The organism is Nocardia citri (assembly GCF_054065835.1).
Genome location: NZ_JBSUQM010000024.1, coordinates 1 through 56,982 on the forward strand (window position 1 = coordinate 1; position 56,982 = coordinate 56,982).

A 56,982-nucleotide genomic window follows, 5' to 3' on the forward strand; every position below is an offset into this window, starting at 1 on the left:
GCTAACCCCCGTCTCAGCGTGAAAATCAGTTGCGGCCTTCGACTTTCAGGTCGCCGAAGGTGACTCCGCGGGTCATCGGGCGGGCCAGCATGTCGTGGGGGAAGCCGAGCTCGATTGCGCTGGCCTGTTGCAGTTGGTCCAATTGTGCGGCATCGAGTTCGACCTCGAGCGCACCGAGGTTGTCCTCCAACTGCGCTGCCGTGCGGGCGCCGATGATCGGTGCCGTGACGCCCGGGTTCTGCAGTGTCCAGGCGAGCGCTACCTGTGAGGGCGTCTTACCCAGTTGTGCCGCAACGTCTTTCACTACATCGGCGATGGCGAGGCCGCGTTCGGTGAGTGCGCCGTTGGCGGCCGCGACGTTCTTGCGGGTGCCTTCGGGTGAGCTGTCCGCGTCGTGCACCAGATCGGCGCGGCTGTACTTGCCGGTCAGCACTCCGCTGGCCAGCGGCGACCACGGCACCACACCGAGGCCGAGTTCCCGGGCCATCGGGATGAGATCGCGTTCGACGGTCCGCTCGATCAGGCTGTATTCGATCTGCAACGCGATCAGCGGCGACCAGCCGCGCAGATCGGCGATGGTCTGCATGCGTGCGACCTGCCAGGCCGGTGCGTCGGAGATGCCGACATAGAGCACCTTGCCCGCGCGGACCAGATCGTCCATGGCGCGCAGGATTTCCTCGACCGGGGTCAGGAAGTCCCAGGCGTGCAGGTACAGCAGATCGATGTAGTCGGTATTCAGCCGACGCAGACTGGCCTCCACCGAACCGACCATGCTCTTGCGGTGATTGCCGCCGGAGTTGGGATCGGTCGGGCGCCGCAGCATCGTGTATTTCGTTGCCAGCACCAGACTTTCGCGATTGCCGGCGCTGAACTCGCCGAGCAGTTGCTCGGAGGTGCCATTGGTGTACTGGCTCGCGGTATCGATGAAGTTGCCGCCGCGCTCGACGTAGGTGTCGAAAATCTTGCGGGCCTCGTCCTTATCGGCGCCCCAACCCCAATCGGCGCCGAACGTCATGGTTCCCAGGGATAGCGGAGACACTCGAAGACCCGAGCGGCCGAGCAACCGGTAGGTATCGAGAGTGCGGGCTCCGGACATGTCGTGCTCCTGTCATTCGTACTTCGTTTCCGGTGCCTTCGAGTCTGGAATGGTGCGAGACCATAAGTAAGGGAAGGTCTTTCCTGGGAAAGCCAGTCCTAGGCAGCCGTAAGATCGAGGGCGATGACCAGGACGGTGAATGCCACACAGCGGGGCGAGCTCAGGCCACGAGGCGCCGGCTCGCGTGACCACGGAGAGCCGGGGAGCTCGGCGAATTGGGCACAGGCACTCGCGACCTTCCTGCGCGCTCGGCGCGAGCGCCTGAATCCCGGTGATCTGGGTCTGCCCCCGCGCAAACAGGCTCGGCGCACACCGGGCCTGCGTCGTGAGGAAGTCGCCGAGCTGGCGGGGGTGAGCACCGACTACATCGTGCGGCTGGAACAGGGGCGCGGCCTGCGCCCCTCCGTGGGTGTCCTGGAGGCGCTCGCACGCGCCCTGCGCTTGGACATCGATGAGCGCGCCTATCTCTTCGATCTGGCCCAGCAGCGCCAGCCGAATGCCGGGAAACCGAGTGTCCCCGCACCTGCGCTGGAGCTGCTGGTGCAGGATCTGTCGCCATTGCCCGCGATGCTGATCAACCACCGCTACGACATCCTGGCGTGGAATCCGGAAATGGCGAGGTTGATCGTCGACTTCTCTGCCCTGCCGCAGCGGCAGCGCAACTCCATGTGGCTGTGCCTGTTGGATCCCGCACTGCGCGATTTCTACTGCGACCGGGATCGGATCATTCGCGAGGGGGCCGCCGATCTACGCGCCGCATGGGCGGCCCATCCGGATGATCAGGAACTGGCCGATCTGGTCGCCGAGTTCACCGCACGCAGCGAGGAGTTCGCGCAGGGGTGGGCCAGACACGACGTCCGGGTGCAGGGGCGCGGGAAGAAGCCGCTGCACCACCCGGAGGTCGGGCCGCTGGTGGTCAATTTCGAAGTACTCATGCCGCTTCAAGATCCGGACCAGCGCATCATCATTTATCGCGCGGCCGATGCGGATTCACAGGCCGCGCTGGATCGTTTGAACGCCGACCGGGATTGAGTACTTCACCCCCTCGGAGATCCGCACCCGCTCGGTGCGGGTGCGGACTCGTGGGGACTATTCGACCGAGCTGAGAACCAGCTCGACGTCGTCTTCGGACTCCTCGTACCGGCCCTCCCATTCCTCATAGACCGGAATTTCCTCGTCCCGGGTGACGATCCACTCCAGCGAGTAGCCGCCTTCTTCATCGGGGACCATGACGTTCTCGATCTTCAGTCCGATGCCTAGGACCTCGGCTGCGCGGATGACATCCGGCAGATCTTCGGAGCGAACCGGCGTCTGATTGGCGTACACGGTAACCATGCGCCGAATCGTAGCCGGAACCTCCGACATGTGGCTGCCTGATCCCAATTCGGCTCGAGGAATGGGACGCGACGATGACCTGGGGATGTTGTCGGATCTAGACTTTCCTACCGATTTGCCAGGGTAGCTTCGATGACACGACACGTGTCGGTACGATTCCGCTCGGCGCCCAGGGCGGCGGCATCGCTACTGAAGCGGAAGATTGCTGAACTATTGCTGAAGGGATATCTGAATTCCACCGGACTGGAAAAGTGATCCTCGCAATAGTCGACGGGAACGACAAAAGCCGCCGTGGTCATCGGGGCCACGGCGGCTGCGTCAACGTATGAGTGGTACCGCAGACGGCACCGGCGCGATCAGAGCTTGTTCAGCGCCAGCGCGAGAGCCGACTTCTTGTTGGCGGCCTGGTTGGCGTGGATGACGCCCTTGGAGGCGGCCTTGTCCAGCTTGCGGCTGGCGACGACCAGCTGCTTGGCGGCCTTTTCGGTGTCACCGGTCGCGGCGGCCTCCCGGAAGCGGCGGATCTCGGTGCGCAGCTCGGACTTGACCGACTGGTTGCGCTTGCGCGCGGCCTCGTTGGTGCGGATCCGCTTCATCTGGGACTTGATGTTGGCCACGCCTGTTCCTCGTGTTCCTGTCGCTGGTGGACGGTGCTGAAAAGTTCGCGAGCGCGCGCTGGCAACCAGAGTAATCAGGTAACGCGACGCCGAAGATCGAGCGTACCAGCCGCCGCGTCGCACGCGAAATCGCGACCAGCCGGCATGCGCAATCGCCGCCGCGCGAACGGTTCGACCAGCAACGGTACCGACTGTGGTAATGGCGCCCGAACCCGGAGTGATGCAAGAAATTTATCTGTGCCGCACGGGGCATCGACGCTGCATGTAGCACGATTTTTGCATGACTCCCGCGTCGCCGCCACACGCGGCACGGGCGCCTGCGCAGACCCGTGACCGGTCGAACGGGTATGCGAACGGCAACGGTAGAGCAACCACATCCGGACTGTTCGAGGGTTATCGACCCGGTCGGTACGCGGACGCCTTCGACGAGATGTTCGTGTGCGTCAGCCCTACTAAGGGCATCTCCTCGGCGCTGGCACCCATCGACGTGGCCGATCTCGAGGTCGGCGATCGCGTTGTAGTGCTCACCCGTCTCGCGTAACGTCCTTTTCACATCAGCCGTGATTTTCGTAGTAGGTCCCAGGCAGAACCCCGTGCACACGGGGGCAGACCCTCTCGGAAGGTGGCGCGCATGTCTCCCACTGCTCAGGAAGTCGTCGAGGAAGTCACCGAACTGGAGCCGACGCCCGAGGCCAAGAAGTGGGCGGCCGAGGCGCTCGGCACGTTCGTTTTGGTGATGAGCGGTGTCGGTACCGCCGTGCTGGCCGGTGAGCGAGTCGGACCGCTCGGCGTGGCTCTGGCCTTCGGCCTCTCCCTGCTGTTCCTGATGTATTCGATCGGGCCGATCTCCGGCTGCCATGTGAATCCGGCTGTGACCGTCGGGCAGCTACTGCTCGGCAGGCTTTCGGTGATTTCCGCGGCCGGCTATGTGATCGCGCAGCTGATCGGCGGATTCCTGGCCGGGCTCGTGCTGTTCGCGATCGCGAAGAATCTGCCGTCCTATGACCGCGCGGTCAACGGGCTCGGCGCGAACGGGTGGGGTAAGCACAGCCCGTCCGCGGTCCGCGGTCCGCTCGGGCAGGTGGTGGTTCAGAACGGGTATGGCCTGTCCGCGACGATCATCGTCGAGGTCATGCTGACCGCGCTGCTGGTCTTCGTGGTGCTGGCCTCTACCGACCAGATCTCCGACATCCCGCAGGCCGGGCTGTCGATCGGCGTCACGCTCGCGGTCATCCACCTGATCTCCATCCCGGTGGACAACACCTCCGTGAATCCGGCCCGTAGCCTCGCCGTTGCCTTCTACCAGGACGGCGCGGGACCCCAGGTCTGGGTCTTCGTGGTGTTCCCGCTCATCGGTGGCGTACTCGGCGCACTGATCTACGGCCTGCTGTTCGGCCGCTCCCGCGAAATGGTGTCTTGACCGCCTCCCCGCGCCTTTAGGCCGACCAGTGGGTGCCGCGAGACTCACATTGCGGGCCAGCGGGTCGCTGTCGGTTGAGCTTGCCCGTACCCGGCGAATTACCCATGTAGTTGCGAGATCAGGTGTTCGGCAGGCGTTGCCCGGCCATCGGGGGCCGATTCCCGGTCAGTGCCAGCGGTATTCGGCGCACAGGCGGTGGGCGACCAGGTCGAAGGTCTTGCGCGCCAGGATCGCGCCTTCGCGGCGGATGCCGTCCTCCGGGACGTCCAGTACCCGATCGAGGCGGACCCAGCTCGGTCTGCCCTCGTGATCCCAACTGCCGCTGCCGATTCCGACCCAGTCACGGTCGTGCGCGCGTTGCGGATTCGACGACAGCATGAGCCCGAGCAGGGTCCTGCGGTCGCGGCCGACGACGAGCACCGGACGGTCCTTGCCGTTATTCGGATCCTCCTCGTAGGGCACCCAGGTCCAGACGATCTCGCCCGGATCGGCGCGACCGTCCAACTGCGGGCAGTAGACGATCTGTCTGGCCCGCTCGGCGGTCGGTACCGGTGTCGATGCGGCCGGCCGGATCGCGACGGCAGGCGCCTTACGTATCGCGAACGGCCCGACCGCACGCTCGAGCAGCGATGAGCGCTGCAGCTTATCCGCGAGCTTCGGCGCCTGCTGCTTGACGATCTTGGGACCCTGCTCCTTCGCGATGAGGCCTAGCTGCTTGCCGATCGTGTTCCAAGTTCGGGCCATCCTTGGATGGTAACGGCGCGATCTCGTCTTCTCATGAGCACTGTCGACCGTCCGTCAGCGCTGCGCGTTGCCGTTCGCGGCCATGCTGACGGCATCGCGTGCGCGTCATGCGCCGGTCCGCTCCCGGGTCGGTATCGAAAACGGTTGCAGCACCGGATATCTGCTGGCGGATACGGTATCGAGGTCACGATCGGCGCCGATTCGAGTGACCGAGTCCAGCATGCGCCGCACCCGATCCTGGAGCTCGGCAGGGTCGCGCGCGTCGTACCAGACCAGCGGGTCGGTGAGCGCCGCGGCCGGAAACTGTTCCTCGACAATGGCATCGATGGCGAGCGCGTCCGGTGTGATCGCCCGGACCACAACATTCTGGGTGTAGCCGAAGCTCGACTGCGTTTCGATGGCCACCGCGGTATGCCGGCCCTGCCAGTCGCTGAGCCATTCCGCCTGCGTGAGTACGGCGGGTCTGCGCAGAAAGGCAAGGTTGCCGAAGCCCTCGGTGCGGGTCGGGACCGAATCGTCGAGCCGCAGCGGCACCGACTCGGTCACCAGATAGCCGTGTGCCGCGGTGGCGAATTCGGCGAGCATGTCCGCCGCGGCCGTGGCTTCGGGGCCGTAGCTCTGCTCGACCCAGACCGTGACCGCCGCGGCGATCGGCGGGTCCAGCGTGACCATTCGCATCAGTGCGGTCTGGACCGCCGCATCACGGACATACACGGTCACACCCGCTACCCCGAGGTCGACCAGGCGCGCGGCCACGTCGGTGCGCAGCGATTCGCACCACGACTCGGTCGCCTCGGCATCGGATCGGCGCAGGACGAAGACCAATTTCTCCACGCATCGAAAATACGGCGAATTCTCCGTGAGAGTCGGGCAATTCGTCGCGGAGAAGTGGTCGGGAACGCAGGGCGGCGTGCCCGGTCCACGGCGCGGCCTCCCGCAGGAGCCGCGCACCCGCGCCACCGAATCGCCTGCGTGGGGCTGTCTCAGGCGGTCTGTGTGGTGGCTCGGGCAAGGCTGCGCTCGATCTGATCGAGGACTGCCAATGCGGCGCTTTGCTGTTCGGGCGTCAGGCCCGCCGTGACGCTGTTTTCGAGTTCGGCGCACATGTCCTCGACCGCGCGGCGCAGGGCCTGGCTGGCGGGGGTGGGCTCGATGATGGTGACGCGTTTGTCGGTGTCGCAGGGGCGGCGGCGGACGAAGCCGGCATGTTCGAGGCGCTGGATGGTGCGGGTCATGGTGGCGGCGTCGGAGTCGAGCGTGCGCACCAGATCGGTCTGACGTTGGGGGCCGCGGTCCCACAGTTGCATCATGACCGACTCCTGGCCGGGATGCAGGCCGGTACGGCGCAGTAGTTGCCCGGCCAGCAGACGGTGCAGGCGGGCGACGCGCATGATGGCATGGTTGAGCGAGCTTGCCCGCACCGACGGCGGAAGTGGCAAGTACGCCGTCGCCGCGGCTTCGGTCGGTGTCGGGGCCTGATTCTTCGATGGGTTCATCGGTCTCTCCCCCGCAGTAGCCACTCCAACAGATCGAAGTTTATCGCGGGTGCTGGCCGGTCTTCCTGTGTGCCGACGACCAGCACCCGCGACAGCGGTTGGCCCTCCCTATGCGGTGAGGGTGGGGTAGTCGAGGTATCCCCGCTCATCGCCGCCGTAGAAAGTGGAGTGGTCGGGGCTGTTGAACGGTCCGCCGGCGGCCAGCCGGGCCGGCAGGTCCGGGTTGGCCAGGAACAGTACGCCGAAGGAGATCATGTCGGCGGTCCCATCCTCGACCAGGGACAACTCGTCGAGACCTGTCACGGCGTCGGGTGTGACCGGGTTGAGGATGAACGTGCCGCTGAACCGCTTGCGCAGGTCCAGGGTCAGATCCCGGTCTGCCCCGGGGCCATTCTCCATGACGTGCAGGTAGGCGAGGTCGAGTGGCTCGAGCGCGTCCACCAGTGCACGGTAGGTGTCGCGGTAATCGTCCTCGACGATGTCGTTGAGAGTGTTCGCGGGGGACAGGCGCAGCCCGACGCGGTTGGCGCCGATGGCCTCGACGACGGCCTGCGTCACCGCGAGCGGGAACCGGATCCGGCCCTCGATCGAACCACCCCAGCCGTCGGTGCGCTGATTGGCGTTGGTGGACAGGAACTGGTGCAGCAGATAGCCATTGGCGCCGTGCAGTTCGACCCCGTCGAAGCCTGCCTCGACAGCGTTGCGGGCGGCCAGCACGAAATCGGCGATCGTCTCCGTAATGCCGATCTCGGTCAGCTCTTCGGGGGCGGCGAAGTCCATCGCACCCTCCGCCGCGAATGTGTGCCCGGTGACGGCGATGGCCGACGGTCCGACCAGTGCGAGTCCGTCGGCCAGCATGCTCGGGTGGCGGATCCGGCCGGCGTGCATCAGTTGCGCGAAGATCGTCCCGCCCGCGTTGTGTACGGCGTCGGTGACCGGTCGCCAGGCGGTGACCTGTTCGGCGGAGTGCAGGCCGGGAGTGAACGGGTAGGCCTGGCCGACCGCCGAAGGATGGGCGCCTTCGGTGATGATCAGTCCGGCGTCGGCGCGCTGGGCGTAGTAGGTCGCCATATCGGGGGTCGGTGTCGCACCCGGACCGTGGGCGCGGCTGCGGGTCATCGGCGCCATCACGATGCGGTTTTTCAGAGCCGTGCCCGCAAGGTCGATCGGATCGAATGCCGTGGTCATAGGTTTGCTCCTTGGGTGTTGTCGGAACGGGTTCGGACCGGCGATGTCGTCTGCCGAGGAGGGGTGCAGCACGCGGCGCCGTTGTCTGCGCCGCGTGCTACATACCTGTCTGAACAACTAATTCGCGAGAGCATTCCCTGCTTAGCTATTACCAAGGTCACATGTCACTTTTTGGTTCGGGTGGTGAATTCAATCGGTAGCTTTGAGCATTATCATTGTCCGGACAGTTAAATCGTCGGCTAGCGGGCTCGGGTCCGCTCGTCGATCTTCGAGCCGCTTCTAACGGCGATAGGTGTGAACGGGGGGCATCACCGACGCCCGGGCTGTCGATCGGCGAGCGATGCGATTCGCTCGATATCGGGTCGGCTGTGGCCCGTCCGGATCCGGCCGCCATCGAGCTGGCCGATCATGGCACGGTGGTTGTCGATATCGAGGAACTCGCCGGTGCCGATCGGGACGCGGCATGGCAGCGGATTCTTTCCTCGGCACCGCGGTTCGGCAGCTATGAGAAGACGACCGACCGGATAATCCCGGTGATTCGGCTGAGGACTCGTCGACAGCGAGCCCCGACTGTGGCGGACCCGCGGCGTTGCGTGGCCTGGTCCCGAGGGACCGCTGGACTCGCGGATGGGGCCCGCATGGGACGATGGACGGCAGTTTGCCGATACCCATGAGGAGTGGAGTGCCCGCCAGCTTCGCCGACACGACGTTCACCGATCCCGCCCGGATCCGGAACTTCTGCATCATCGCGCACATCGACCACGGCAAGTCGACGCTGGCCGACCGCATGCTGCAGCTCACCGGTGTGGTCGAGGAGCGGGCGATGCGCGCCCAGTACCTGGACCGGATGGATATCGAGCGGGAGCGCGGCATCACCATCAAGGCCCAGAATGTGCGGCTGCCCTGGCAAGTCGACGGCACCGACTATGTGCTGCATCTGATCGATACGCCCGGCCACGTCGACTTCACCTACGAGGTGTCGCGTGCGCTCGAGGCGTGTGAGGGTGCGGTGCTGCTGGTCGACGCCGCGCAGGGCATCGAGGCGCAGACGCTGGCGAATCTGTACCTCGCGCTGGACAAGGATCTGACGATCATTCCGGTGCTGAACAAGATCGACCTGCCCGCCGCCGATCCGGACCGCTATGCCGCCGAGATCGCCCATATCGTCGGCTGCGAACCCGATGACGTGTTGCGGGTCTCGGGTAAGACCGGTGTCGGTGTGGCGGAGCTGCTGAACGAGGTCATCAGGCAGGTGCCCCCGCCGGTCGGCGATCCGGACGCACCCGCGCGCGCCATGATCTTCGACTCGGTCTACGACACCTATCGCGGCGTGGTCACCTACGTCCGTGTGGTGGACGGCAAGATCATTCCGCGCGAGAAGATCAAGATGATGTCCACCGGTGCCACCCACGAATTGCTCGAGGTCGGCATCGTCTCACCGGAGCCCAAACCCACCCAGGGGCTCGGCGTCGGCGAGGTCGGTTATCTGATCACCGGCGTGAAGGATGTGCGCCAGTCGAAGGTCGGCGATACCGTGACCTCCGCGCGCAGCGGTGCGAGCGAACCGCTCACCGGGTACCGCGAGCCGCGCCCGATGGTGTATTCGGGTCTCTATCCGGTCGACGGCTCCGACTATCCGGACCTGCGCGACGCGCTCGACAAGCTCCAGCTCAACGATGCCGCGCTGACCTATGAACCGGAGACCTCGGTAGCGCTCGGCTTCGGGTTCCGCTGTGGCTTCCTCGGCCTGCTGCACATGGAGATCACCCGTGAGCGCCTGCAGCGCGAATTCGACCTGGACCTGATCTCGACCGCACCGAATGTGGTCTACAAGGTGCAGATGGAGGACGGCGCCGAACACGTCGTCACCAATCCGTCGTACTGGCCCGAGGGCAAGGTCCGGCACGTGTACGAGCCGGTGGTCAAGTGCACCATCATCTCGCCGAGTGAATTCATCGGCTCGATCATGGAACTGTGCCAGGCCCGGCGCGGTGAACTCGGCGGCATGGACTACCTGTCCGAGACCCGGGTGGAGCTGCGCTACACCATGCCGATGGCCGAGATCATCTTCGACTTCTTCGATTCGCTGAAGTCGCGTACCCGCGGTTACGCCAGCCTTGATTACGAGGAGTCCGGTGTGCAGGAATCGGCGCTGGTCAAGGTGGATATTCTGCTGCAGGGCGAGGCGGTGGACGCGTTCAGCGCGATCGTGCACCGCGACGCCGCCCAGGCCTACGGCCACAAGATGACCACCAAACTGCGCGAACTCATTCCGCGCCAGCAGTTCGAGGTGCCCATCCAGGCCGCCATCGGCTCGAAGATCATTGCCCGCGAGAACATTCGCGCTATCCGCAAGGACGTGCTCGCCAAGTGCTACGGCGGTGACATCAGCCGTAAGCGCAAACTGCTGGAGAAGCAGAAGGAGGGCAAGAAGCGCATGAAGACCATCGGCCGCGTGGACGTCCCTCAGGAGGCCTTCGTGGCCGCGCTCTCCTCCGACGCTGCCGCCGACAAACCCAAGGGCCAGAAGTAGGTTCGCCGCACCGGCTCGGCGTGTCGGATAGATCCGGTCGTGCAGACGTAACCCGCAACCATCGGTTCCGGATGCCCACAGAGGCAGGGCTTCCGCTCAGGTTCCGGTAATGACAAGGTTGTGTTGCTCGTCACAGTCGTATTCTCTGCGGACCTGCGGAATGTGACAGTTGGGTCTTCCGGAATATCGTTAGGTGATCTTCACTCGGTCTGCCCGGCGTGGTGAGGATGCTGGAAACCTGAGAGTGGAGCTTGCATGACGAGTGACCTGCCCTTCGACAGCGATGGCACCGGAGCCGACGACAGTGTGGGCGATACCGCCTATCGCGTTGCCACCGGCGTCGCGCGGGTCGCGAGGGCAGGTGCGTACGTCACCGGTGGCGCGTTGGTCGCCGCCAATGGCGGTACCGCACCTGTGCATCCCGGCGGGCAACGGCTCGACAGTTGGACTTCGGCCTACACCCGCGACCCCGATGCGGGCGCGCCGAGTCCGGTGGTCACCTTCCCGGATCCGGACCCGAATTCGACACCGCCCGCACCACTGCATTCGTCGCCGCCGACCCCGCGCGATGTCAGCGTCAACGCGCCGTTCACCATCCCGAATGTGCCCAATACCGGCGTGCACATCGGGCCCGCTCCGCATCAGCACTCAGCACAGCCGTGGCAGAACACCCGGCACGGTAACAGCTATCAACCCGGCCTCGGTCTCGGCACCGAGGGCGAACGGTCCGGACTCGATCCGCACAGCGACGCACCGCAGTCCGGCCTCGATCTCGGTACCGCGCATGTGCCCGGTACGAGCTTCGGTAACCTGCCCGGATTCGACTTCGGTCAGGGCGACCACGGTTTCAACCTCCCCAACCCGAACAGCTTCCTCACGCCGGGGTCGAATCCGTTTGCCCTGCCTCGCGTTCCGACGTCGGGGACAGCTGGCGACATCAGCGAGTCGGTGAGCAGCGACACCGACGGCGTCGACGACGGCGATGCGGTCTCGAGCCACGTTCCGTTCTACGGCGGCAATATGTTTCACAGCGGCGCGACCGGGGGCAGCGGTGAGCTGTTCCACGGCGGCGACGCATTCCACGGCGCCGATATGTTCCACGGTGTCGGCAATCCGGATGGGGTCGGCGTATTCCTCGATGCGGCGGCCGGTTTCAGCGCGCACACCGAACTCGCGGTGGACTTCGCTGTCGGCCCGAATGGGATGTACCTGGCCACGGAGTCCGGGGTCGAGGTCGAGGGTGCGTCGAAGTTCGAGGTCGGCGTGGGTCGGGTCGGTGACAATATCGACAGGTTCTCCGATTGGCTCGGCCAAACCCCCGGCAGCACCGGACGCTCCGGTATCGACCATTCCGGCACCGCCAACGCGGTCGGCACCCAGTCCGCGGGCACGGCGGTCTCCCAATACTCGGCGGTGCAGCCGTACGCGGTGCAGCCCGTGCAGCCGTTCGCGGCGCCGCTGCCCGCCGCGGTCGCACCGGCCGTCGCACCCGCACCGGTGGCCGCCGCGGTGGTCGCGCCCGCCGCCGTCGCCGCGCCGGTTGCGGCCACCCCGCTGCAGACCACGATCCAGCCGGATGTGGCGAGCACCCCGGTCGCCAATGTCCTCGTCGCGCCGTCGGGTCCGTCACCGCTGACCGCGCCCGCCGCCGCGGTGCCCGCCCTGTTCGAGCCGAGGCCGGTTCCGGCGAAGCATCCGGTCGTCGTCGACGATTCGCATTCGACCAGCACACCGCTGACCAGCACCCCGACCACGGTCACGAAGACGCTGCCGACCCCGATCGGCCCCGACGACAGCACTGGGCATCCGGCTAAGACGCCCGATACCGGCAGCACCAAGCCCGGCACCGCGACGCTGCCGGGCACCGACAGCACCGGGACGACGAAGATTCCGACCGGAACCCATGCTCCCACCACGAACGTGCCGACCCACACCGCGACGCCGGACGACGATGATGTGACGATCCCGAGCATCGGAAACGGTGGCGCAACGAGTGCGGGCCACAGTGGCGGGACCACTCCGAGCACGGTCAACGGCGGCAACTCGTCACCCAGCACGCACACCACGTACCCGGCGGCCGACGCCCCGACCGTGGACGTGCCGCCGGCTGAGCCGACCGTATCGGTGCCTACGGTCACCCACTCCGCGCCGACGGTCGCGCCGACTGCGGATGTCGATATTCCGACCGTGAATTCCCCGGTGCCGGTCCCGACTCAGCAGCCCCATGTGCCCGCGCCGACGATGCCCGCACCGGTCACCCCGATGAAGCCGCCGGCCCACCCGATCGCGGCCGAACTCGGCGGTCCGGCCGATTTCGGGCACCCGGTATACGATCCCGATCACACAGCACTGACCCTCATGGCAACCGGGCTGTCCACCCCGCTGCTGCCCGATCCAGGCGTGGACTACGGCCACCACCTCATCGCGGACCTGGGCATCGCCCTGATCTAGGAGCCACCTGGGGGTCGCGCGCACACATCGCGCTCACGCATGTCATCGTCGAATGCGATATACGTACGACAGTTAGGAGGAGCTGTTGTCTGCTGCAGCCGGCCTGGAGCCCGCCACGGTGAAACATCCGGAGGCGATGGCGCCAGTCATCGGGATCCTCGATCAACTGCAGGAGATGACCCGCTCCGCGGGTCGGCAAGATCTGGGTGGCCGACTGAGCATGGTCCGGGCCAGGGTCGGTGACACCCGGCTGCGCCTAGTGGTCGTCGGTGCCGCGAAGAACGGTATGAGCACGCTGGTCAACGGTCTGATCGGGGTGCCGGTCAGCGCCACCGAGAGTGCGCTGAGTGTGCCGGTGATCGCGGAGTTCGGACCGGAGCCGACCGCCGTGCTGGTGAAATCGCTGGGCGCTGGCCGGATCGAACGCCAGCCCGTCGATCCGCTCGCCCCTGGCCCCGCACTGGCCGCCGACGGGGTGATCCGCGCCGAATTCACCGAGCCGAGCCCGCTGCTCGCCGAGGGACTCGTGCTGATGGACGCGCCCGGCGGTGACGGCGAGGATCACGCCACCTGGTCGATGATCGCCGCCGCGGATGCCGTGCTCTACGTCGGTGACGCGGGAACCGAGTTCAGCGTCGAGCAGATCGCCTACCTCGAGCGCATCCAGCAGATCTGTCCGACGGTCATCTGCGCGCTGAACAAGATCGACCTGCACCCGCACTGGCAGCACACCCAGCAGCGCAATCGCGAACTATTGGACGCGGCGGGCCTCGGTTTCGCGGTCGCGCCGGTCTCCGCGCTCCTGCATGTGCAGGCGGGTAATTACCAGCGCGATATCGAATCCGGTGTGCCCCAACTGGTCGACCACTTGCGCGACTATGTGCTGGCACGGGCCGACAGCCTGGTGCTCGAAGCTGCGGCCAATGACATCCGGCTGGTCGCGGACCATCTCGCCGTGACCCTGCGGACCGAGGCCGAGGCGCTGCGCGATCCGCGCCGCCGGGTGGAGATCACCGAACAACTGGTCGCCGCCCGCGATCAGGCCGATCAGCTGCGGCAGCGCTCTGCCAACTGGCAGGTCATCCTCGGTGACGGCAGCACCGAGCTGATGGCCGATATAGAACACGATCTGCGGCACCGGCTGCGCAGCCTGGTTCGCGATGCAGAGGCCGAGATCGTCGAGACGGATCCGGCGCGCCGCTGGCCGGATTTCGGCGCGGATCTGGACGCGCGCATCTGCGAGGCAGTCGAAGAGAATTTCGTGGTGGCGCACTACCGCGCGGTGGAACTGTCCGAACAGGTGGCCGCCAAATTCCCCGCCGATCACCGCACCCCGCCGCTATCGGACCTACGCCTGGAAAATCCCGGTGAAGTACTCGACCAGGTCGCGCCGCTGGATCCGCTGAGCAGCGCGAAAGCCGGTGTGCTCGGTCAATTCCTGATCGTTATGCGCGGGTCCTACGGCGGCCTGCTCATGGTCGGCGTGCTCACCAGTCTGCTGAAAATGCCACTGGTGAACTGGTACTCGGCTGCCGCCGCACTGCTGCTCGGTGCCAACGCGTTGTGGGACGACCGCAAAGCGCGCAAGCAGCGCCGTCAGGCCGAGGCCAAGGTTTCGGTGGCCAGACTGATGGACGATGTCATCTTCCAGGTAGGTAAGGAATCGCGAAATCGGTTGCGCGCCATGCAGCGCACGCTGCGCGATCACTTCACCGATATCGCCACCGATGTGCTGCGTGCCACCGACGAACGGTTGCGCGTCGCGGAGGTGGCCTATGGCAAATACGGCGATCACCGTGAGGAACGCATCGCCGATCTGGATGTGCAACTCGGTAGGTTGCGCGGGCTGCGCGCCGAGGCCGATGGGATCAGCGCGGCCGTGTAGGCAGGGCGTCGCGTAACCGCGTAGCTGGGACGCCGGGCCGTCGCACAAGCAGGGCACAGTGCGGCGGCGCGGGGATCACGCAGCGCCGCCGCTTGGTCACAAAGGTCGTGGTCGTGGTCAGGAAGGAACGATCGTCGGCGCATGCGCCGGCTGGAAACCGCCGGAGGTGTGCGACTGCTCGGCCCTGATCACGTGTGTCACCGCATTGATCAGCGCCAGATGGGTGAACGCCTGCGGGAAGTTGCCGAGATGACGTCCACTGCGCGAATCGATCTCCTCGGCATAGAGCCGCAGCGGACTCGCATAGCCGAGCAGCCGCTCGCACAGATGCCGGGCCCGCTGCACTTCGCCGATCTCCACCAGGGCGGAGACCAACCAGAACGAGCAGATGGTGAAGGTGCCCTCCGCGCCGGTCAATCCGTCATCGGTGGTTTCGGTCCGGTAGCGCAGCACCAGACCGTTCTCGGTGAGCCGGTCGGCGATCGAGAGCACGGTGGCGCGCACCCGGTGATCGGTGGGCGGCAGGAAGCGGTTCAACACCACCAGCAGTAGAGAGGCGTCCAGGGTGTCGCCGCCGTAGATCTGGGTGAAAACGCCGTCGGCATTCACACCGTTGGTGAGGATATCGGCCTTGATCTGGTCGGCGATGGTGTACCACTCGGTGGCCCGCTCGTACTCGCCGTGCAGTTCGGCCAGCTTCGCCCCTCGGTCCAGTGCCACCCAGCACATCACCTTCGATGAGGTGAAATGCTGTGGCTCACCGCGCACTTCCCAGATACCGCGGTCAGGCTCCTGCCAACGCGCGATGGCGGCCTCGACCTGACGCTCCAGCACCGGCCACAGTGACTCCGGCACCTGTTGCCGGGATTTCACGTGCAGGTACACCGCGTCGAGCATGGTGCCCCAGATGTCGTGCTGGTCCTGGTTGTAGGCACCGTTGCCGATACGGACGGGTTTGGCGCTGTCGTAGCCGGTCAGATTGTCGAGCGTGCTCTCCGTGAGGTCGCGTTCGCCGCCGATACCATAGAGCACCTGTAGCGGAACGGGTTCGCCGTCGTTACCGGTGGTGGCGTCCCTGAGGAAGGCGAAGAAGTCATTGGCCTCGCGGTCCAGGCCGAGGGTGTACAGACCCCACAGCGCGAAACTGGAATCGCGCACCCAGGTGTAGCGGTAGTCCCAGTTGCGTTGACCGCCAGGGGTTTCCGGCAGTGAAGTGGTGGCGGCGGCCATCAGGGCACCGGTCGGCGCGTAGGTGAGTCCCTTCAGCGTCAGTGCACTGCGCTGCAGGTAGTTGCGCCACGGATGGTCCGGGAAATCGCCGAGTGTGATCCACTGCCGCCAGCATTCGGTGGTCTGCCACATTTTCTGCGCCGCCTCCGCGAAGGTGCGCGGCGCGGGCAGCTCCGACCAGGTCAGTGCGACGAACACCTCGTCGCCCTCCTTCATCCTGGTCCTGGCGCGGGCCTCCTGGCCCTCGAGTCCGAGCCGTAGATCGGTGGTCAGCACCAGTGTCGGGCCCACACTCGGATCGGTGGTGCGCACGGCAGTGGCCTCCTCGTACACCTTGCCGGTGTACTCCCAACGCGCCGGAGCGCGGTGGTAATCGAACGCGGGTTCGCAGCTCATCTCCAACTCGACCGTGCCGTTCACACACTTCACCGTGCGCAACAGGACGTGCTCGGCATCCCAGTCCATCGGCGTCCGGCGGTGGGTCTTGCTGCGCTGATCGTTGTTGTGCCAGGGACCGAGCACCAGCGCGTCGCGCACGATCAGCCAGCCGGTCTCGGTCTGCCACGTGGTCTCCAGAATCATGCCGCCGGGCAGATATCGCCGCGCCGCGGGCACATTGACCCCGTACGGCCCGATCCGGAAATGTCCGGCGCTGCGATCGAGCATCGCGCCGAAGATACTCGGCGAATCGGGTCGTGGCACACACATCCACTCGACACCGCCGTTGCTGGCGATCAGGCAGCTTGTCTCACAGTCGGACAGGAATGCGTAATCGTCGATCGGCGGATAGGTGGCGTGCTGACGTACCGCACTCAGCTGACTGAGCACGGGCAGGTCGGCAGGCTCGTCGATGGTCAGATCCTCGGATGACGCCATACCTCATCTTCGGTCCGTCCGCGTTCGGCGTCCACCGAGCGCGCCGAAATCCGGCCGCCACGCGGTGCTGAAGGCGCGGCAAATTCAACACGGCTAGGCTGGTGCCGTGCATCGGATCGCAGGATGGTGGGACGGCTTCGAGCTGTGGGTCGCTGGATTGCCGTTCATCCCGCAGTTCATCGTGGTCCTGGTCGGCATGGTCCCGGTCAGCTTCGCCATCGCCTACCTGCTGGATCGAGTGCTGCGGGTCTCCCTGCAGCTGCTCGGCCGCAATAGCGACGCCGTGCTTGCCCTGACAGCTGAGGATGTCTTGACCGCGGAACCCGCCCCGATTCCCGAACCCGCCGCGCCGCCGGTCGTGGTTCGCCAGATCGCGCAGAGCGGGGCGCGTTGATGCCGCGTTCCCGCGTTCAGCTCGCGCTCGTCGCTTTGCTGGTTCTCATCGTCATCGCGTGGTTGTTCACTCGCTGACGTCCTGCATGGCAACCTAGGCGGATCCGTTTTTGTCGCCGCCGAATCCGAAGCGTTTGCCGAGTTTGGAGACCGTCTCGCCGACCTCGTGACCGACCGTGCCCACCGCGGACCCGACATCGCGGCCCAGATTGCGCACGGTTCGGATCAGCGGATCCTCCGACTGGTCGAAGTTCTGCCGATAGATGCGCGCGGCTTCCTTGATCTCATCGCTGATCTTGGTGGCCTTGTCGTGTTCGCGGCGCGGGTAGTCGCCGCCGAGGATGCGGTTGTATTCGCCGGATTGGATCCAGTGGCGCAGCTCCGCGGCCCGCAGCACCGAGAACGGATGGCTCTGTAGTTCGAGATTGAGCAGTTTCAACACACCGTCGCGCAGATCGCCGGAGCGCTCGTAGTCATCGGCCTGCTGCAGGAACGCGCCGTGGTTCATCTCCTTGATCCAGGTGCCGCCCGCGGTCTTCATATGCACCCGTACCGATGCGTCGACATCCTGTCCGCACAGCAGTCCGGCGCGGTCGCCGGACAACTCGGACTTGCGGCTCCACTCCATCAGCGCGGCAACGATCGCGCGTAAGGCCCAGCCGCCCACCGGCACCCAGCCCAGATTGGCCGAGATGCGCAGCAGATGCATGAGCATGGTGCGGTACACGGCGTGTCCGGACAGGGCGTGTCCGAGTTCGTGGCCGACGATGAAGCGCAACTCCTCGGTGTCCATCAGATCGATCAGCCCGGTGGTCAGCACGATGAACGGCTGGTCCATGCCGATGGTGAAGGCGTTCACATTCGGGCTCTGCAACACGAACATCTCAGGTGTGGTGCGCGCATCCAGGATCTCCACACAGTCCTGACGCAACTGGTGCAGCGAACGGAACTGCCGTTCGTCCACGCGCACCGCCGTGGCGAGGTAAAGCAGTCGATGCTGACGTTCCTGCAGCAAACCGGACAGGGTACGCAAAACGGTGTCGAACCCGGCGAGTGAGCGCAACGTCACCAAGGCGGTGCGGTCGGCGGGATGCTCCCACGCGCGAGTGCTGATGTCGGGGAACCGGGTGCGTACCCGGTCCGGGCTGGTGGTCATGGGATGAAACCCCCCTCTTCCTGGAACTATGTCGGTTTTTACCGGGTGCAGGCGGATAGCTGGCGCTGATTCGAACTGGTGACGTTTCCTCTGCTACAGTCTGCCCGTGTCTTCGATTGCCGTCCCGCAGGTCCGCCATGAATTGGCGTTGATCGCTGTCGGCAATCTCGCGGTCGCGGATATTCTCTGTCGCTGATCGGCGCCGGGCGCTGCTGCGCACCCATCGTTCTAGACTGGCGCGCAAACTTTTCCGCAGCAGAGCCCGTATCCCCGACCTTCGGTCGACAAGTCGCGCCGCAGTTCTACCGGCGCGACAACTAGTCCATGTCGCGGCGGAGCACATAGGAAAGGTTCCACCCATGTCACCCAGGTCCTTGCTCCTCGGATCGCCCCGATCGCACCGTCGCCCGGTGATCGCCGCGCTGACGGCCGTTGCCGCCGTAGTGCTCACCGCGTGCGGTGGTGGAGCGAGTGACACCGCGGGCGGTGGTGGCGCCGACGGCAGTGGCGGCACCCTCAACCTGTACGCCTACGCCGTCCCCAAGCCCGGTTTCGACAAGGTTGTGCCCGAGTTCAACAAGACCGATAAGGGTAAGGGCGTCACGATCAACGGCTCCTACGGTGCGTCGGGCGATCAGTCCCGCAAGGTCAAGGACGGCGCCGAGGCCGACATCGTCAACTTCTCGGTCGAGCCCGATATCACCCGTCTGGTCGACGCTGGTCTGGTCGATCCGAGCTGGAATGCCGACGCCACCAAGGGAATTCCGTTCGGCTCGGTCGTCGCGATCGTGGTGCGCAAGGGCAACCCGAAGGGCATCAAGGATTGGGACGATCTGCTCAAGCCGGGAATCCAGGTTGTTACTCCGAATCCGTTCAGCTCGGGTTCGGCCAAGTGGAATCTGCTCGCGCCGTATGCGGCCAAGAGCGACGGCGGCAAGAACCCGCAGGCGGGTCTGGATTACCTGAGTCAGCTCATCTCCAAGGAGCATGTGCAGGTGCAGCCGAAGTCGGGCCGCGAGGCCACCGAGACCTTCCTGCAGGGCACCGGTGACGTGCTGCTGAGCTACGAGAACGAGGCGATCTTCTCCGAGCGCAACGGTGACCCGATCGAGCACATCGTGCCGCCGACCACTTTCAAGATCGAGAACCCGGTCGCGGTACTGAAGAACAGTAAGCATCTCGACACGGCAAACGCCTTCCGCGACTTCCTGTACACCACCGCGGGCCAAAAGGCCTGGGCCTCGGCCGGGTTCCGCCCGGTCGACCCGAAGGTGGCCGCCGACTACGCCAAGGACTTCCCGACTCCGCAGAAGCTGTGGACCATCGCCGATCTCGGTGGCTGGAAGACCGTCGACAAGGACCTGTTCACCCCGAACTCCGGTTCCGTCGCGGTCATCTACGACAAGGCCACAAAGTAATTCGGTGATCCCGAAACACCCCGCGGTGTGTGCGACGGGCCCGGAGGAGGCAGCTTGCGTAACCACGAAGGGCCCCGCGCACGCCGCAAATCGAAGCAGGATATTGGACGATTGTGACTGACAGCAGTAGCGCCGGGATCGGGCATGCGCCCGGTCCCGGCGGCTCCGAAGACACCACCCCGAAGGCCGTCGGCCGGAACTGGTCGTGGCTGCGGGTAACCGGTTCGGTTGGTCCGCTCGGCATCGCCACCGCCGTGCTCTGGCTCAGCATTATCGTGCTGCTACCGCTGGCCGCGCTCACCGTCACCTCATTCGATGACGGCTGGTCCGGATTCTGGGATGCCGTCACCGCACCCGCGGCCATCGACTCGCTGCGCATCACGGTGTTCGTCTCCGTGGTGGTGGCGGTCATCAATGTGGTCATGGGCACGCTGATCGCCTGGGTGCTGGTCCGCGATCAGTTCCCGGGCAAGGGCATCGTCAACGCGCTCATCGATCTGCCGTTCGCGCTGCCCACCATCGTCGCGAGCATCGTGCTGCTATCGCTCTACGGTCCGCAGAGTCCGATCGATATCCACCTCAATGCCACCCAGCCCGGCCTGGTGGTGGCGCTGGCGTTCGTCACGCTGCCGTTCGTGGTGCGGTCGGTACAGCCGGTGCTCATCGAGGCCGACCGGGAGGTAGAACAGGCCGCGATGTCGCTCGGCGCGGACAACTGGACCACCTTCCGCCGCATCGTCTTGCCGACCCTCGCGCCCGCCATTATCAGCGGCGGTGGCCTCGCCTTCGCCCGCGCCATCGGCGAATACGGTTCGGTGGTGCTGATCGGTGGCGCCATTCCGCGCAAGACCGAGATGGCCTCGCAGTACATCCAGAAGCAGATCGAGATCGATCGGCCGGTGAACGCGGCGGCGGTGTCGGTCGCGCTGCTGGTCATCTCGTTCGCGACCCTGCTGGTGCTGCGGCTGTGGGCCGAGCGCACCGCACGCAAAGAGCAGGAGGCACGATGAGGCTGCCCTGGCCGACCCGTATTTCGCTGCGCGTGGTTGCGCTCGGCTACCTGTTCATCCTGCTGGTGCTGCCGCTGATCATCATTCTGTGGCGCACCTTCGAGAAGGGGATCGGCGCGTTCGTCGACTCGATCTCCACGCCCGCGGCGATCTCGGCATTCCAGTTGTCGATCCTCATCGTGGCGATCGTGGTCCCGGTGAATGTCATCTTCGGCATCGTCACCGCGATCGCGCTAGTGCGCGGCAAGTTCCCGGGCCGCACGCTGGTGCAGGGCATCGTCGATCTGCCCTTCGCCGTCTCGCCGGTCGTGGTCGGCGTCGCGTTGATCCTGCTGTGGGGTGCGGACGGCTGGTTCGGCGGGCTCAAAGACATCGGCTTCAAGGTGATCTTCAATCTGCCCGGCATGGTGATCGCGACGATTTTCGTCACATTGCCGTTCGTGGTGCGCGAGGTCGAGCCGGTGCTGCACGAGATCGGCGACGATCAGGAGCAGGCCGCGGCTACCCTGGGCGCGTCCCGCTGGCAGACGTTCTGGCGGATCACCCTGCCCGCGATCCGCTGGGGTCTGACCTACGGTGTCGTGCTGACCGTCGCGCGTGCGCTCGGCGAATTCGGCGCGGTGATCATGGTGTCCTCCGCGCTGCCGGGTAAATCGCTGACACTGACCTTGCTCGTACACGGTCGATACATCAACGACCACAACACCTTCGGCGCGTACGCCGCCGCGACCCTGCTGATGGGCCTGGCCCTCGTAGTCCTCCTGTTGATGACCCTCCTCGAACGTAAGCGGGGCACCAAGTGATCACCGTGACCAATGCGAAGAAGAACTACGGTTCCTTCGCCGCCCTGGACGATGTCAGCATCGAGATCCCGTCAGGGGAGTTGACCGCCCTGCTCGGCCCGTCGGGTTCGGGCAAGTCGACGCTGCTGCGCTCGATCGCCGGCCTGGAGACACTGGACTCCGGCATCGTCACCATCGCGGGCAACGATGTCACCCATATACCACCGCAGAAGCGTGATATCGGTTTCGTATTCCAGCATTACGCCGCGTTCAAACATATGACCGTGCGCGACAATGTGGCCTTCGGACTCAAGATCCGTAAGCGACCCAAGAGCGAAATCGCCAAGCGCGTCGACGAATTGCTCGGCATCGTCGGCCTCGACGGTTTCCAGCACCGCTACCCGGCCCAGCTCTCCGGCGGTCAGCGGCAGCGCATGGCGCTGGCCCGCGCGCTCGCCGTCGACCCGCAGGTGCTGCTGCTGGACGAGCCGTTCGGCGCGCTCGACGCAAAAGTGCGCGCCGATCTGCGCACCTGGCTGCGCAGGCTGCACGAGGAGGTTCACGTGACCACCGTGCTCGTCACCCACGACCAAGAAGAGGCACTCGATGTCGCCGACCGGATCGCGGTGATGAATAAGGGGCGCATCGAACAGGTCGGCAGCCCGGAGGACGTCTACGACCGGCCCGCCAACGAATTCGTCATGTCCTTTCTCGGCGCCGTCGCCCGTCTCAACGGACATCTGGTGCGTCCGCACGATATTCGCGTCGGCCGCGACGCCAGCATGGCGCTGGCGAGGAACGAGGGCACCGCGGAATCGGCGGGCGTCACCCGCGCCACCGTGGAACGCGTTGTGCACCTCGGCTTCGAGGTGCGCGTCGAGTTGCGTAATGCCGCAACGGGCGATCTGTTCGCCGCCCAGGTGACTCGCGGTGATGCGGAGGCACTGCAGCTCAGCGACGGGGAAACCGTCTACGCCCGCGCCACCCGCATTCCGGAACTGCCTGCGGGATAAGAGAGAATTCCACTCCGCTTTATGGCTGCGGATTAGTCCCGCGTGAAATCCGCAGCCCTTTATGGCGTGTCGAAACCGAACTCCGCTTTCCACGTCTCATATCGTGGTGAATGCGAAACACGTGCTAGTGGGTTCCGGTGAGTTATCGGAACGAAATCCGATTCGAGCATTCGCAATGGTCGTCGAACGCGGCCCGGATGAACCGGTCCGGCCGCTCGATCGCGGCCTGCTCGACCTGACGTGGTGCGGTTCGAGCCGCGCGACGCCAGTCGTGTGCGGGCGGCGGGGAGTTGATCGATCACCATGTCAATTCGAAGACAGATATTTCTCGCGCTGGCTGCTGCCGGCGTCGCGGTGATCAGCCAATCCGATCCGGCAATCGCCGCACCACCACCCGGAACACCGACAGTGCGCGCACCCGACGGTCCGGTTATCACCGAGATTCCCGCGGACGTGCCCGAAGTGGCCGCAATCGGTCCGGAATCGGTGGGGAAGCCGATCCCGAACCCATACGTCGATCTCACTCCGGCGCAGTTGATACCGCACGGAATCGTGGGCGAGCAACGGCATTTCACGCCGAATCCAGAACAATGGGATAACGCGCGAACGATTGTCGAAGTGGTTCTGCGCCGTAAACTGCCCGGCTATGCGGCGGTGATCGCGCTGGCCGCGGCTCTGCAGGAATCGCTGCTGCGCAATCTGACCGAGGCGAGCGATCACGACTCGATCGGGGTGTTCCAGCAGCGGCCCGCCTCGGGCTGGGGTACGCCGCAGCAGCTCAGCGATCTGCGCTATGCGACCGAGCGATTCCTGGACGCACTGCTGGTGCACGCGCCGGACTACCAGGCGATACCGCTGTGGCAGGCGGCGCAGGCCGCGCAGCGCTCGGGCTTTCCGACGGCGTACGCGCGGTGGCAGCAGCAGGCCACGCGGATGGTGGTGCGGTTGCCCGGGCCACCGCGGGGACCGGTGCCGCGGGCGGCGAGTGCCCAAGCGGTGCTGGAATGTTGCTAACTAGTTGCAAACGGCTGCAATGGATTCGATTTCCCGCACCGGAATCGCTTGCGAATACCGGTGTGGGAAACCGGAACTCGCATAGCGTCCAGCTGGCAAACAGTAACAGGTCATCGTCGAATTACGGCGCGCCGTAGAGAGATCCGGCCGCGACTTCGGCGCGCCACCGTCTTCTTCCAGGTGAGCCTGGATCTTGTGCAACCCGCGACAGTGGCGGCGGCCTGCGGACAACCGTATGTCCGGTGGTTGGCAGGAAAGTCGCGGAGTGGTTGCGTGATCGGGGTTCGAAGCAAATCGGCTCGGCGATCAGAGGATTGCGATGGCGGTTGGTCTTGGTTTGAGCATAGGCACGGTCAACACGGTTTCCGCACTGGCGGAGGAGGGGTCGGCCAAGGCGCCACCCGGTCGCCGCTCCGCTGCCCAACATTCGCCCGCCATCACCCGCCGCACCACCCTCACCTTCGATAGCGCCGGAATGGCCAGGGTGGGCATGATTCCGCGGCACGGGCGCGCCGTCACCGAATTCGCCGATCTGAATCAACGCAAGACCAAACACGCCAGGGTCGGGCACCGCGCCCTGACCGCGGCCGACCTCATCGCGGTCGTCACGGAATGTCTGATCACCGAAGCGCGTCGGGATCATCGAGCGGACGGTGCGGGGATCATGCTGACGCATCCGGCGGGCTACACCGACGCGCAGCTGGGGGAGCTGCGCGCGGCGCTGGACGCGATCGGTCTGAGTCAGGTCGCGCTGGTCGCCGAACCCGTCGCGGCGGCCACCTGGCTCGAGGTCGAACGCGGACCGTTGATGCCGGGGCTGGCCCTGGTCTATGACCTGGGTGGGGCAAACCTCGACATCACCCTGGTCCGCGTCGGCGCGGGTCGTCCGCGCAATCCGATTGTCGGCGTACCGATTCGGTCGACGGAATTCGGCGGGCGTGCCTTCGGCGCGCTGGTCGCCGCACGGGCCGGGAACGGGACCGTGCCCGCCTCCATCTCCGATGCGCTCACCGGTGGCACCACCGACGAATTGCGCACCACCCATATCCGATCCTCGTTGAGGTTGGTCTACCGCTGTCTGCGGATGGCGGATGTGACCATGGCCGATGTGGACTGCGTGCTGGTGGTCGGCGGCGCGGCCCGGCCGGTCGAGGTGGCCCAAGTGCTCGCTGGTGAATTGGCGCGCCCGGTGATCACGGCCCCGGATCCCGAGCGCACGATCGCCGACGGCGCTGCCATTTTGGCGCGCCGCGCCGCTGCCGCGGACGAGGATGCGGCGGGCCATCACCATCGGCACAAGCCGCGCGGCACGCACCGCAGAGTGACGATGCGCGCGCTCCTGCTTTCCCGGCGCACCAGACGCCGTTTGACTCGGGTAGCGATCGCGGCGGGGATGTCGGCCGCTGGAGTGGCGCTCGCGCTCGCGCTGCCCGGCGACTCGGTGGTCGCGGACTTATCGCAACTCGGACTGAGGTGAAGGCGGACCCGGCGGCGCACCGAACCGTCGCCGGGAATGCCGACGGGGTAATGGATTTTGACCACCGTCGACATGGTGGATGCACGGTGGGTCCGTGACGACGGTCGGCACCTCGGCGCACGGCTACGCGATGAGGGTGAGTGCCGGGCCGACGTGCCGGTTGGCGATTATTTGGCAGTGAACCCACCGTCGATGGCGAGCGCGGCGCCGGTGATGAAGCTGGCCTCATCGCTCAGCAGGTAGGCGCAGAACGAGGCGATTTCCTCCGGCTTGCTGATCCGGCCGAGCGGATGCGGTGCGGCGATGGCCGCGTGCCCCTCGGGCGTCGCGCCTATCGAGAGGCGTTATCGAGGATCGCGCCAGACATCGTCTTCGAGTTCCCTTCTCGTACTCGCAATTTCGTGGTCGATGCGGTGGCACGCTGCTCGGTTCGTCCGGGGAGTCTGCTATCGCTGAATCCAGTCAAGCGGGTCGGGGAATGGTGTTGCTAGCGGGAATCGGTCATTGAGTTCGACGTGTCACATTCTTGCGATCGGGGCGCGCGCCATGAAATCCACGGCGCTAGCAATGGTTTGGTTACCGACCAGTCGGTGCGCGTTGTCGGTTCTGGGAGGTTCTGTTTTTTTATGGCGGAACCAGGTCTGGGTTCGAGTTACTGTGCGGTAGCGGAATCCGGCTTGCCGCACCGGAATCGGGCCCTCGGTCGCGAAACACCGAACATCGACGGAGCTGCATTGACCTTTATCGAGCGTTCTAGCTGGTGATTTGTCGCATTGTCAACGGAAGCCAAAATTTTCATATCAATTCGACATCCGAATCTATCCGACAGCAGCTAACCTGTGGGTGCTGTTTGGGAAGCGACCGCGGCCACACGGATCTCCTGTGTGATGGACGTGGTCTCGGTGCGTTGACGGGATAGCGAATGACTACAGGTCTAGGCTTCAGCATCGGTTCAGTGAACTCCGTATCCGCCATGGTGACCGGCGAGCGACCGTTGTCGTCGGTGCGGACGCGCCGCACGGTGGTGACCTTCGACAGCATGGGTGGCATCCGAATCGGCGGAATCCCCCAACTCGATATGGCGGTAACGGATTTCGCCGATCTGGCGCATGACCCGGAATCTGTCGTGGTAGGCGGACGGTTCTGGTCGCCCGCGAATTTGGTAGCCGCTGTGGTGAACGGCCTGCGCGAATCCTTCCCGCCGACCACGGGAGCCGTGGTCACCTATCCCGCGTGCTATTCCGATAAACAGTTGTCGCTGCTGCGGCAGGCACTGAATTTGGCCGGGGCCAGGGAGGTCCTGCTCATCCCCGAACCGGTCGCGGCCGCGGAGTGGCTCGAACAGGAGCGCGGCCCGCTGGAGTCCGGATTCGTGCTGGTATACGACCTCGGCGGGGCCAGCCTCGATGTGTCGATGGTTCGGGTCGGACCGGACTGGGACGATCATCCGATCGTCGGAAAGTCCGTGCGCTCATATGATTTCGGTGGTCGTCCGCTCGGTTCGATGATCGCGCGCTATGCCAGGGTCGCCGAACCCGGCGATAACGGATCGATGCTGCAGATGACCTCGATCGTCGATATCACGAGCATGCGTGCCCAGCACATCCGGGACTCTCTCGACGTGGTCCATGAATGTGTGGCATCGACGGGGCGGAAGCTGTCCGATGTCGCCTACATCTTGCTGGTCGGTGGCGCCACCCGTCCGGTCGAGGTCGCACGCGTCCTTGCCGACCTCGGCCGGCCGGTGGTGATGTCGGCCGATCCCGGGCAGACCATCGCCGTAGGAGCCGCCAATTACGCGGCCCGCAGCTCCGCGCCGTTGTCGACCGGCGGGCGACATCGGGCGCCAAAGGTTGCCGTATTCTCCAGTGCCGCAGTGGCTTCCGCAGTAGCGGTATCGGCCGTCACGGTATTCGGCGGTCCGACTATTCCCTCGAGGCCATCCCTGGTGGAGGCCTCGCCGGACGGTTTCCCGATGGACAACCGACTGTTCGAGCCCCACGTCGAGGCACTCGCCGAAGCCGGTTCCGCCACCGCCAATTGGGCCACTACGGTGGCGGGCTTCGGCTATTCCGGTCGAGCGCCCTACCGGATCGCCCCCGTTGTGTATACCTCGCCGACCGAACCAGCGATCGGCCCGTCCGTAGCCGAGGCGCACGGTGGCCGACACAGTGAACCACGCGGTGGGACATCGCAATCCGGCGGCACCTACGCCAACCCGGCCCAGTTCCTGAACCCGCTGCCTTTCCTTCGAACTCCCCAGCCGATCCCCGCCGCGCCGAACCAGCCCGCCACCGGTACGCCCATCCCGAGCGTCAACCTTCACGGTTCGGTCCCCACTATCCCGGGTGGTGCCGGGTCGAATCCGGGTGGTGCCGGGTCGAATCCGGGTGGTGCCGGGTCGAATCCGGGTGGTGCCGGGTCGAACCCGGGTGGTGCCGGGTCGAACCCGGGTGGTGCCGGGTCGAACCCGGGTGGTGCCGCGACGAACCCGGGTGGTGCCGCGACGAACCCGGGTGGTGCCGCGACGAACCCGGGTGGTGCCGGGTCGAACCCGGGTGGTGCCGGGTCGAACCCGGGCGGTGCCGCGACGAACCCAGGCGGTGGGGCGTCGACTCCAGGTGGTAGCGCGACGAATCCGGGTGGCACTGTGATGCACCCGGGCGGTACCGCAACTCCGCGCACCGGGATCCCCGGGACGGACGGTACCTCTACTGTCGACAGCGCGCCGGGTAGGGGCGAAACATCCACCGGGACTGTTGCACCGGGCGGAACCGCGTCGAACGCTAGCGGGTCCGGTAGCAGGAGGGGGGATGCGTCCGGCGACACGGCGTCGGGGCATTCCAGTGGCGGTTCCTGGGGTGGCACCTCTGGTGGCTCGACAAATGCCGGCACCTCAGGTGGTTCGACCGGGGGTGGCATGCCCGGTCGGTCGGCCGGGGGTGGCACGTCGGGTGGGTCGGTTGGGGTTGCTAGGTCGGGTGGGGCGACAGGCAGTGGTGCAGCGGGCTCGACCGGGGGCGGTGCTTCGCGAGGCTCGACGAATGGTCGGGTTTCGGGAGGCTCAACGGGCGGTAGTACCTCGGGCTCGATCGGCGGCGGTATGCCGGGCGGTTCGACCGGCGGTAGCACCCACTCCGGCGGTTCGACCGGCGGTAGCACCCACTCCGGTGGCATCTCGTCCGGTGGTGGCTTCTCGCATGGTTCGGGCGGCCTCGGTGCTGGCGGGGGTGCCCGCCGATAATCCCCGATCAGGCGCATCGCGAGAAGAGGGGCGGCCGTTCGTGCCGGTGCGCAGCCTGCCTAGCGGCTGTGCTGGTGCCGGTGGCGCTTCGTGCCGAGGTCCTTTGGTGGATCAGTGTGTGGTGGTTTCGGTGGGTTGGGGCCCGGCAGAAGCCGTACCGGGTCTGCCAAACGATGTCGCGGCGGGGCTCGAAATATTGGGGTTCGCAGGTGAGCGGCCTGGCAGAGCCTGCGAACGATCACCTCGGCAGCATCGGCGCATAGATGAAAGTCGCTGGTCTACACGGCCGTTCGTGGCGCATCCGACTGCCGAACGCCGGCATGGATCCACACCATTCGTTGGTTCGCTCTCCTTGCGACATTCGCTAGGAATGCGAATCTCGAGCAGGAATGGTGCCGTTCGCGTCGCCGGTCCCGTTTCGCAAGTGCCACGACACATTCGGACCGGCCGAATTTCGATGACGCCGAGTGTTATAGCGGTGCACAATGAGTCGGTGGTAGACGGGGGACCTCAACTTATTGCGCTGGATGTCGACGGAACGTTATTGCAGACGGGATCGCCGGTCAGTGAACGGGTGGTCAATGCTGTGCGGGCGGCGGTGGGCGCAGGGGCGCACGTTGTCGTGACGACCGGGCGGACGTTGGTAACGACGCGGCCGGTGCTGCACGAGCTCGGGCTGGTCGATGGACATGCTTTGTGCTCCAACGGTGCGGTGCACATCGATGTGGCGAAGGGCGAGCCGGTAGCGGTGCAGACCTTCGACCCCGGTCCCGCGGTGGCGGCCTTGCGCGCACTGTTTCCGGAGATGATCTTCGCGGTGGAGAAAGTCGGCATCGGTACCTGGGCCACAGGGATCAGTCCGGGCGAATTCTCCATCGGCCAATACGTTCTCGTCGATGACGGCGCGTTGAGCAGCGAGCCGACTCCGCGACTCAACGGCTGGTGGCCCGACGGCTCCCTGGACGAGATGTTGCGGCTGCTCGCCCAACTTCGGGTACCGGGTGCGAGCTGGGTGCACGGCGAATTCGGCCCGTGGCTTACCGTCTCGCGCCGCGGTGTGTCCAAGGGTTGGGCATTGGAGCGGCTGCGCACCGCACTGTGCGTCCCTCGCGCCGCGACCCTCGCCATCGGCGACGGCTACAACGACCGCGAAATGCTGCGGTGGGCGGGACATTCCGTGGCTATGGCGAATGCACCGAACGACGTCCGCAGCTGGGCGGACGAAGTCGCCGGCGATGTCGCCGACGACGGCGTCGCCAAAATCCTGGAGCGCTGGTTCGGCCACTGAAGCTGGACCGAAGATCACCTGGCGATTGGTGGCGGCAAACTCGAGAATGCCCCTCCACCAACGCATGCTCGAGCCTCAGGGTCGGGCGAGGATTTCGAGGTAATGGGGGTTTTGCACAATGCCGAGGATCAGGCAGACAGGCCCACAGCACTGCTGAGTGCGGTGTCGTAACGGTCCCAAACTATGTCGGTCAACGCTGTATCCGGCCCGATGACCTGCGCGTGCACCACATCCGGTGCGGCGGCCACCAGACGATCGGTGAGCAGACCGGATGCGAGGAACCATGGCGCGACGAGCACCCGCTGGGCACCTTTGGCGTGCAGACGTGAAATTGCTTGGTTGACAGAAGGTTCGGTGGTCGCGAAGCACGTCTCGGTCAGCCAACCGGTCAGCGTCGCGAGTTGTTTCGCAACCCCACCGGTCCTCGCGTTCGCTGCCGCCGACGCGGCCCCGACCGCCGCCACGACGACCCCCACGGTTGCCTCCCCGTCGGGTGGTTCACCGTGCTGAGGTCGAGCATCACTCATCGCTCCCAGCGCCGCCAGCGTGCGGTTACGGAGAACAGTGATCAGTCGCGGGTCCGGCCCGAGAACATCGGCTTGGGTCAGCAGGAGTTGCGGGTGGGCGCTGCGGGCGGCGGCGAGCAGGCCGGGGAGGTCGACTCGCGCATGGTAAGCGCTACCCAGCAGCAGCGGTGCTACGACTGCCTGTGTATGTCCTTGCGCGGCAACGGCATTCACGACCTGCTCGACCGATGGCGCATTCAGGTCGAGGAATGCGAGCCGCACATCGATATCCGGCCGGGCGGCGGCGATATCGGCGACGGCCGCTGAAATCGTCGCGGCCGAGCGTGGGTCCCGACTGCCGTGCGCAACCGCGATGAGCGCCGGTCTCGGCTCGGCATATCCGTCGATACGTGTGGCCGCCGTGACCCGCAGCGGCCCGAACATCGGTCTATTCGGTCCGCGTCCGTGTTCGGATAAGCGTTCCAGTTCCGCCCACATGAACCCGCCCGGCAGCCGTGCCACCGAGCCGATACCGCCGGGCGGATTCACCTCAGACTCCGACCTCGACCGCGGTCAGCACGTCACCGACCAGACCGGCGGCGAGGGTATTGCCGCCCGCCGGATCGATGAGCAGGAAGCTGCCGGTGTGCCGGTTGACGCGGTAGTCGTCGGCCGCGATCGGCTCGGCGACGCGCACCGAGATGCGGCCGATATCGTTGAGCGTCAACGATTCCGGGCTCGCCTGCGCGGTCAGGTTCTGCTCGTCGAACCGCTCGACGAGCGCGCCGACGATCGCCTGCGTAGTGCGAGTGCCGTGTTTGAGCAGCAGTCGCGCGCCGGGACGCAGCGGCTTGTCGCCGAGCCAGCAGACGGTGGCGTCGAACGAGTCGATCGGCTCCGGGGCATCGGTCGGGGAGGCGATGATGTCACCGCGTGAGATGTCCACATCGTCGGCCAGGATCAGCGTGACGCTGCGGCCGACCTGTGCGACGGCGAGCTCACCATCGGGGGTGTCGACCCGCTCGACGGTGGAGCGAATTCCGGAGGGCAGCACGACGATTTCGTCGCCTGGCGAAACCGAACCCGCCGCGACCTGGCCCGCGTAGCCGCGGTAGTCCGGGTATTCGGCGGTGCGCGGGCGGATCACGTACTGCACCGGGAAGCGCAGTCCGAGCGCGTGCGCGCCCGAGCTGTCGGCATCAACCGGCACCGATTCGAGGTGCTCGATCAGCGTGGGACCGTCGTAGTACGGGGTGTTCGCCGAGCGTGAGGCGATATTGTCACCGTGCAGCGCGGAGACCGGAATCTCCAGCACGTCCTCGGCGGCCCAGCCGAGTGTGCTGGTAAGGGTGTTGAATTCGGCCGAGATCGCGGCGAATACGGTCGCCGGGTCATCAACCAGGTCGATCTTGTTCACCGCGAGCACGAGCTTCGGCACGCCGAGCAGCGCGAGTACCGCGGCGTGCCGACGAGTCTGCTCGATGACACCCTTACGCGCGTCGACGAGCAGGATCACCAGTTGCGCGGTGGAGGCGCCGGAGACCGTATTGCGGGTGTACTGCACATGCCCAGGAGTATCCGCGAGCACGAAAGACCGCCTGGGCGTTGCGAAGTAGCGGTAGGCGACATCGATGGTGATGCCTTGCTCGCGTTCGGCACGCAGCCCGTCCACGAGCAGCGAAAGATCCGGTGTGGCAAGACCTTTGTCCACCGACGCGCGGGTGACGGCGTCGATCTGGTCGGCCAGTACGGATTTCGTATCGTAGAGCAGCCGTCCGACCAGGGTGGACTTACCGTCGTCGACAGAACCGGCGGTGGCCAGCCTCAGTAGGTCGGACATATCAGAAATATCCTTCTCGTTTGCGGTCTTCCATGGCGGCCTCCGATACTCGGTCGTCACCACGGGTTGCGCCGCGTTCGGTCAAACGGGACGCGGCCACTTCGGCGAGGATCGCCTGGTTATCGGCCGCGTCGGAAAGAATTGCGCCGGTGGAGGAGCCGTCGCCCACGGTGCGGTAGCGCACCGAACGGGTCTGCAGCACCTCGCCCTCGCGCGGGCCGCCCCAGACGCCGGGCGTCATCCACATGCCGTCGCGCTGGTACACCGGACGTTCGTGCGCGTAGTAGATGCTCGCCAGATCGATGTCCCCACGCGCGATATAGCGCCAGATATCGAGTTCGGTCCAGTTGCTCAGCGGGAAGACGCGGACGTGCTCGCCGGGAGCGTGCTTGCCGTTGTACAGATTCCACAGCTCGGGCCGCTGCCGCTTCGGATCCCACTGCCCGAAGGCATTGCGCAGCGAGAAGATCCGCTCCTTGGCGCGCGAGCGCTCTTCATCGCGACGGCCGCCGCCGAAGACCGCGTCGAAGCGGTGCTCGGTGATGGCATCCAGCAGCGGCACCGTCTGCAGCGGATTGCGGATGCCGTCCGGACGCTCGGTGAGCCGACCGTCGGCCAGATAGTCCTCGACCTTCGCGACATGCAGTCGCAGGCTGTACTTGTCGACCACCTTGTCGCGGAATTCGAGCACCTCGGGCAGGTTGTGCCCGGTGTCGACGTGCAGCAGTGCGAAGGGCAGCGGCGCGGGCCAGAAGGCCTTGAGCGCCAGATGTAGCAGCACCGTGGAATCCTTACCGCCGGAGAACAGGATCACCGGCCGCTCGAATTCGCCTGCCACCTCACGGAAGATGTGGATCGACTCCGACTCCAACGCCGCGAGGGTGTCGAAATCGGTGATGCCGAAGGAACGTGCGCTGATGGTTTCGGTCATGCTGTGTCCAATTCTGCATGCCCGAGGGGCCCTACGTGGTTACGTAGGCTGCCTCCTTCGGGCCCTGACTCGGTCATGCGGTGTGCAGCCCGCATTCGGTCTTGGCGAGGCCGGCCCAACGGCCGCTTCGCGGATCGGAACCCGGGTCCGGTTTCCGTGTGCACGGAGCGCAGCCGATCGACGGATATCCCTCTTCCACCAGGGGATTGACGAGGATGCCGTGCTGTTCGATATAGGTCTGCATCTCGTCGTCGGACCAGGCGGCGATCGGGTTGATCTTCACCAGTCCGAACGCCTCGTCGAACGAGATGAGCGGGGCGTCGGCCCGGGTCGGGGCCTCCACACGGCGGATGCCGGTGACCCAGGCGTTGTAGCCGACGAGCGAGTGCTTCAGCGGCACAACCTTGCGCAACCGGCAGCATTCACCGGCATCACGCGCGAACAAATCCTTACCGAGCAACTGATCCTGTTCGGCCACCGTGTTTTCCGGCCGCACATTGATCACATTGACGCCGTATACGGCCTCCACCGCATCGCGGGTGCCGATGGTCTCGGCGAAGTGGTAGCCGGTATCCAGGAACAGTACGTCCACACCCGAATGCACTTGGGCGGCAAGGTGAACCAGCACACCATCCTGCATGTTCGAGGCGACGATGTAGCCCGTGCCGAAGGTTTCCTCGGTCCACTGGAGCAGTTCCAGCGCTGTGGCATTCGCTCCGAGTGCGGCCGCGCCTTTTTCGGCGATCGCACGCAATTCGTCTTCCGACAGTTTCGCGGGCAGGTCCGCCGTTACTTGATCCGTTGTCACGCTAGTTCTCCCATTTACCGAAGGTCGGCCTCGTCGGCACGAACCGCCCACTGAGCGAACCGTTCGCCGTCCTCGCGGTGCTTGACGAAATTGCGCACTACCCGTTCGATGTAGTCACCGAGTTCGTTGGTGGTCACCTTGTGCTGACGCAATTTCCGACCGAACGCGCTGTCGAAGCCGAGGCTGCCACCGAGATGAACCTGGAAACCCTCGACGTGATTCCCGGCGCCGTCATCGATCAGCTGCCCCTTGAAGCCGATATCGGCGACCTGCGCACGCGCGCAGGAGTTCGGGCAGCCGTTGATATTGATGGTCACCGGAACATCCAGCTGCGCATTGAGATCCGCGAGCCGTTCCTCCAACTCCGGCACCAACGCCTGAGACCGCTTGCGGGTCTCGGCGAAGGAGAGTTTGCAGAATTCGATTCCGGAGCAGGCCATCAGATTTCGCCGCCACAGCGACGGACGTGCCTGCAGGCCAAGGGGTTCCAGCTCATCGATCAGCGCGTCGACCTTGTCGTCGGCGATATCGAGCACGATCAGCTTCTGGTACGGGGTGAACCGGATCCGGTCCGAGCCGTACTTCTCCGCAGCCTCGGCGACCTTGGTCAGGACCGTGCCCGAGACCCGGCCCGCGATGGGGGAGAAGCCGACCGCGCTGAGCCCGTTGCGCAACTTCTGCACGCCGACGTGATCGATCGGCTTCTTCGGCTGCTCCGGCGCGGGACCGTCGATCAGCTTACGCTTCAGGTACTCGTCCTCGAGCACCTGACGGAACTTCTCGATGCCCCAGTCCTTGATCAGGAACTTCAGCCGGGCCTTGGTACGCAGGCGCCGGTAGCCGTAATCGCGGAATACCGAGACGACGGCCTCCCACACATCGGGCACCTCGTCCAACGGCACCCATACGCCGACGCGCTGGGCCAGCATCGGATTCGTCGACAGGCCGCCGCCGACCCACAGATCCAGACCCGGGCCGTGTTCGGGGTGATTCACTCCGACGAACGCGACGTCGTTGATCTCGTGCACCACATCCTGCTGCCCCGAGATCGCGGTCTTGAACTTGCGCGGCAGGTTGGAGTACTCCTTCTTGCCGATGTAGCGGCGCACGATCTCGTCGATCGCGGGCGTCGGATCGATGATCTCGGTCAGCGATTCACCGGCCAGCGGCGAACCGAGCACCACGCGCGGGCAGTCGCCGCACGCTTCGGTGGTCTTCAGCCCGACGCCCTCGATTCGCTTCCAGATCTCCGGGACGTTCTCCACCTCGATCCAGTGGTACTGGACGTTCTCGCGATCGGACAGATCGGCGGTGTCGCGGGCGAACTCGGTGGAGATCTGACCAAGGGTCTTCAGCTGCGCGACATTCAATGCGCCCGCATCGCAGCGGATGCGCATCATGAAGTACTTGGCCTCGAGAATGTCGATGTTCTCGTCACCGGTCCAGGTACCGTCGTAGCCCTGTTCACGCTGGGTGTAGAGACCCCACCAGCGGAACCGGCCGCGCAGATCGCCCTTGTCGATGCTGTCGAAACCCTGTTTGGAATAGATGTTCTCGATCCGGGCCCGGACATTGAGCGGGTTGTCGTCCTTCTTGGACTGCTCATTCGGGTTCAGCGGCTCGCGGTAGCCGAGCGCCCACTGGCCCTCGGCCTTGCGGCGCACCGGCGTACCGGTGCGGACCCGTGGGCCTGCCGGTGCCTCGGCCCGGGGACGGTCCGGACGGACGCGTCGTTCGGAGCCCGGGCGGACCGGCCGCGCGTGCTGCCCAGGCTGGGATTCCGGCTGAGGCTGATCCGTAGGACCGGCGTCGGTGCTCGACGTCATGGGGTCGCTCCTGCTGGGGTGGGGGTACATCCGTGCTGAAGACGTGAGGGGCTGACTCACGCCTGCGGTGTCAGCGGGCCGATGTCCGTCGAAATCGGGGATCACCGGGCAAACCCGGGAATGCGCGCCGCTGAGCTACCGGGGGGAACCGGGCAGACAGCAAGCACTACAGACGCGCTTGAAGTCGACGTGGCGACGTGCCACAAGTCGTACTCCAGATCCGCGCATGGAGCCCATTGTGCCACGTCAGGGTGGTCCTTCCGACCGCGCGGCAGTATTTCCCGCGAAATCGAGGGAAATTCCCTGGACTATCCGGGTCGATTGTGATGGTCATCATAGTTAGCGGCCTGGATGCGTCGTCTGATTCGTCGAGATCATCGCCGGTGAACCGCGCCACTCGGTTTGACCTCGAGCTAGGTCGAGGTAGCAGGCTCGGCGGTATCAGGACAGGTGTCGAGAAAACAGACCGGGGCGCTCGCTGAGCGTTCAGGCAGTTCGAGCCAGGTATCCCCCGCCTTCAGCTTCAGGTGGGGGAGGAATCAGACTGGTGGGGTGAGTTCCGCCGCCCCGATCGAAGCCGAGACGCCCGCCCTGGTGCTGCGCGACTTCGGCGGCGGGCCGTTCGGGATCTACATCCACGTACCGTTTTGTGCGACACGCTGCGGATATTGCGATTTCAACACCTATACCGCGGGCGAGCTCGGCACGGCCGCGTCACCGCAGTCCTGGCTCGAGGCGCTGCGCGGTGAGTTGGCGACGGCGGCCGAGGAGTTCGCGCAGCTGCCGACGGCCACGCCCGAAGTGGCGACAATATTCGTCGGTGGTGGCACGCCCTCGCTGCTCGGCGGTGACGGCCTGGCGGATGTGCTGGACTCGGTGCGCGCGAACTTCACCCTCGCCGTCGATGCCGAGGTGACCACCGAATCCAATCCGGAGTCGACCGCACCGCAGTTCTTCGACCGCATCCGCACAGCCGGATTCACCCGAGTTTCGCTCGGCATGCAATCCGCGGCGCAACATGTGCTGAAAGTGCTGGACCGCACCCATACGCCGGGCCGGGCCGTGGCCGCGGCGAAAGAGGCCCGCGCCGCCGGATTCGACCATGTGAATCTCGACCTGATCTACGGCACTCCGGGCGAACGCGACAGCGATCTGGACGCGAGCCTGGACGCGGTGCTGAGCGCGGGCGTCGACCACGTCTCGGCCTACTCGCTCATCGTCGAGGACGGCACCGCGCTGGCCCGTCGCGTGCGTCGCGGCGAACTTCCCGCCCCCGATGACGATGTGCTCGCCGCCCGCTATGAACGCATCGACTCCCGCCTGAGCGCGGCCGGCCTCACCTGGTACGAGGTATCCAATTGGGCCGCAGGCGATTGCGCCCGTTGCCGGCACAACCTCGGCTACTGGGACGGCGGTGACTGGCTCGGTGCGGGACCCGGCGCGCACAGCCATGTCGGCGGCGTGCGGTGGTGGAATGTCAAACACCCGGCGCGCTATGCCGATACCGTCGCGCGTGGCGGATTTCCCGCAGCGGGGTGGGAAGAACTCACTGCCGACGAGCAGCACACCGAACGGGTCATGCTCACCATTCGCCTGCGCACCGGATTGCCACTGGACGAGTTGGACCCGGCGGAATCCGCCGCCGCAACCCGAATCATCGCCGACGGCCTGGCGGTTCGCTCGGGTGATCATTTGATTCTCACCGATCGCGGCCGCTTACTCGCCGACCGCGTTGTCCGAGACCTCCTGACTTGAGCGCTGATTCCACCGTCATCGCCGCGGCATTGTGACTTCTCCCCATTTCACGGCAGGTTTGCCGGATACCGACTGTTGCACTGTCACAGATCGGTAAACACGCGTAGGCTGCGGACCAACCCAAGGAGTCCTATGCCACCGGCACGACACATCACTGTTATCGCTGAGCAGAGCGAGTTCGCCGAGGCGCGGGCCGCGGAGAAGGCCGAAAATGCGCGACAGTGCGCGATAGCCGCCCGCACGGTCGCCAGCCACGCCGAGAACGCAGCCGATTGCGAATCCCTGCTCGCCATGCTGGGTTTGGATGCAAAGGCGGGCAAGATGGCAAGAACCTGGCCGTAGCAGCGCGCTCGTCCGCGCCGGGTGCGTGCCGTCGGGCGCCACGCGCCGCTGCGGCATGCCGCTGGCGGCGGTCCCGCGCAGGCTGTCACCACCTCGCAGCGTCTACGTTGTGCGAGGTAGTGACTCGCTGTGCGACGAGCTCGAGCCTTTGCGGCAGCGCGGATCACAAGGGCGCTCGGGGATGATGGTGCCAAGGAAGAGTTCACGTTGTCGTGCCCGAATCCGGGCGGAAAACAGTCGGTCGTGAGTGGGCGTAGTCGGCGTTCGCGCAGGGCCGCGTCACCGAGCGTGCGGTTCGTCTCGCTGTGGTGCTCGGCAAAAGGTGACAAGATCAGGAGCCGACAGCTTCAACGACTGACAGGCAGGACTGACGATGAATATCACCAGTAGTTTCCGCGCCTGCATCGCGGCGCTCGCCCTGGCTTTCACCCCCGTCGTCGCGGTCGCCCCCGCGACCGCCGAACCGCTCCCGACGATCGTGCTCGTGCACGGCGCCTTCGCTGACACCACGAGTTGGGACGGCGTGGCCGCGCGACTGCGCGACCACGGATATCAAGTCGTCGTTCCCGAGAACCCACTGCGCGGCCCCGCCTACGACGCCGCGGCCGTCCAGCGAACCCTGGACGCCATCTCCGGACCCGTTGTCCTGGTAGGGCATTCGTACGGCGGTTTCGTCATCTCCAACATTCACGACCCGAAAGTTCGAGCGCTGGTCTACATTGCGGCCTTCGCTCCGGTGCAAGGTGAATCCGCACTCCTCGAAATCGACCCGGTTCGCTTCCCCGGCAGCCAATTACTGCCCCCCGCACTGCAGCTGCGCGTTGTAGATGATCCAAATGGCGTGGCAGGCAAGAACATCGACGGCTACGTGGCCCCCGAATACTTCAACGCCGTCTTCGCCCAAGACGTCTCCCCCGAAGTGGCCGCCGGCATGGTCGCCCACGAACGCTCCCTGGCCCTGACCGCCAACCTCGAACCCTCCGGCGCCCCCTCCTGGTCCTCGACCCCGAGCTGGTATCTCGTCTCGGCCGACGACCACGTAATTCCCCCTGCTTCCCAACGCTTCATGGCAAACCGGATGAACGCCCACACCACCGAAGTCGAAGCCTCCCACGCCTCCCTCGTCTCCCGCCCCGCCGAGGTCGCCGCCGTAGTAGAAGCCGCCGCCGGTCAGTGACCGCTTGACTGCTGGCGCGAAACGGTTCTGCCAGTACGTATTCCTATGTGCCCGGCTTCCTCGAGGGCAGCGATGTGGCTTCCCTGGGCTTCGGTCGATTGAGCGCTCTACCTAATGTTGCTGTGCTTTTCGGCGAGGCGTTGCAGAGTACGGTCGATCCATGTCGTGAATCGGGTGGTGAGGTCGGCCGGGGTGGTGGGGCGGACGTTGATATGGGCGCCGCGGGTTTCGGTGTATCGGCCGTCGTCGGTGATGTCGTACCACTGCATGACTTGCCATGGCTTTGAGAGGGTGTGAATGGGACCGGTGAGGAGAACAGCGGTGCCACCGCCGTCGGCTTGGCGGCCGAGCAGGCGTTGGTACTGCTCGTGGGGCGTTTTGCGGGCGACATCCTCGAAGTAGCGGTCCTGCCGTGGGCGCAGTTCATCGGGATGGAAGGTGGCGGGCTTCGCGGTGCCCGGCTGACATCCGGGGACCGCAGCGACAATCCGAGTGGGCAGACTTTCGGGGTCGGACATGCGCAAGCGGATCCGCCCGTGCTCGGTGGCGTTGCCGAATTGAGTCAGCGTCACCGCGCGGTGCGGCGTTCTGGCACCGACAATTCGGTACTCGCGAAGGTCATCGCGACCGGTGCTGCTCTTGTGCTGGCAAGTGCCGCCGAGGATTTCGATCCTGATGTCGGAACGGCCGAGGGTGTGTAATGCCAGGCCGATGTGCTCCAACTCATCGGTCGAGTAGCGCTCGCGCACCGCATTGCGGTGCGCGGCGAACTCGTTGTGATAGGCGAACCGGCTGGTGTAGCGCAGTGGGCTGGGGAAGCGGTCGTGTGCTTCGCTGTACCAGAGTGCGGCGAAATCGTCTGGTTCCCAGGTCCATTCGTCCATTCGAGTCCGATCCTGTTGCGCGGCAATATCAGTCGGTGCCGGCATTGCCGCCGATCACCCCTCCGAACACCGTCTTCGGCATCTCGCCGAGCAGTTCGTCGGTGTTTTCCTGGTTGATCAGGTATTCGGGGATCTTGTGCTCGGACTCATCGTTCTTGCCGCCTGAGCGTCCGCCACCCATTCCGCCCATGCCCGCGATACCGCTGGTGCCACGCCCGGCCGCTGTGGTCGAGGTCGTCGTGGTGCCCGCAGTTCCAGTCGCGCCGGGAACGCCCTGCGTTGTGCGGCCCGGACTCGGCTGGTTCGGCGAGCCCGCGCCGGTCGGCGAACCGGGAGATCCTGGGGTGGATGTGGTGCTGAGTCCGGTCGGCGTCGTCTTACCCGGGTCAGTGAGGGTCGACGGAGTCGTTTGCGTCGGATCGGTTCCCGTGGGCGTTGTGGATGCGGTGGTGGGGTTCGTTGAGCTGGCTTGGGTCTGCTCCGGCGTCGTCTGTTCGCCCTGTTCCTTGGAGGTGTCCGGCTTGCCTTCGCTTTCGGTGCCGGAACCCGTTGTGCCGGGGGAGTTTCCGGGACCGCCCGAGTTCGTCCCGCCGTCATCCCCGCCGGGCCGTGGCGCAGTGATATCGACCGACTTGGTTGGGCTCGTCGGTGCCGAGAGCACCGGAATTTTTCCGTCCAGTGAACTGAATGGCCGAACATATTGCTCGTCCATCGCTTTACGAGCCTTCTCGGATTCCTCATTCTGCTCGCGTTGCAGGTCCCAGCGGTGCGGTGGCCAAGCCCATGAGGTCCAGGTGACGACAACGGGATCGGGGAGGGCCTTCTTGGTTTCGGAGATGGCGACGGCGGCGTCGCTGACCCGTGAGTACAGTTCGGCGAGAGCAGGAGTCAGATTGCGGGCGTCGTTGGTGTAGTTCTGGATCGATTCCTTCGATTTCTCGGCGGCCGGGCCGGACCACGCCTGCGCGATGGAGTTCTGGATCGAGCGGGCAAAGGTTTCGACGCCCTGCTCCCAGTCCTGGTGCACCTTCCAGTACTTTTCGGCCTGATTGATCGCGTCGGTGGGGTCGAGCGGGTTGAAGGCGTCCTTGATATCTGGATGCTCCCAGCTGTCGGAATGTTCGCCGTTATTGATCCGGGTCGGCTCGTAGCCGCTCATTTGGTCCGCCCACCGGGGAGGAGGTAGGGGCCGGACGGCAGCGACACCGGGGCACGTTCCGGCAGGGTTGATTCGAGGCTGGTGAACTTGGCGGCGAAATCGCTGTCGGCCTGCATCATTCGTTCGCGGATGATCCGGTGGACTTCTTGGATGTCTTCGACGATCTTGTAATGCTGCTCCATGATCTCCCACACGGAGTTGCCGTCTTCTGCGCCCTTTGCCTTTTTCTTGAAGCGGTCGACCAGGGTACGTGCCGAGACCAGGCGGTCATTGCTTTCGCCGAGGCCCCAATGCGTTTGCTCTGCAACCTCTTTCATGGTCTTTTGGACATTCCGGATAGCTTCTTTGAAGTACTGGCAATCGCGATCGATGTAGATGAAGTCCTCTGGTCTCATCTCGATCGCGAGCTCCCCTTCCTTGGCGGCGGTGAGAATGTTCGCCATCGGCCGCGGCGTATCGTCACCCATATACTCGTTCCCTCCAAGTGAGACCGATCGCTGTCAGCATGTCATGTGTTGGCGGGCATTGTCGGTACGACCTTCTCAGCCAATGTTTGGGCGAGTTGGCAGGTGTCGAGCTTCCCGGTGTTCTTGTTCGATGGCGGATTGTCGAGGAAGAACTCGAGGCTGCCGCCCTTCATCTCGACGTTTACCACGCACGATGTTTCGGGATCGTCATCGGACTGGCGGGTTGTGATCGCCTGGCGACCACTGATCGTGAACTCGTGAGTGTTGGGAAACTTCTTGTTCCGCACCATGTCAACAGTGATGTTCGTCGTTCGAATGCTTGTCGCATACCCATCCGGTTGAACCCAGCCGCATCCGCGCCACTTGATCCCGCCGGACGCATTCGAATCGTCTTTGTCTTTGTGACGCAGCTTCTCTGAGTCCAATACGCTCTGCGGAATGTCTGTGCACGGGTTGTACCCGCTGGGCACGTCTGCAGCAACACTTGTCTTCGAACCTGACGAGCCGTTCGCGCCTGTGCTCGGCTGCCCATTTCCCTTGTCGGGGCCCCCGCACCCCGCCAACACGAACGCGGCACCAAGCGCGACTCCCGCCACCTGCCACGACTTCGACCTGCTCGTCATCGGGTCCTTCGCAGCCGGTGCCCGCACTTGGTCTGCCGGGACCGGACCGGCTCCTCCGCCCCCTGTCAGCATGTCTGCTGAAGTTACCGGCGTCGCGCTGGCCGTGCAAGCGCGCCATCTACTGGACTGCCCTGTCATTATCGAAAAGAGTTGAAGCCTTTGCCCTCCAGCGCCGGTACCGAAAAGCGTTGGCTGCCAGTACTTCTGCGTAAGCATAGATGCGATCTGCGGCACAGGGGGCGTCCGGTACTTCGCCAATCAACGCAACGTACGCCAACGCCAACGGTGACGACAGTCTCGAGTGAGTTCAGGTCCGGCCCGTTCCCAGTGCTCGACTCTATTGCCTGAGATGGCGGGTCAACCCGATGCAGAATTCAGCAACGCGGAGCAGCTGTTCATCGGTTAGAGCCAGTCTTCCGCTGGGAGTCCGTGCGTGATCTTCACTTATTTGGATCACCCCTTCCCGCTCGTTGTTGCGGGTAATAATATCGATAAGACCATATGGGCGGCCATCGAAGATCCAGGTCGGTTCCGACGTGCCGCTGATCGGCTTCATCATCGGGGTCGGGTTCCAGGTTGTGCTTGGATTGCCGACAAAAGCGATTGAAGCGTATGCGACCATTTCGGAATTTGCTTCGACAGAACAGCCTCCAGACCCATATATCACCTTTCCAAGATCATCGTCTGCCTTGATTCTGAGATCTTGCACCATCAGATCGTTAGCGAAGAAACTCGACAATGCATTGCACATATCTTGCAATGTGAAAGCTGCTGGAGTGGTTGGAACAGACTGGGCGGCAGTAGGTGCTGGTGCGGGCGTAGATTCTGTGCACGCCGCCGAGAGTGCTAATACTACAGCACCAACAGCGGCGAGCACCGGTTTATTCATCACTTGGTTCTAGCTTTCCAGTCCGACCCGTCGCCATCAAGCACGCTAGCGTCGGCGTAATCGAGATTGTATTTGTAGGGCTTGCCTTCGCTGTCAGTCCCCATGGCTTCAACATGGATGGATGGCCATTTGTTAAATGGCAGACCTGACTGTGTTGCTACTTCGGCCGCAATATTGTTACCAGCAATCATGTTGTTCTGCGCCATGGTCGCACATTCGCCAAGCGTATTGAATATCTTCGTCTGCATCGTTCCCACTGACTTTACCAAATTATCGAGCGTGAGAACCGCGGCCGGACCCTTCATCCAGATACCCGTCATCGTGTTGGCGATTTCATTCTTGAATTCCAGCAGCGCAGTGACCAGCTTCTTGTAAAGATCGAGTACGGCCTTCGCTAGAGTTTCCAGCTGGATGGCGATTTTTTCGCATAGAGCGGCCATGGACGTGAACGCCTCATTTTGCAAACCATAAACGATAAAATATCGCTCGGATGCCACGCCCTCCCATTCGCTGCGAAGATTCGTGGTCTTTGCTTGGCTGCCCGCCTCTACGATGTTTCTTCGGATACTGCGCCAATTGTCCGCTGTGTCGATAAAGGTAATAGGAGTCTTTACGCCAGTTTGGAACTCGGTCAGCTTGTTGAGGACGGAGGTGATAGTCTGTTCGATAGAATCTCTGTGATCTTCGATCTTGTCGATGGCATACTCGCTCGCGAGCATGCCCAGACCTAGTGTGCTGACTGTCAGGCCGATTTCGCCGGTCCGTAACAGGTTAATCAGTTTGTCAACGTCATTCTTATATCCGGATGGTAGTAATTCAAGGTCTTTAGCGACAAGGCGCATAGCATCGATCTGGTTGTTCAGATCTGAGCGCGAGTCAGGTTCAGGTGCCATCGAGTGCAATCCCTATCCGAGAGCGTTGAATTGCTGTGCGCGGGCGGCTTCTTCGTCTTCGTAAGTTTTTGCGGCCTGCCGTAGAATATTGGCAATGTCCTGGCACGCCTTAACGCCCTCCGCTAGCCGATCGTTGACGTACCCCGGCGCTGGCTCATACTTCGTTAAAGATGAAGCGAACACCCCGGCTTCCGCGGCTGTCATCTTGACGCGGTTGGTCATGCCCTGTGCCTCCCCGAGAAATAAGGCAGCCTGTTCCCAATATGCTGCGACCAACTTCATCCGATCCGTCGCAGCTTTGAAGTTTTCTGTCATTGTTGATAATTCACCTGCTCGAGTAATGAACGAACGTGTTGGTCATGCTGGAACTCGAGATCCGGTGTCGAATATTGTGAATAATCTCCCCGCACGCTGAATTGTGGCCGCTGATCGCGGACTTGATCAGCGCACCACAATATCTCATCGACAACGGTTGCAGGGGCCACGGCTTCTGCCCAGCCCGGCCAAATTGTTATCGAATTAATTCTCGTTCGGTCTGCGGTCATGAGCACCGCCGGTTCGCCTTGATGGAATCTTCGGCCATTTATTCGGTACCCATTTTTCGCAATCATGGCGCCGAGCTTGTCCTGGTATTCGGACCACGTGGGCGTCTCGAGTAATAGCATCAGCTGTGTTCGTCGGTCGGGGGCTCCGCAATCGAGATCAATGCCACCATCGGGAAGGAATCTTTGGGTTGACATAATTCGCGCAAGTTCCTGTGCGATAGCAAAGTCATAGGCTTTGAGTAACTCTGCCCCATACTCATGAGGCTGAACTTGCCGACTCCACCTACTATCCAATTCAATTCTAATTGGAAGAAGCCCGCGGTCGAGCTGCATAGAGGCGAACGATGAGCCTGCAAGTTTCCAGGTTTTTACCCAGTCTTGGGATTCGTTCGCTGATTCGGCATAGCCGTGGCGGGGTGCCTGGTGGACCTGGGATGCTTCAAGGTCTGGTCGCTCCCCCGATTGTCCGCCAAATGTGGGAAACGATGGTTGAGATCGCGCCGAGGGAGCAGCCTGGCGATCCGCAGCAGCAGGAGATGTCGCTATGTCAGGGCCGGTCCGGCTAGTCGGCAGCACTGTAGGCGGGACGACCCCGGGGGCGGTTTTGGCAGGCTTGGTGAGAGGCTCATCGTCCCAGAACTCATCCGGGTCGTCGTAGTGGTTGTAATATCCATCTGCCATCAATGCTCTACCTTCCGGCGATGTCCGGCACCCCGTGCGGGGAGCGTTTTCCTCCGGTGAACTGGCATCTGAGACCCCCATCCACCCCAAACGGCCCGCGACTACGGCGGACGCCCCAACTCTCGCTTTCCATGCAAATCTTGTCAACCTGGCAACTTGCGTGCGAAAGCTGCTGCTGTAGAACCGTTTGCGTCTGGCCGACCGCAACTGCGGGCGACCGTGATCACCCTCTCTGTCGTCGAGTTCTTGTCAACCGGTGATCGACAACAGCCCCACAGTGTTGTCGGCTGCGGGTGATCTACGGTAATGGGTTGGGCGACAGGCTGTTTGGGTGCGGCTCGGTTGGACTGAGCCGCCATCCGATCAAAGGCTGCAATGACCCGACCAGGTGCCACTGGCCGGGCCCGTTGCTCAGGCGGATGGGCTGCTGAACTCGCCGCTCGCGACGCCGGCTGTGAAGGAGTCCCATTCGCGTGGGGTGAAGACGAGTGCCGGGCCGCCCGGGTTCTTCGAATCGCGGATGCCGACCATGCCGTCAGTAAGGAACGCGACCTCCACGCATTCCCCTGTGGCGGTGCTGTGGCTGCTCTTGAACCAGCCGCCTCCGTCCAGGTTCACTGTCACTGAGCTAGCTCCTTCGCAATCCTCACGATGAGCGCGCGGCTCTCGGCTTCATGCAACGCTGAACGTTTGATTTCCGCGAGTGCACCGCGATACTTCTCGATCTCTTCTGGCTTCTCCAGATAGAGACTACCCGTGTATCCGTCACAATGAATTATTGGTGGTTCGGTCAGGTGTGCTGTCGGGTGTACTGGAAACTCGAGTAGGACAAAGGGGCCGACGTTGAGCCCGCGGTGCGCTCCGACCGCCGTTGGCACGACGCGAACTGTCACGTTGGGAAGTTTGCTCATCTCGACCAGGTGCCACAACTGGTCTGCCATGACGGCCGGGCCGCCGATCGGCAGCCGCAGAGCCGTCTCGCTCAGTGTCACGTCCATGATGAGCGGGTCACGAGGGTGGGTCACGCGAGCCTGACGCTTCATCCGTAATTCGATGTGCGCCTCGACTTCTGCGGTGTCGAGACTCGGATACCAAGCCCAGGTCAGCGCGCGGTGGTACTCCGGTGTCTGGAGCAGACCGGGAATGAGCTCGGCTTGATAGGTGGTCAGTCGGACAGCCGAGGTCTCCAGGCCGAGATACAGCTCCAGAAACTTCGGGAAGGTGTTGTCGTAGGCATGCCACCAACCCTTTTGCTGTGCTTCCTCGGTCAGGTTCAGCAGGATTCTCATCTCGTCCGGTGTCGCACGGTAAACTTGTCCCAGTTTCTCGATGTCATGCGGGCGCAAGCGAACTGATTGTCCGGTCTCCATCCGCCACATGGTCTGGGCGGAGCAGCTGATCGAGCGGCGCGCGGCTTCCGCTCCGAGTCCAGCGGATTCGCGAAGTTTGCGCAGTTCGCGAGCCAGGAGTCGTCGGGGGAGCGTCGAGCCGACTGCACTGTCCATGTGACCACTTCCTTACTGATTCGAACGATCTGGTTCCGTACTGGAATGACTTTCAGGCAAGTCTTGGAAGATGCATGTTTTCAAGCGAATAGCGAGTGCGGGAACATTGAAACACGCAGGTGATGGGTGCTGTGCTGGTTTCGCGCCAGACGATCCGCAAGTTCGAAACCGGCTCGGCAACAACGAGTCTGGGTGGCCCGGCGCACCCAACGACCACCGATGCGAGTCGAGGCTTCCGATGGACCAGCAAGCGTTCGCCGATACACCTGCTTCGCGTTGCGCCTTCTACCGGCGCATCTGTGGCCTGCCCGCCGGGATTCACCCGGCGGCCGGCCGGATCATCGTAAAAGTCGGTGTTGTCGCGGCGATCACCATGCCAGCGACGTTGGGGCGAATTGTTCGCGACGACATGCTGTTTCGGGGACTCGCCCTCGGGCCGATCATCGCCCATACCCGTTCGGGCAGATGGACTTTCCTGTGTCGCCCCGACCTGCCCGACGATCTGGAACTGTTCGCCGAACTATTTCGAATCGACGTGTCGATCGTGCCCTTCGGCGGTGAGATAGCGCTGCCGTCGCCGGTCGATGCCGATGACTATCGGAGTTGGGTTGTCCCGCCACGGGACACCTACCGTCCTTCGGGCGCGGTGATTGTGGCGGCGGTGCGCGCTTGCGCTGGTCGTGGGGTGGCGCGGTGAGCGAGCGCCAGCGGGGCGGCGAGGTGAACGATCCGCTGCCGACGAGACTGCAACTGCTGCAAGCCTGTCGGGGTTGCATCGCCGACCACCCGCTGTTGCGCTCCGCCCGCGAATTGACAGTGCTGCATGAGCGCCGCCTCGGCGTGGCACCCGGCTCCACAACGAGCATCGACGACGATCGAGCCCGCCTGGTCCGGGAGATCGGCCGCTGGGCCGAAATCCATTTGCCCCCTGCGCATGACGCGGTCTACCTCCACACCGAGACGCTGGGCGCTGTGCTGGATCGCCTGGCGCAGTTCACCGCCTACGCCTACGCAGCCTTGGCCGCCGATCACCAATGGGATTTGTGGCACGCGTGGGATCGCCTGGCCGAATTGGCCGTTGGCTATGAGGATTTGGCCACCGAACTCACGATCGGACGTCGCCGCCTCCCCCGCACCCCCTGACATATTCACCCGCCATTCGCCCCACCTGATACCGCGCCCAACAACGCCGCACCGATCGCCCCACCCCAAGGACCGGCCGCACCCAGGCTGCTGCCGCGCACCGATTCGCGCGCCGCGCATATTCTTCCCAGCGAATTCGTGCGCGCCGCGCGAATCGGTGCGCGTCGCAATCTCCTGATGATGCTGGGGTATCCAACGCTGTGGTGTGGCCCGAGTATGCCGGGGCCGCTGCGGCCAGGGATGCGCACGAGTAGACGCGGGTGCGGCCGGTCCATCCTGACGGGACGTGGATCACAAGGCTCCATGGTTGCCAGGCGTGCGAACGGGCAATTGTCGGGTAGGCAATTAGACTGGATAAATAGACGTACCGAGTAACCTGCATCGAATTCGGGAAGATGTGGATGGTGCGCACGACCGCTACGACATACCCGAGGACGAGCGAGGAGGTGGGGCCCATGTCGAGCACCGAGGATCGGCGCTTCGACGTCCTGCGGGCGATCGTCGCGGACTATGTCGCGACCAAGGAGCCGATCGGGTCGAAGACCCTGGTGGAGCGGCACAACCTCGGAGTGTCCAGCGCGACGGTTCGCAACGATATGGCGGTGCTGGAAGCCGAGGGCTACATTACCCAGCCACACACCAGTTCCGGTCGCATTCCGACCGATAAGGGTTACCGGCAGTTCGTCGACCGCATCGCCGAGGTGAAGCCGCTCTCGCCGGCCGAGCGCCGGGCGATCATGGAATTCCTGGAGTCCGGCGTCGATCTCGATGACGTGCTGCGCCGCGGTGTCCGGCTGCTGGCTCAGCTGACCCGCCAGGTCGCGGTCGTCCAGTATCCGACGGTGTCGGCCTCCACGGTCCGCCACATCGAGGTGGTCGCGCTGAATCCGGCCCGGTTGCTGCTGGTCGTGATCACCGATACCGGTCGTGTCGACCAGCGTCTGGTGGAACTCGGCGCGCTCATCGATGACCAGGACCTCGCCGCCTTGCGCGGCATGCTCGGCGGCGCGATGGACGGCAAGCGCCTGTCCGACGCCTCCGCGGCCGTCGCCGAACTGCCCGAGCGGGCGCCGGTGCGACTGCAGGATGTGCTGGTGCGCGTCTCGACCGTGCTCGTCGAGACCTTGGTCGAGCATCCGGAGGAGCGGTTGGTCCTCGGCGGCACCGCCAACCTGACGCGCAATGCCGCCGACTTCGTCTTCCCTGGTTCGCTGCGCGATGTGCTCGAGGCATTGGAGGAGCAGGTGATCGTGCTCAAGCTGCTCGCCGCCGCTCAGCATCCGGGTACCGTCACGGTGCGCATCGGCGAGGAGACCCAGGTCGAGCAGATGCGCGGGACCTCGGTGGTGTCGACCGGCTATGGTGCGGCGGGTGCGGTGCTCGGCGGTATGGGCGTGCTCGGTCCGACCCGGATGGACTATCCGGGGACCATCGCATCGGTCGCGGCCGTTGCCCGTTATATCGGCGAGGTGCTGGCGGAGCGCTGAGGGACCGACGTCGCTGATACGCTCGATCCTTCGGCGGATAAAGTTGAGTGCATCCGACTAATGCTGTTGCAAACCACCAAGGACTAGAGAACTCAAGTGGCACGGGACTACTACGGACTGCTCGGCGTCGCGAAGAACGCGACCGACCAGGAGATCAAGCGCGCCTACCGCAAGCTGGCGCGGGAGCTCCACCCCGACGTCAACCCCGACGAGGCGGCGCAGGCCAAGTTCAAGGAAGTGTCGACCGCCTATGAGGTGCTGTCGGACCCGGAGAAGCGGCGCGTCGTCGATATGGGCGGCGACCCGCTGGAGTCAGGTGGCGGCGGCGCGGGCTTCTCCGGCGCCGGTTTCGGTGGGCTCGGAGATGTCTTCGAGGCTTTCTTCGGCGGTATGAGCGGTAGCTCCGGCGGGACGCGCAAGCCGCGCGGCCGGGTGCAGCCCGGTGCGGATTCACTGCTGCGGACCCGGCTCAGCCTGGCCGAATGCGCGGTCGGTGTCACCAAGCACCTGACCGTCGACACCGCCATCCTCTGCGATATCTGCCACGGCGCCGGCACCAACGGCAAGTCCAAGGCGGTGCGTTGCGAAACCTGTGGTGGTGCCGGTGAGGTCCAGTCCGTACAGCGTTCGTTCCTCGGTCAGGTGCTGACCTCGCGTCCGTGTCCGACCTGCCGCGGCGCGGGCGAGACCATTCCCGATCCGTGCCACAAGTGCGGTGGCGACGGCCGGGTGCGGGCGCGTCGGGAGATCGCCGCGCCGATTCCGGCTGGTGTCGCCAATGGCATGCGGGTGCGGCTGGCGGCGCAGGGCGAGGTCGGTCCCGGCGGTGGCCACGCGGGCGATCTATATGTGGAGATCGTCGAGCAGCCGCACGATGTCTTCGTGCGCGACGGCGACGATCTGCACTGCACCATCCGGGTGCCGATGGTCGATGCCGCGCTCGGCACCACAGTCGTCGTCGACACCATCCTGGACGGCCCGACCGAGCTGACCATTCCACCGGGCACCCAGCCGGGTGAGATCCCGGTGCTGCGCGGCCACGGTATGCCGCGACTGCGCTCCGGTGCGCGCGGTGATCTACTCGCGCATCTGGACATCGTGGTGCCGACCAAACTCGACGCCAAGAGCGCCGATCTGCTGCGCAAGTACAAGGGCATGCGCACCGGTGAACGTGCCGAGGTGATGTCGGCGCAGTCCGAGCACAACAGCGGCTTGTTCGCCCGGCTGCGGGCGTCGTTCAGCGGGCGATAGTCGTTGGCCGCCACGGTTTTCTATCTCGACCGCATTCCGGAGCCCGGAGCCGTCGCGGTCCTCGACGGTGCGGAGGGGCGGCACGCCGCGACGGTGCGCCGCACCCGGGTCGGCGAGGCGATCACGTTGTCCGACGGGAACGGTTTGCTGGCCGAATCGGAAGTCGTTGCGGCGCAGAAGGATCGGCTGGAGTTGACGGTACTGAGCCGGGTCCTTTCCGAGCCGCCGCGGCCACGGGTGACGGTTGTCCAGGCGCTGCCCAAGTCCGACCGTTCCGAGCTGGCGGTCGAGCTGATGACCGAGGCCGGCGCCGACGCCATCATTCCGTGGCAGGCGCACCGCTGCGTCGCGAACTGGGAAGGTAAGGCGCACAAGGCCGTCGAGAAGTGGCGTGGCGCCGCCCGCTCGGCTGCCCGGCAATCGCGGCGGGCCTACATCCCCGAGGTGGCCGACCTTCGGCACACCCACGATCTGCTCGACAGCATCCGCGATATCGTCGCCGCGGGCGGAGTCGTCGTGGCACTGCACGAATCCGGCGTCGCCCGCTTCGTCGAACTTCCTTTCGACAAGGCCACCGAGGTCATGCTGATCGTCGGTCCCGAAGGCGGACTGGATGATTCGGAGCTCAGTGCCTTCGCCGCGGCCGGTGCGGACGTAACCCTGCTCGGCCCAACGGTTCTGCGCACTTCGACCGCGGCCGCCGTCGCCCTCGGCGCCTTGGGAGCGTTGACCCCCCGCTGGTGAAGTCAGGGCCGGATGGTGCTGACCACCCGAACGGCACCTCGCCCGGCCCCGTGACGGTGCGACCGATGAACAACTGGCCGTCGAGGTCTAGACGACTCCGAGCTCACCGCCTTCGCTGGCGTGGACGCCGAGGTAGCCTTGGTCGGCCGCACCGCCGTCGCCCGCGGTGCTTCGACCGCTCGCCGGCAGCGAGTCGGGTGCTCGATGCGGCACCGTGAAGATGGCGATCACGCAGAGTATTGCGACGGCGAAGCATGCCAGCGCGTACCAGAGGTTCCCGATGGGGTCGCCATTACTTGTCGAACCGTCGACGGCAGCGAAGTAATCGGGCAGTGCACTCACCCACAGCACTACCATCACGCCCAGATATACCACGCTATAAATTCGCACGAAACCGTTCGTGTAGTGCGGAGTATCCGAATCTTCTCGCCGTGACCGTAGCCATACGCGAGTCAGAATCGGAATCGCGACGATGCTGACGATGACCAGTTCGGCCGCATAGAGGAATCCCCGCAGGGCGGTGTTCCCGGCGCCGAAAAGCGTTGCCGGGATGGGTAATATGCCCGTACCCAAAGATCCGAGAAGGCCGACAGCGACCGTGCGCCACACCAATTGCGGTCCGGAGAAAGTCCGCCCCTGGTCGATATGGCGACCGACGAGCAACTGGACGCAGAACGCCAGAGACATCGGCCACAGTGCGGCGAATACCACCACGCTCGGTAGCGGTACCGAATCGAACATCGGTTGATTGAGTGGGTTTTCGACCGACCACTCCCACCAGCGCAGCTGCGGTCCGAGATGATCGAAGATCTCATAGAAACCGTGGTGCACGAACCCCACGCAGACCGCGCCGACCAGAACACCGTACCGGCGGAAAACTCCCAGCATTCTGACGATTTCGAAAGCCAGTGTGGCCATCAGTGGGTAAATCGCGACGATATAGAGCGGAAGTCGACCCCAGAGGAAATCCACGGTGAAAACGTTGTGCGCGAACATCGTGTCGACGTGTTCGTCGATACCGAAGGCCGCGGGAAAGTACAGCGGCGGTTCGATTATGAACAGATACGCCGTCGCGCCGAACCAGACCACGAGATCGGTGGGATCGCCGTGACGTCGCAATCGCACAATCGCATAGACCAGCGCGAGCGCCGCGCCGAGGACGATGGTGAACTCCAGCACCGGCAGCGTCCAGTTCTCCAGTGCGAAAGGGTTTCGCACCGCGACCAGTCCACCGGCCTCCTGACAGGAAAAGCCGAGCGCCCGCGCGAGCTGGTCGAAGGTTGGTGCGCAATGATCGGCCATCAGTCCACCTGCCGCGCCGCGACGGTATCGGCGGTGTACCAGTGCGATACGTCGTAACCGGTGTTATAGCGTTCGAACCACACATCGGCGAGCGCTGGCAGCTTCTCGTGATTCGGATTGTGTTTGGGCAACTGACTGCGGATGATGCCCACCATGGCGATCAGTTGTTCGCCGAGTCGCAGATCGTCGAATGCGCGCGACATCGGGCCGTTGTCCTCCATGCGCAGCCGCAACAACTTCCGCAGCTTCTGCTCGGCCCGGTACGACCCGAACATCGCCAGCGCATCGATGCGCCGATCTTCCTGCGGCACATGCTTATTGAAGCCAACGCAGGCCAGTCTGATGACCTTCATGACGTGCCGGAAGATCGACGGGGCCATGCGCATCCGGTAGGCGTCGCTGCCGACAACGGAATCGAAGATGATCAGCGCCGAACTCCGATGTTCGACTTCCTCGACGAAATGCCAGATGAACAATGACGCGACGCGGTCATCTCCCGGTCGGAACAGGGTCGAATCGTTGTCGAGCATCAGTTTGAACACCGGGGTGAAGGTGGCCTCCAGATCGGCGGTGTAGGCGAGCCGATATTCCAGGGAGGTGTTCACCGTGAGGCGGTCGAATTCCGCGATTACTTCGTTGAGGGTTTCCTGGAGCCCCGGGTAGCTCCTGATCAGTGCGTTGGCGTGCTGGCGGTGGGCGGTCGAGTGCTGCCCCTCCTGACGCACGAATGCGTTGGCTTCCTCCGCGACCGCTGGATCGGTGATTCGCGGCATGGCCTCGCGAATCATGTTGACGATCATTTTCTCGAAGCCGATGGCCAGGAATGACACCGCATTGGCCATGGCGGAGAAGGCCGGATTGTCTTCGTTCCACAGGAACGGTACGTCGTAGTCCGCGAATGCGAATCGCATCTTTCGGACCTGTAGATCGGTCACTTGGCTGCACCTCGTATGTCGAAAAGTGAACTGGTAGCCGCGCTCGGATGCACCGAAGCCTTGATGCGCTGATCATACACATCAAGATGCAAGTGTATGATAACAATCATAGCTATCGCCTCGAGCTGGGAAAACATCGACGGAATGCCCCTGTGGTAGCGTCGAATCCCCGATCCGGAGGGGTCGATATCGCACCCGACGGGCATGGTCGAACCGAGGAAGCGAGCAGTGGCAGGAAGGCGTGGGTGGGGCGGGAGTCCACCGAACAGCGATGACGAAGCATCCCGTCGAATAGTCGCCGCCGCAGTCGATCTGATCGGACGGACGGGTTCGGAGATCAGCATCGCCGACGTCGCGGAGTCGCTCGGTGTCATCCGCCAGACGGTGTATCGCTACTTCCCCAGTGCGGACGCGCTGATGCAGGCCGCGGCGATCGCGTCGGTCGATGGTTTTCTGGATCGGCTGACGAAGCAGGTCAGCGGTATCGAGGACCCGGTCGAAGCCATGACCGAAGGCGTGGTCTTCACGCTGGCCGATGTGCGCCGGACACCCCATCTGGGCATTCTGCTGTCGAGTACATACTCGAAGGTGCACCCCGAAGGCCTGACCTCCGATGCGGCGCAGACCTTCGGCATGACGATGATCAAACGCTTCGATGTCGACTGGGAGCGGTACGGATACGACGACGCATCGCTGCACGAGCTCGTCGAATACATTCTGCGAACGATGCAGTCGTTCTTCGTATCGCCGGGCAGTCCGCCCCGCAGCGACGATGAGCTGCGCCGATATCTACGACGCTGGATGGGATCCGCGATCGTGGCCCAACCGAAGCCGGACGGTCAGCGCCCGCAATGACCCGGTTGCCGCGGCGGTGCGAGCTGCGGCCGCTTGTACTCGGCGATGCGCATACTGCGAACCGGCAACGGCTTCGAATTCGCGGCGAGCGTGAATCGTCAAATACCACACCAGAACTGCGGCCACGGCCAGTAGCGACCCGACACAAGCCGTAAGGCCGACCCATCCCGCCGTCGCATACGCGATGCCCGTAGCGCTGCCGATGACGGCGCCGCCGAAGTAGTAGGTGAACAGGTACAGCGATGATGCGGCGCCCCGGTATCCCGGAGCCATCGCGCCGACCCAGGTGCTCGCCACCGCGTGGGCACCGAAAAAGCCTGCGGTGCAGAGGGAAATACCCAGAATGACCGCGATCAGCTGGTCCGGGATGGTGACTAGGACGCCGATCCCCATCAGCAAGACGGCGGCCGCGAGCACGCGGTGCTTGCCGATGCGATCGGCCCAACGTCCGGCTGCGGCGGAGGCGAGCGTACCCGCGAGGTACAGCAGGAATACCGAACCCGCCACGGCCGCAGGCAATTCGAACGGCGCTCGGGTCAGCCGATAGCCGAGGTAGTTGTAGATCGATACGAATCCGCCGAACAGCACGAAGGCCAGTCCGAACAGGGCCCGCAGCCCGCCGTGACGCAGCGGCGCGCCGAGATCGCGCAGCGCGGTGCGCATTCCGGCGGGTCGAGCGACGAACCCACGTGACGGCGGCAGCGCGCGCACGAACCAGACGGTGCAACCTGCCGCCGCGACGGCAATCGCGGCCTCTGCCCAGCGCCACGAGGCCAGGTCCAGTGCGAATGCCGGAATCAGCCGCCCGCTCAACCCGCCGATCGAGGTGCCCGCGACATAAATCCCCATCGCGGCGCCCAAGCCATTGCCGCCGATCTCCTCCGCCAGATACGCCATGGCGACCGCGGGTACCCCGGCCAATGCGACGCCCTGCAGCGCCCGCCCCGCCAGCAGCACCTCGAGCGATGGGCTCAGCGGCAGCAGCAATCCGATGACAGCCGACATCACCGCCGACCAGGTCATGACCCTGGTCCGCCCGAGCCGGGAGGACAACGCACTCACCGGCACGATCGCCAGCGCGAGAAACCCGGTGGTCGACGACACGGCCAGCGCGGCCCGCGCCGGTGCGACGCCGAAGGCCGCCGACAGACTCGGCAGCAATGCCTGCGTGCTGTACATCGACGCGAAGGTGGTCAGGCCCGCGGCGAACAGTGCCGCGGTGATCCGGCGTGCGTGCGATGTGCTGGATGAGCAGGTATGCGTGCTGGTCATGGCATCAGGATCAGCACTCTCGGTTAATAACGGAAATGAATAGTATTCTGGTTTCTAATGCGTTAGAGGCATAAGGAAAGGTCTGTACGTGCTGGGTGAGGACCTGCTGTGGTTCACAACACTCGCCGAACTGGAGCGCGTCGGCGCGGCCGCTGAGCGGCTGCACATCGCCCAGCCGACGCTCTCACGCATGCTGGCCCGCCTCGAGCGCCGCCTCGGTGTCGACCTGTTCGACCGCCACGGAAAACGCATCGTGCTGAACGAGTTCGGCCGCACGTACTACGAACACACCCGCCGTGCCCAGTCCGAACTCGATGCCGCCGCCCAGGCCGTCGCCGACCTCGCGGATCCGGCGAAAGGCCTTGTCCGCCTGTCGTTTCAGCACTCCTTCGGCGGCTGGCTGATCCCGCGACTGATCGGTGGCTTCCGGCGCGGCTCGCCGCGTATCTCGTTCAGCCTCCGGCAGGGCGCCTTCGATGCGGTAGTCGATCAGATAGTCGACGGCACAGCCGATTTGGCGACCGTCTCGCCGCGCCCCGCGGCGAATGTCGGCTGGCACACATTGCTCGCGCAGCCGCTGGTGCTGGCCGTGCCGGCGGAACATCGGCTCGCTGCCCGCCGGCAGATCCGGTTCGCCGAACTCGGCGACGCCGAATTCATCACCATGCATACGGGTTTCGGTATGCGCCGCATTTTCGACGAACTCTGCGCCGCCGCGAATATCCGCCCCCGCATCGCCTTCGAATCGAGCGATCTGGTCACCGTCGCCGGACTGGTCGCGGCCGGACTCGGCGTCGCGGTGCTGCCGCTGGAAGATCCGACGCCTGCCGCCGGCTCGCTATCGGGTGTCGTGACCGTCCCGCTCGCCGATGCCGGAGCCGTGCGCGATGTGGGGCTCATCTGGTCGGCGACCGCTGCGCCATCGGATGCGGTGCGTCGATTTCGTGACTTCACCGAGGATTGGGCCCGCCGGCGCGGGGGAATCCAGATGCCACGACGGTAGGCAGCGGTCAGTAGGCAATCCCACGCCAGGTGCTGGCCTTTTCGAGCGATCGGCAAGCAATCGCTATGGCCGAGGCGGCCGTTTAATCACTGCGTGTTGTCGGTGGGGCGCGTTAAACTTTCATCAACGAGCAATTCGAGACCGGAAAGCAGGCTATAGCCACTTTTGAGAACACAAGGCGAGATCGGCGATCCGAGTACACCCACGGCAGGCATGAGCTCCTCCACCCGGCCGACTGCGGCGGCTTCCATCTCCGGTGGTGCGGACAACGGTTCGGGTCCGGCAGCGCGCACCGTGCGTTCCAGCATCGAACTCGCTCCCGAATCCGTGTTCCCCTTCCTCGGTTCGGCCGACCAGAACCTGCGCGAGCTGGAGCAGTTGCTGGATGCGGACATCCATGTCCGCGGCAATTCCGTCACCCTGACCGGCAAGGCGGCCGATGTCGCGCTCGCCGAGCGCGTTATCGAACAGCTCGTCGCGCTGACCGGCCGCA

At 64.6% G+C, this 56,982-nt stretch carries 56 protein-coding genes (1 of these 56 only partly in view); 27 read left to right on the forward strand and 29 right to left on the reverse strand.

The window, feature by feature from the left end:
- Nucleotides 1–25: 25 nt before the first annotated feature.
- The gene (locus ACW2Q0_RS25025; RefSeq protein ID WP_457193350.1) at nt 26–1,096 is read right to left on the reverse strand and encodes an aldo/keto reductase; all 1,071 of its coding nucleotides are present in this window, start codon (nt 1,094–1,096) and stop codon (nt 26–28) included.
- 123 nt (nt 1,097–1,219) lie between these two features.
- Here ACW2Q0_RS25025 and ACW2Q0_RS25030 point away from each other — a divergent pair, with 123 nt between their 5' ends.
- The gene (locus tag ACW2Q0_RS25030; RefSeq protein WP_457193351.1) at nt 1,220–2,128 is read left to right on the forward strand and encodes a helix-turn-helix domain-containing protein; all 909 of its coding nucleotides are present in this window, start codon (nt 1,220–1,222) and stop codon (nt 2,126–2,128) included.
- A gap of 57 nt (nt 2,129–2,185) precedes the next feature.
- Here ACW2Q0_RS25030 and ACW2Q0_RS25035 read toward each other — a convergent pair whose 3' ends face one another.
- Together ACW2Q0_RS25035 and rpsT are read right to left on the reverse strand one after the other, a co-directional pair.
- The gene (locus ACW2Q0_RS25035) at nt 2,186–2,431 is read right to left on the reverse strand and encodes a hypothetical protein (protein ID WP_364384971.1); all 246 of its coding nucleotides are present in this window, start codon (nt 2,429–2,431) and stop codon (nt 2,186–2,188) included.
- Between the two features lie 356 nt (nt 2,432–2,787).
- Entirely contained in the window at nt 2,788–3,048 is a 261-nt protein-coding gene (gene rpsT, locus ACW2Q0_RS25040; RefSeq protein WP_457193352.1) for a 30S ribosomal protein S20, read from the reverse strand.
- A 280-nt stretch (nt 3,049–3,328) separates the two neighbouring features.
- Between rpsT and ACW2Q0_RS25045 the strand changes: the two genes are divergently transcribed.
- Both ACW2Q0_RS25045 and ACW2Q0_RS25050 read left to right on the forward strand, forming a co-directional pair.
- On the forward strand, nt 3,329–3,589 hold the full coding sequence (locus ACW2Q0_RS25045) for a hypothetical protein (RefSeq protein ID WP_457193353.1): 261 nt from the start codon (nt 3,329–3,331) through the stop codon (nt 3,587–3,589).
- 90 nt (nt 3,590–3,679) lie between these two features.
- Nucleotides 3,680–4,468 carry an aquaporin gene (locus ACW2Q0_RS25050; protein ID WP_457193354.1) on the forward strand — a complete coding sequence of 263 codons (789 nt, stop codon included), beginning with the start codon at nt 3,680–3,682 and terminating at the stop codon, nt 4,466–4,468.
- Nucleotides 4,469–4,633: 165 nt separating this feature from the next.
- Here ACW2Q0_RS25050 and ACW2Q0_RS25055 read toward each other — a convergent pair whose 3' ends face one another.
- The 4 genes from ACW2Q0_RS25055 to ACW2Q0_RS25070 form a co-directional block, all read right to left on the reverse strand.
- The gene (locus ACW2Q0_RS25055; protein WP_457193355.1) at nt 4,634–5,212 is read right to left on the reverse strand and encodes a type II toxin-antitoxin system PemK/MazF family toxin; all 579 of its coding nucleotides are present in this window, start codon (nt 5,210–5,212) and stop codon (nt 4,634–4,636) included.
- Between the two features lie 105 nt (nt 5,213–5,317).
- Nucleotides 5,318–6,046 (reverse strand): hypothetical protein, encoded by a 729-nt coding sequence (locus tag ACW2Q0_RS25060; protein WP_457193356.1) that lies wholly within the window; start codon nt 6,044–6,046, stop codon nt 5,318–5,320.
- A 149-nt stretch (nt 6,047–6,195) separates the two neighbouring features.
- On the reverse strand, nt 6,196–6,708 hold the full coding sequence (locus tag ACW2Q0_RS25065; RefSeq protein ID WP_457193357.1) for a MarR family winged helix-turn-helix transcriptional regulator: 513 nt from the start codon (nt 6,706–6,708) through the stop codon (nt 6,196–6,198).
- 108 nt (nt 6,709–6,816) lie between these two features.
- Entirely contained in the window at nt 6,817–7,896 is a 1,080-nt protein-coding gene (locus ACW2Q0_RS25070) for an alkene reductase (protein WP_457193358.1), read from the reverse strand.
- A 646-nt stretch (nt 7,897–8,542) separates the two neighbouring features.
- Between ACW2Q0_RS25070 and lepA the strand changes: the two genes are divergently transcribed.
- From lepA to ACW2Q0_RS25085, 3 genes are all read left to right on the forward strand, one after another.
- Complete coding sequence (lepA, locus tag ACW2Q0_RS25075; RefSeq protein ID WP_457193359.1) at nt 8,543–10,429, forward strand: translation elongation factor 4; 1,887 nt, start codon at nt 8,543–8,545, stop codon at nt 10,427–10,429.
- A gap of 255 nt (nt 10,430–10,684) precedes the next feature.
- Complete coding sequence (locus ACW2Q0_RS25080) at nt 10,685–12,880, forward strand: hypothetical protein (RefSeq protein ID WP_457193360.1); 2,196 nt, start codon at nt 10,685–10,687, stop codon at nt 12,878–12,880.
- Nucleotides 12,881–12,965: 85 nt separating this feature from the next.
- Nucleotides 12,966–14,765: a hypothetical protein gene (locus ACW2Q0_RS25085; RefSeq protein ID WP_457193361.1), complete on the forward strand. Its 1,800-nt coding sequence runs from the start codon at nt 12,966–12,968 to the stop codon at nt 14,763–14,765.
- Between the two features lie 117 nt (nt 14,766–14,882).
- Here the strand turns inward: ACW2Q0_RS25085 and ACW2Q0_RS25090 are convergent, their stop codons facing one another.
- Complete coding sequence (locus ACW2Q0_RS25090; RefSeq protein WP_457193362.1) at nt 14,883–16,871, reverse strand: glycoside hydrolase family 15 protein; 1,989 nt, start codon at nt 16,869–16,871, stop codon at nt 14,883–14,885.
- A gap of 106 nt (nt 16,872–16,977) precedes the next feature.
- On the opposite strand from ACW2Q0_RS25090, the gene ACW2Q0_RS25095 reads away from it, so the two are divergent.
- Entirely contained in the window at nt 16,978–17,265 is a 288-nt protein-coding gene (locus ACW2Q0_RS25095) for a hypothetical protein (protein ID WP_457193363.1), read from the forward strand.
- A gap of 93 nt (nt 17,266–17,358) precedes the next feature.
- On the opposite strand, the gene ACW2Q0_RS25100 is transcribed toward ACW2Q0_RS25095, so the two are convergent.
- Nucleotides 17,359–18,420, reverse strand: a complete 1,062-nt coding sequence (locus ACW2Q0_RS25100) for a M48 family metallopeptidase (protein ID WP_457193364.1) — start codon at nt 18,418–18,420, stop codon at nt 17,359–17,361.
- Between the two features lie 106 nt (nt 18,421–18,526).
- Between ACW2Q0_RS25100 and ACW2Q0_RS25105 the strand changes: the two genes are divergently transcribed.
- The 7 genes from ACW2Q0_RS25105 (at nt 18,527) to ACW2Q0_RS25135 (ending at nt 25,134) form a co-directional block, all read left to right on the forward strand.
- Nucleotides 18,527–18,616 (forward strand): Ms4533A family Cys-rich leader peptide, encoded by a 90-nt coding sequence (locus tag ACW2Q0_RS25105; RefSeq protein ID WP_373864843.1) that lies wholly within the window; start codon nt 18,527–18,529, stop codon nt 18,614–18,616.
- A gap of 163 nt (nt 18,617–18,779) precedes the next feature.
- The gene (locus tag ACW2Q0_RS25110) at nt 18,780–19,838 is read left to right on the forward strand and encodes a sulfate ABC transporter substrate-binding protein (RefSeq protein WP_457193365.1); all 1,059 of its coding nucleotides are present in this window, start codon (nt 18,780–18,782) and stop codon (nt 19,836–19,838) included.
- A 209-nt stretch (nt 19,839–20,047) separates the two neighbouring features.
- A complete protein-coding gene (gene cysT / locus ACW2Q0_RS25115; RefSeq protein ID WP_457193427.1) occupies nt 20,048–20,848 on the forward strand; it encodes a sulfate ABC transporter permease subunit CysT in 801 nt (266 codons plus the stop codon).
- Nucleotides 20,845–21,651 (forward strand): sulfate ABC transporter permease subunit CysW, encoded by an 807-nt coding sequence (gene cysW, locus ACW2Q0_RS25120; protein WP_457193366.1) that lies wholly within the window; start codon nt 20,845–20,847, stop codon nt 21,649–21,651. The genes cysT and cysW overlap by 4 nt, the downstream gene beginning before the upstream one ends.
- On the forward strand, nt 21,648–22,643 hold the full coding sequence (locus tag ACW2Q0_RS25125; protein WP_457193367.1) for a sulfate/molybdate ABC transporter ATP-binding protein: 996 nt from the start codon (nt 21,648–21,650) through the stop codon (nt 22,641–22,643). Before cysW ends, ACW2Q0_RS25125 begins: the two co-directional genes overlap by 4 nt.
- Before the next feature lie 303 nt (nt 22,644–22,946).
- Complete coding sequence (locus ACW2Q0_RS25130) at nt 22,947–23,657, forward strand: hypothetical protein (protein WP_457193368.1); 711 nt, start codon at nt 22,947–22,949, stop codon at nt 23,655–23,657.
- A gap of 319 nt (nt 23,658–23,976) precedes the next feature.
- Entirely contained in the window at nt 23,977–25,134 is a 1,158-nt protein-coding gene (locus ACW2Q0_RS25135; RefSeq protein WP_457193369.1) for an Hsp70 family protein, read from the forward strand.
- 167 nt (nt 25,135–25,301) lie between these two features.
- Here the strand turns inward: ACW2Q0_RS25135 and ACW2Q0_RS25140 are convergent, their stop codons facing one another.
- Nucleotides 25,302–25,469, reverse strand: a complete 168-nt coding sequence (locus ACW2Q0_RS25140) for an SDR family oxidoreductase (protein WP_457193428.1) — start codon at nt 25,467–25,469, stop codon at nt 25,302–25,304.
- 620 nt (nt 25,470–26,089) lie between these two features.
- Between ACW2Q0_RS25140 and ACW2Q0_RS25145 the strand changes: the two genes are divergently transcribed.
- Entirely contained in the window at nt 26,090–28,378 is a 2,289-nt protein-coding gene (locus ACW2Q0_RS25145) for an Hsp70 family protein (RefSeq protein WP_457193370.1), read from the forward strand.
- A 478-nt stretch (nt 28,379–28,856) separates the two neighbouring features.
- On the forward strand, nt 28,857–29,666 hold the full coding sequence (locus ACW2Q0_RS25150; RefSeq protein WP_457193371.1) for an HAD family hydrolase: 810 nt from the start codon (nt 28,857–28,859) through the stop codon (nt 29,664–29,666).
- A 128-nt stretch (nt 29,667–29,794) separates the two neighbouring features.
- On the opposite strand, the gene ACW2Q0_RS25155 is transcribed toward ACW2Q0_RS25150, so the two are convergent.
- The 6 genes from ACW2Q0_RS25155 to ACW2Q0_RS25180 all read right to left on the reverse strand — a co-directional run bounded on the left by ACW2Q0_RS25155 (nt 29,795) and on the right by ACW2Q0_RS25180 (nt 35,814).
- Nucleotides 29,795–30,616 (reverse strand): sirohydrochlorin chelatase, encoded by an 822-nt coding sequence (locus ACW2Q0_RS25155; RefSeq protein ID WP_457193429.1) that lies wholly within the window; start codon nt 30,614–30,616, stop codon nt 29,795–29,797.
- Between the two features lie 106 nt (nt 30,617–30,722).
- Nucleotides 30,723–32,012 (reverse strand): sulfate adenylyltransferase subunit 1, encoded by a 1,290-nt coding sequence (locus ACW2Q0_RS25160; protein ID WP_457193372.1) that lies wholly within the window; start codon nt 32,010–32,012, stop codon nt 30,723–30,725.
- Nucleotide 32,013: 1 nt separating this feature from the next.
- Complete coding sequence (gene cysD, locus ACW2Q0_RS25165) at nt 32,014–32,943, reverse strand: sulfate adenylyltransferase subunit CysD (RefSeq protein WP_457193373.1); 930 nt, start codon at nt 32,941–32,943, stop codon at nt 32,014–32,016.
- A gap of 73 nt (nt 32,944–33,016) precedes the next feature.
- The gene (locus ACW2Q0_RS25170) at nt 33,017–33,751 is read right to left on the reverse strand and encodes a phosphoadenylyl-sulfate reductase (RefSeq protein ID WP_457193374.1); all 735 of its coding nucleotides are present in this window, start codon (nt 33,749–33,751) and stop codon (nt 33,017–33,019) included.
- A gap of 14 nt (nt 33,752–33,765) precedes the next feature.
- The gene (locus ACW2Q0_RS25175) at nt 33,766–35,577 is read right to left on the reverse strand and encodes a nitrite/sulfite reductase (protein WP_457193375.1); all 1,812 of its coding nucleotides are present in this window, start codon (nt 35,575–35,577) and stop codon (nt 33,766–33,768) included.
- 135 nt (nt 35,578–35,712) lie between these two features.
- Nucleotides 35,713–35,814, reverse strand: coding sequence for an Ms4527A family Cys-rich leader peptide (locus ACW2Q0_RS25180; RefSeq protein WP_457193376.1), 102 nt, complete (start codon nt 35,812–35,814; stop codon nt 35,713–35,715).
- Between the two features lie 315 nt (nt 35,815–36,129).
- Here ACW2Q0_RS25180 and hemW point away from each other — a divergent pair, with 315 nt between their 5' ends.
- The 3 genes from hemW (at nt 36,130) to ACW2Q0_RS25195 (ending at nt 38,851) form a co-directional block, all read left to right on the forward strand.
- A complete protein-coding gene (gene hemW / locus ACW2Q0_RS25185) occupies nt 36,130–37,332 on the forward strand; it encodes a radical SAM family heme chaperone HemW (RefSeq protein ID WP_457193377.1) in 1,203 nt (400 codons plus the stop codon).
- Between the two features lie 132 nt (nt 37,333–37,464).
- Entirely contained in the window at nt 37,465–37,674 is a 210-nt protein-coding gene (locus tag ACW2Q0_RS25190; protein ID WP_457193378.1) for a hypothetical protein, read from the forward strand.
- A gap of 373 nt (nt 37,675–38,047) precedes the next feature.
- Nucleotides 38,048–38,851 (forward strand): alpha/beta fold hydrolase, encoded by an 804-nt coding sequence (locus tag ACW2Q0_RS25195; protein ID WP_457193379.1) that lies wholly within the window; start codon nt 38,048–38,050, stop codon nt 38,849–38,851.
- Nucleotides 38,852–38,958: 107 nt separating this feature from the next.
- On the opposite strand, the gene ACW2Q0_RS25200 is transcribed toward ACW2Q0_RS25195, so the two are convergent.
- The 10 genes from ACW2Q0_RS25200 to ACW2Q0_RS25245 form a co-directional block, all read right to left on the reverse strand.
- Nucleotides 38,959–39,735: an ESX secretion-associated protein EspG gene (locus ACW2Q0_RS25200; protein WP_457193380.1), complete on the reverse strand. Its 777-nt coding sequence runs from the start codon at nt 39,733–39,735 to the stop codon at nt 38,959–38,961.
- Nucleotides 39,736–39,763: 28 nt separating this feature from the next.
- Nucleotides 39,764–40,894 (reverse strand): WXG100 family type VII secretion target, encoded by a 1,131-nt coding sequence (locus tag ACW2Q0_RS25205; protein WP_457193381.1) that lies wholly within the window; start codon nt 40,892–40,894, stop codon nt 39,764–39,766.
- Complete coding sequence (locus tag ACW2Q0_RS25210; RefSeq protein ID WP_457193382.1) at nt 40,891–41,361, reverse strand: hypothetical protein; 471 nt, start codon at nt 41,359–41,361, stop codon at nt 40,891–40,893. The genes ACW2Q0_RS25205 and ACW2Q0_RS25210 overlap by 4 nt, the downstream gene beginning before the upstream one ends.
- A gap of 41 nt (nt 41,362–41,402) precedes the next feature.
- A complete protein-coding gene (locus ACW2Q0_RS25215; RefSeq protein WP_457193383.1) occupies nt 41,403–41,984 on the reverse strand; it encodes a DUF3558 domain-containing protein in 582 nt (193 codons plus the stop codon).
- A 337-nt stretch (nt 41,985–42,321) separates the two neighbouring features.
- Entirely contained in the window at nt 42,322–42,873 is a 552-nt protein-coding gene (locus tag ACW2Q0_RS25220) for a hypothetical protein (RefSeq protein ID WP_457193384.1), read from the reverse strand.
- Nucleotides 42,873–43,766, reverse strand: coding sequence for a hypothetical protein (locus ACW2Q0_RS25225; protein ID WP_457193385.1), 894 nt, complete (start codon nt 43,764–43,766; stop codon nt 42,873–42,875). Before ACW2Q0_RS25225 ends, ACW2Q0_RS25220 begins: the two co-directional genes overlap by 1 nt.
- A gap of 12 nt (nt 43,767–43,778) precedes the next feature.
- On the reverse strand, nt 43,779–44,081 hold the full coding sequence (locus ACW2Q0_RS25230) for a hypothetical protein (protein ID WP_457193386.1): 303 nt from the start codon (nt 44,079–44,081) through the stop codon (nt 43,779–43,781).
- Entirely contained in the window at nt 44,078–44,992 is a 915-nt protein-coding gene (locus tag ACW2Q0_RS25235) for a hypothetical protein (RefSeq protein WP_457193387.1), read from the reverse strand. Before ACW2Q0_RS25235 ends, ACW2Q0_RS25230 begins: the two co-directional genes overlap by 4 nt.
- Before the next feature lie 411 nt (nt 44,993–45,403).
- Nucleotides 45,404–45,616 carry a DUF397 domain-containing protein gene (locus tag ACW2Q0_RS25240; RefSeq protein WP_457193388.1) on the reverse strand — a complete coding sequence of 71 codons (213 nt, stop codon included), beginning with the start codon at nt 45,614–45,616 and terminating at the stop codon, nt 45,404–45,406.
- Nucleotides 45,613–46,497: a helix-turn-helix domain-containing protein gene (locus tag ACW2Q0_RS25245; protein WP_457193389.1), complete on the reverse strand. Its 885-nt coding sequence runs from the start codon at nt 46,495–46,497 to the stop codon at nt 45,613–45,615. Before ACW2Q0_RS25245 ends, ACW2Q0_RS25240 begins: the two co-directional genes overlap by 4 nt.
- Nucleotides 46,498–46,735: 238 nt before the next feature.
- Between ACW2Q0_RS25245 and ACW2Q0_RS25250 the strand changes: the two genes are divergently transcribed.
- The 5 genes from ACW2Q0_RS25250 (at nt 46,736) to ACW2Q0_RS25270 (ending at nt 51,122) form a co-directional block, all read left to right on the forward strand.
- Nucleotides 46,736–47,194, forward strand: a complete 459-nt coding sequence (locus ACW2Q0_RS25250; RefSeq protein ID WP_457193390.1) for a DNA-directed RNA polymerase subunit beta — start codon at nt 46,736–46,738, stop codon at nt 47,192–47,194.
- Nucleotides 47,191–47,640 (forward strand): DUF4254 domain-containing protein, encoded by a 450-nt coding sequence (locus ACW2Q0_RS25255; protein WP_457193391.1) that lies wholly within the window; start codon nt 47,191–47,193, stop codon nt 47,638–47,640. Before ACW2Q0_RS25250 ends, ACW2Q0_RS25255 begins: the two co-directional genes overlap by 4 nt.
- Nucleotides 47,641–48,095: 455 nt before the next feature.
- Nucleotides 48,096–49,127 carry a heat-inducible transcriptional repressor HrcA gene (hrcA, locus tag ACW2Q0_RS25260; RefSeq protein WP_457193392.1) on the forward strand — a complete coding sequence of 344 codons (1,032 nt, stop codon included), beginning with the start codon at nt 48,096–48,098 and terminating at the stop codon, nt 49,125–49,127.
- A 96-nt stretch (nt 49,128–49,223) separates the two neighbouring features.
- Nucleotides 49,224–50,378, forward strand: coding sequence for a molecular chaperone DnaJ (dnaJ, locus tag ACW2Q0_RS25265; RefSeq protein WP_457193393.1), 1,155 nt, complete (start codon nt 49,224–49,226; stop codon nt 50,376–50,378).
- Between the two features lie 3 nt (nt 50,379–50,381).
- Complete coding sequence (locus tag ACW2Q0_RS25270; RefSeq protein ID WP_457193394.1) at nt 50,382–51,122, forward strand: 16S rRNA (uracil(1498)-N(3))-methyltransferase; 741 nt, start codon at nt 50,382–50,384, stop codon at nt 51,120–51,122.
- 87 nt (nt 51,123–51,209) lie between these two features.
- On the opposite strand, the gene ACW2Q0_RS25275 is transcribed toward ACW2Q0_RS25270, so the two are convergent.
- Both ACW2Q0_RS25275 and ACW2Q0_RS25280 read right to left on the reverse strand, forming a co-directional pair.
- Nucleotides 51,210–52,424, reverse strand: coding sequence for a hypothetical protein (locus tag ACW2Q0_RS25275; RefSeq protein ID WP_457193395.1), 1,215 nt, complete (start codon nt 52,422–52,424; stop codon nt 51,210–51,212).
- The gene (locus ACW2Q0_RS25280) at nt 52,424–53,359 is read right to left on the reverse strand and encodes a metal-dependent hydrolase (protein WP_457193396.1); all 936 of its coding nucleotides are present in this window, start codon (nt 53,357–53,359) and stop codon (nt 52,424–52,426) included. The genes ACW2Q0_RS25275 and ACW2Q0_RS25280 overlap by 1 nt, the downstream gene beginning before the upstream one ends.
- Nucleotides 53,360–53,587: 228 nt before the next feature.
- On the opposite strand from ACW2Q0_RS25280, the gene ACW2Q0_RS25285 reads away from it, so the two are divergent.
- Nucleotides 53,588–54,214, forward strand: a complete 627-nt coding sequence (locus ACW2Q0_RS25285; protein ID WP_457193397.1) for a TetR/AcrR family transcriptional regulator — start codon at nt 53,588–53,590, stop codon at nt 54,212–54,214.
- On the opposite strand, the gene ACW2Q0_RS25290 is transcribed toward ACW2Q0_RS25285, so the two are convergent.
- Nucleotides 54,149–55,486, reverse strand: a complete 1,338-nt coding sequence (locus ACW2Q0_RS25290) for an MFS transporter (protein ID WP_457193398.1) — start codon at nt 55,484–55,486, stop codon at nt 54,149–54,151. The two genes, ACW2Q0_RS25285 and ACW2Q0_RS25290, sit on opposite strands and share 66 nt — an antisense overlap.
- An 88-nt stretch (nt 55,487–55,574) precedes the next feature.
- Between ACW2Q0_RS25290 and ACW2Q0_RS25295 the strand changes: the two genes are divergently transcribed.
- Nucleotides 55,575–56,489: a LysR family transcriptional regulator gene (locus ACW2Q0_RS25295; protein WP_457193399.1), complete on the forward strand. Its 915-nt coding sequence runs from the start codon at nt 55,575–55,577 to the stop codon at nt 56,487–56,489.
- Between the two features lie 213 nt (nt 56,490–56,702).
- Nucleotides 56,703–56,982 carry the 5' portion of a PhoH family protein gene (locus ACW2Q0_RS25300; RefSeq protein ID WP_457193430.1) on the forward strand. Its footprint extends 821 nt past the window's final position, so only the first 280 of its 1,101 coding nucleotides appear in the window; its start codon is at nt 56,703–56,705; the stop codon falls past the right edge of the window.

Coding starts and splice junctions, on each gene's coding strand:
- ACW2Q0_RS25135 (WP_457193369.1), top strand. CDS start 23,977: ATGGCGGTTGGTCTTGGTTTGAGCATAGGCACGGTCAACACGGTTTCC.
- ACW2Q0_RS25080 (WP_457193360.1), top strand. CDS start 10,685: ATGACGAGTGACCTGCCCTTCGACAGCGATGGCACCGGAGCCGACGAC.
- ACW2Q0_RS25230 (WP_457193386.1), bottom strand. CDS start 44,081: ATGACAGAAAACTTCAAAGCTGCGACGGATCGGATGAAGTTGGTCGCA.
- ACW2Q0_RS25090 (WP_457193362.1), bottom strand. CDS start 16,871: ATGGCGTCATCCGAGGATCTGACCATCGACGAGCCTGCCGACCTGCCC.
- ACW2Q0_RS25225 (WP_457193385.1), bottom strand. CDS start 43,766: ATGGCACCTGAACCTGACTCGCGCTCAGATCTGAACAACCAGATCGAT.
- ACW2Q0_RS25030 (WP_457193351.1), top strand. CDS start 1,220: ATGACCAGGACGGTGAATGCCACACAGCGGGGCGAGCTCAGGCCACGA.
- ACW2Q0_RS25180 (WP_457193376.1), bottom strand. CDS start 35,814: ATGGGCTCCATGCGCGGATCTGGAGTACGACTTGTGGCACGTCGCCAC.
- ACW2Q0_RS25205 (WP_457193381.1), bottom strand. CDS start 40,894: ATGAGCGGCTACGAGCCGACCCGGATCAATAACGGCGAACATTCCGAC.
- ACW2Q0_RS25220 (WP_457193384.1), bottom strand. CDS start 42,873: ATGAATAAACCGGTGCTCGCCGCTGTTGGTGCTGTAGTATTAGCACTC.
- ACW2Q0_RS25245 (WP_457193389.1), bottom strand. CDS start 46,497: ATGGACAGTGCAGTCGGCTCGACGCTCCCCCGACGACTCCTGGCTCGC.
- ACW2Q0_RS25210 (WP_457193382.1), bottom strand. CDS start 41,361: ATGGGTGACGATACGCCGCGGCCGATGGCGAACATTCTCACCGCCGCC.
- ACW2Q0_RS25215 (WP_457193383.1), bottom strand. CDS start 41,984: ATGACGAGCAGGTCGAAGTCGTGGCAGGTGGCGGGAGTCGCGCTTGGT.
- ACW2Q0_RS25200 (WP_457193380.1), bottom strand. CDS start 39,735: ATGGACGAATGGACCTGGGAACCAGACGATTTCGCCGCACTCTGGTAC.
- ACW2Q0_RS25235 (WP_457193387.1), bottom strand. CDS start 44,992: ATGGCAGATGGATATTACAACCACTACGACGACCCGGATGAGTTCTGG.
- hrcA (WP_457193392.1), top strand. CDS start 48,096: ATGTCGAGCACCGAGGATCGGCGCTTCGACGTCCTGCGGGCGATCGTC.
- ACW2Q0_RS25045 (WP_457193353.1), top strand. CDS start 3,329: ATGACTCCCGCGTCGCCGCCACACGCGGCACGGGCGCCTGCGCAGACC.
- ACW2Q0_RS25190 (WP_457193378.1), top strand. CDS start 37,465: ATGCCACCGGCACGACACATCACTGTTATCGCTGAGCAGAGCGAGTTC.
- ACW2Q0_RS25050 (WP_457193354.1), top strand. CDS start 3,680: ATGTCTCCCACTGCTCAGGAAGTCGTCGAGGAAGTCACCGAACTGGAG.
- cysD (WP_457193373.1), bottom strand. CDS start 32,943: ATGACCGAAACCATCAGCGCACGTTCCTTCGGCATCACCGATTTCGAC.
- ACW2Q0_RS25195 (WP_457193379.1), top strand. CDS start 38,048: ATGAATATCACCAGTAGTTTCCGCGCCTGCATCGCGGCGCTCGCCCTG.
- ACW2Q0_RS25070 (WP_457193358.1), bottom strand. CDS start 7,896: ATGACCACGGCATTCGATCCGATCGACCTTGCGGGCACGGCTCTGAAA.
- ACW2Q0_RS25025 (WP_457193350.1), bottom strand. CDS start 1,096: ATGTCCGGAGCCCGCACTCTCGATACCTACCGGTTGCTCGGCCGCTCG.
- ACW2Q0_RS25055 (WP_457193355.1), bottom strand. CDS start 5,212: ATGGCCCGAACTTGGAACACGATCGGCAAGCAGCTAGGCCTCATCGCG.
- ACW2Q0_RS25155 (WP_457193429.1), bottom strand. CDS start 30,616: ATGTTCGGGCCGCTGCGGGTCACGGCGGCCACACGTATCGACGGATAT.
- ACW2Q0_RS25130 (WP_457193368.1), top strand. CDS start 22,947: ATGTCAATTCGAAGACAGATATTTCTCGCGCTGGCTGCTGCCGGCGTC.
- ACW2Q0_RS25160 (WP_457193372.1), bottom strand. CDS start 32,012: ATGTCCGACCTACTGAGGCTGGCCACCGCCGGTTCTGTCGACGACGGT.
- lepA (WP_457193359.1), top strand. CDS start 8,543: ATGGACGGCAGTTTGCCGATACCCATGAGGAGTGGAGTGCCCGCCAGC.
- ACW2Q0_RS25290 (WP_457193398.1), bottom strand. CDS start 55,486: ATGACCAGCACGCATACCTGCTCATCCAGCACATCGCACGCACGCCGG.
- ACW2Q0_RS25275 (WP_457193395.1), bottom strand. CDS start 52,424: ATGGCCGATCATTGCGCACCAACCTTCGACCAGCTCGCGCGGGCGCTC.
- ACW2Q0_RS25065 (WP_457193357.1), bottom strand. CDS start 6,708: ATGAACCCATCGAAGAATCAGGCCCCGACACCGACCGAAGCCGCGGCG.
- ACW2Q0_RS25035 (WP_364384971.1), bottom strand. CDS start 2,431: ATGGTTACCGTGTACGCCAATCAGACGCCGGTTCGCTCCGAAGATCTG.
- ACW2Q0_RS25100 (WP_457193364.1), bottom strand. CDS start 18,420: ATGACCACCAGCCCGGACCGGGTACGCACCCGGTTCCCCGACATCAGC.
- ACW2Q0_RS25110 (WP_457193365.1), top strand. CDS start 18,780: ATGTCACCCAGGTCCTTGCTCCTCGGATCGCCCCGATCGCACCGTCGC.
- ACW2Q0_RS25250 (WP_457193390.1), top strand. CDS start 46,736: ATGGACCAGCAAGCGTTCGCCGATACACCTGCTTCGCGTTGCGCCTTC.
- ACW2Q0_RS25175 (WP_457193375.1), bottom strand. CDS start 35,577: ATGACGTCGAGCACCGACGCCGGTCCTACGGATCAGCCTCAGCCGGAA.
- cysW (WP_457193366.1), top strand. CDS start 20,845: ATGAGGCTGCCCTGGCCGACCCGTATTTCGCTGCGCGTGGTTGCGCTC.